General features: G+C 50.6%; 54 protein-coding genes and 3 pseudogenes (2 of these 57 cut by a window edge). 52 read left to right on the top strand and 5 right to left on the bottom strand.

From position 1 onward, the window contains the following. The 39 genes and pseudogenes from GKG34_RS02285 to GKG34_RS02090 form a co-directional block, all read left to right on the top strand. A protein-coding gene (locus GKG34_RS02285; protein WP_154244517.1) for a DUF6017 domain-containing protein crosses the window boundary here: on the top strand, positions 1–782 show its 3' portion. The gene continues 97 nt to the left of window position 1, outside the view; only the last 782 of its 879 coding nucleotides appear in the window; its start codon lies off the left edge, out of view; the stop codon is at positions 780–782. Positions 783–816: 34 nt separating this feature from the next. Beyond that, complete coding sequence (locus tag GKG34_RS02280; protein ID WP_009004944.1) at positions 817–1,563, top strand: phage antirepressor KilAC domain-containing protein; 747 nt, start codon at positions 817–819, stop codon at positions 1,561–1,563. Between the two features lie 22 nt (positions 1,564–1,585). Further along, positions 1,586–1,897, top strand: coding sequence for a DUF5720 family protein (locus GKG34_RS02275; RefSeq protein WP_025487374.1), 312 nt, complete (start codon positions 1,586–1,588; stop codon positions 1,895–1,897). Between the two features lie 12 nt (positions 1,898–1,909). Continuing rightward, positions 1,910–2,329 carry a DUF4313 domain-containing protein gene (locus GKG34_RS02270; RefSeq protein ID WP_002576240.1) on the top strand — a complete coding sequence of 140 codons (420 nt, stop codon included), beginning with the start codon at positions 1,910–1,912 and terminating at the stop codon, positions 2,327–2,329. 86 nt (positions 2,330–2,415) lie between these two features. Then, positions 2,416–2,916, top strand: coding sequence for a PcfB family protein (locus GKG34_RS02265; protein WP_055169325.1), 501 nt, complete (start codon positions 2,416–2,418; stop codon positions 2,914–2,916). Next, a pseudogene (locus tag GKG34_RS02260) lies at positions 2,913–3,932 on the top strand (type IV secretory system conjugative DNA transfer family protein); the annotation flags it as partial. The gene GKG34_RS02265 and the pseudogene GKG34_RS02260, both read left to right, overlap by 4 nt. An 86-nt stretch (positions 3,933–4,018) precedes the next feature. After that, positions 4,019–5,890: pseudogene (locus GKG34_RS02255) on the top strand (recombinase family protein). Continuing rightward, positions 5,887–6,234, top strand: coding sequence for a TnpV protein (locus GKG34_RS02250; protein WP_009323516.1), 348 nt, complete (start codon positions 5,887–5,889; stop codon positions 6,232–6,234). The pseudogene GKG34_RS02255 and the gene GKG34_RS02250 overlap by 4 nt, the downstream one beginning before the upstream one ends. 156 nt (positions 6,235–6,390) lie before the next feature. Beyond that, positions 6,391–6,747 carry a PadR family transcriptional regulator gene (locus GKG34_RS02245; protein ID WP_009323515.1) on the top strand — a complete coding sequence of 119 codons (357 nt, stop codon included), beginning with the start codon at positions 6,391–6,393 and terminating at the stop codon, positions 6,745–6,747. Beyond that, positions 6,747–7,205: a DUF1700 domain-containing protein gene (locus GKG34_RS02240; RefSeq protein ID WP_154255507.1), complete on the top strand. Its 459-nt coding sequence runs from the start codon at positions 6,747–6,749 to the stop codon at positions 7,203–7,205. The genes GKG34_RS02245 and GKG34_RS02240 overlap by 1 nt, the downstream gene beginning before the upstream one ends. Before the next feature lie 2 nt (positions 7,206–7,207). Next, positions 7,208–7,648: a DUF6591 domain-containing protein gene (locus GKG34_RS02235; protein WP_009323513.1), complete on the top strand. Its 441-nt coding sequence runs from the start codon at positions 7,208–7,210 to the stop codon at positions 7,646–7,648. A gap of 340 nt (positions 7,649–7,988) precedes the next feature. Beyond that, on the top strand, positions 7,989–8,351 hold the full coding sequence (locus tag GKG34_RS02225) for a DUF3847 domain-containing protein (RefSeq protein WP_154255506.1): 363 nt from the start codon (positions 7,989–7,991) through the stop codon (positions 8,349–8,351). Further along, positions 8,308–9,804, top strand: a complete 1,497-nt coding sequence (gene mobQ / locus GKG34_RS02220; protein WP_154255505.1) for a MobQ family relaxase — start codon at positions 8,308–8,310, stop codon at positions 9,802–9,804. The genes GKG34_RS02225 and mobQ overlap by 44 nt, the downstream gene beginning before the upstream one ends. Then, a complete protein-coding gene (locus GKG34_RS02215) occupies positions 9,801–11,675 on the top strand; it encodes an AAA family ATPase (protein WP_154255504.1) in 1,875 nt (624 codons plus the stop codon). Before mobQ ends, GKG34_RS02215 begins: the two co-directional genes overlap by 4 nt. 142 nt (positions 11,676–11,817) lie before the next feature. Further along, complete coding sequence (locus GKG34_RS02210) at positions 11,818–11,988, top strand: transposon-encoded TnpW family protein (protein ID WP_009323508.1); 171 nt, start codon at positions 11,818–11,820, stop codon at positions 11,986–11,988. A 41-nt stretch (positions 11,989–12,029) separates the two neighbouring features. Further along, a pseudogene (locus GKG34_RS02205) lies at positions 12,030–12,845 on the top strand (TraM recognition domain-containing protein); the annotation flags it as partial. 218 nt (positions 12,846–13,063) lie between these two features. Further along, on the top strand, positions 13,064–13,282 hold the full coding sequence (locus GKG34_RS02200) for a Maff2 family mobile element protein (protein ID WP_003525154.1): 219 nt from the start codon (positions 13,064–13,066) through the stop codon (positions 13,280–13,282). Positions 13,283–13,351: 69 nt separating this feature from the next. Next, on the top strand, positions 13,352–14,221 hold the full coding sequence (locus GKG34_RS02195) for a VirB6/TrbL-like conjugal transfer protein, CD1112 family (protein WP_002576236.1): 870 nt from the start codon (positions 13,352–13,354) through the stop codon (positions 14,219–14,221). A 20-nt stretch (positions 14,222–14,241) separates the two neighbouring features. Further along, positions 14,242–14,697, top strand: coding sequence for a PrgI family protein (locus GKG34_RS02190; protein WP_005335865.1), 456 nt, complete (start codon positions 14,242–14,244; stop codon positions 14,695–14,697). After that, complete coding sequence (locus tag GKG34_RS02185; RefSeq protein WP_161233786.1) at positions 14,654–17,056, top strand: VirB4-like conjugal transfer ATPase, CD1110 family; 2,403 nt, start codon at positions 14,654–14,656, stop codon at positions 17,054–17,056. The genes GKG34_RS02190 and GKG34_RS02185 overlap by 44 nt, the downstream gene beginning before the upstream one ends. Next, a complete protein-coding gene (locus GKG34_RS02180) occupies positions 17,053–17,436 on the top strand; it encodes a DUF3851 domain-containing protein (protein WP_032554564.1) in 384 nt (127 codons plus the stop codon). Before GKG34_RS02185 ends, GKG34_RS02180 begins: the two co-directional genes overlap by 4 nt. Continuing rightward, a complete protein-coding gene (locus tag GKG34_RS02175) occupies positions 17,429–19,165 on the top strand; it encodes a CHAP domain-containing protein (protein WP_154244520.1) in 1,737 nt (578 codons plus the stop codon). The genes GKG34_RS02180 and GKG34_RS02175 overlap by 8 nt, the downstream gene beginning before the upstream one ends. A gap of 28 nt (positions 19,166–19,193) precedes the next feature. Next, positions 19,194–19,451, top strand: coding sequence for a DUF4315 family protein (locus tag GKG34_RS02170; protein WP_009003366.1), 258 nt, complete (start codon positions 19,194–19,196; stop codon positions 19,449–19,451). Further along, positions 19,441–20,205, top strand: a complete 765-nt coding sequence (locus GKG34_RS02165; RefSeq protein WP_154244521.1) for a DUF4366 domain-containing protein — start codon at positions 19,441–19,443, stop codon at positions 20,203–20,205. The genes GKG34_RS02170 and GKG34_RS02165 overlap by 11 nt, the downstream gene beginning before the upstream one ends. After that, positions 20,202–20,405 carry a hypothetical protein gene (locus tag GKG34_RS02160; protein WP_009003368.1) on the top strand — a complete coding sequence of 68 codons (204 nt, stop codon included), beginning with the start codon at positions 20,202–20,204 and terminating at the stop codon, positions 20,403–20,405. Before GKG34_RS02165 ends, GKG34_RS02160 begins: the two co-directional genes overlap by 4 nt. Continuing rightward, positions 20,392–22,500 (top strand): type IA DNA topoisomerase, encoded by a 2,109-nt coding sequence (locus tag GKG34_RS02155; protein WP_154244522.1) that lies wholly within the window; start codon positions 20,392–20,394, stop codon positions 22,498–22,500. The genes GKG34_RS02160 and GKG34_RS02155 overlap by 14 nt, the downstream gene beginning before the upstream one ends. Next, the gene (locus GKG34_RS02150; protein ID WP_154244523.1) at positions 22,497–22,775 is read left to right on the top strand and encodes an immunoglobulin; all 279 of its coding nucleotides are present in this window, start codon (positions 22,497–22,499) and stop codon (positions 22,773–22,775) included. Before GKG34_RS02155 ends, GKG34_RS02150 begins: the two co-directional genes overlap by 4 nt. Positions 22,776–22,781: 6 nt before the next feature. Next, on the top strand, positions 22,782–26,066 hold the full coding sequence (locus GKG34_RS02145) for a YodL domain-containing protein (protein ID WP_154244524.1): 3,285 nt from the start codon (positions 22,782–22,784) through the stop codon (positions 26,064–26,066). Position 26,067: 1 nt separating this feature from the next. Then, the gene (locus GKG34_RS02140; protein WP_014078556.1) at positions 26,068–26,283 is read left to right on the top strand and encodes a transposon-transfer assisting family protein; all 216 of its coding nucleotides are present in this window, start codon (positions 26,068–26,070) and stop codon (positions 26,281–26,283) included. An 850-nt stretch (positions 26,284–27,133) separates the two neighbouring features. After that, a complete protein-coding gene (locus GKG34_RS15815; protein ID WP_081016879.1) occupies positions 27,134–27,490 on the top strand; it encodes a TnpV protein in 357 nt (118 codons plus the stop codon). Between the two features lie 1,496 nt (positions 27,491–28,986). Continuing rightward, complete coding sequence (locus GKG34_RS02135; RefSeq protein ID WP_341474290.1) at positions 28,987–35,151, top strand: SNF2-related protein; 6,165 nt, start codon at positions 28,987–28,989, stop codon at positions 35,149–35,151. Position 35,152: 1 nt separating this feature from the next. Next, complete coding sequence (locus GKG34_RS02130) at positions 35,153–35,959, top strand: DUF3849 domain-containing protein (RefSeq protein ID WP_117472504.1); 807 nt, start codon at positions 35,153–35,155, stop codon at positions 35,957–35,959. Between the two features lie 2 nt (positions 35,960–35,961). Beyond that, positions 35,962–36,300, top strand: coding sequence for a plasmid mobilization relaxosome protein MobC (gene mobC / locus GKG34_RS02125; RefSeq protein WP_117472506.1), 339 nt, complete (start codon positions 35,962–35,964; stop codon positions 36,298–36,300). A 155-nt stretch (positions 36,301–36,455) separates the two neighbouring features. After that, on the top strand, positions 36,456–36,767 hold the full coding sequence (locus GKG34_RS02120) for a CD1845 family protein (protein WP_002576210.1): 312 nt from the start codon (positions 36,456–36,458) through the stop codon (positions 36,765–36,767). Between the two features lie 95 nt (positions 36,768–36,862). Next, positions 36,863–37,471 (top strand): type IV toxin-antitoxin system AbiEi family antitoxin domain-containing protein, encoded by a 609-nt coding sequence (locus tag GKG34_RS02115; RefSeq protein ID WP_002576209.1) that lies wholly within the window; start codon positions 36,863–36,865, stop codon positions 37,469–37,471. Continuing rightward, a complete protein-coding gene (locus GKG34_RS02110) occupies positions 37,468–38,322 on the top strand; it encodes a nucleotidyl transferase AbiEii/AbiGii toxin family protein (RefSeq protein ID WP_154244526.1) in 855 nt (284 codons plus the stop codon). The genes GKG34_RS02115 and GKG34_RS02110 overlap by 4 nt, the downstream gene beginning before the upstream one ends. Further along, entirely contained in the window at positions 38,319–38,627 is a 309-nt protein-coding gene (locus tag GKG34_RS02105; RefSeq protein ID WP_015528507.1) for a hypothetical protein, read from the top strand. Before GKG34_RS02110 ends, GKG34_RS02105 begins: the two co-directional genes overlap by 4 nt. Positions 38,628–38,681: 54 nt before the next feature. Next, positions 38,682–40,097 carry a relaxase/mobilization nuclease domain-containing protein gene (locus GKG34_RS02100; protein WP_154244527.1) on the top strand — a complete coding sequence of 472 codons (1,416 nt, stop codon included), beginning with the start codon at positions 38,682–38,684 and terminating at the stop codon, positions 40,095–40,097. 277 nt (positions 40,098–40,374) lie between these two features. Further along, positions 40,375–41,400 carry a radical SAM protein gene (locus tag GKG34_RS02090; protein ID WP_154244529.1) on the top strand — a complete coding sequence of 342 codons (1,026 nt, stop codon included), beginning with the start codon at positions 40,375–40,377 and terminating at the stop codon, positions 41,398–41,400. A 53-nt stretch (positions 41,401–41,453) separates the two neighbouring features. Here the strand turns inward: GKG34_RS02090 and GKG34_RS02085 are convergent, their stop codons facing one another. Continuing rightward, the gene (locus GKG34_RS02085; protein WP_149795267.1) at positions 41,454–41,810 is read right to left on the bottom strand and encodes a helix-turn-helix domain-containing protein; all 357 of its coding nucleotides are present in this window, start codon (positions 41,808–41,810) and stop codon (positions 41,454–41,456) included. 150 nt (positions 41,811–41,960) lie between these two features. Here GKG34_RS02085 and GKG34_RS02080 point away from each other — a divergent pair, with 150 nt between their 5' ends. Further along, positions 41,961–42,479 (top strand): nitroreductase family protein, encoded by a 519-nt coding sequence (locus GKG34_RS02080; protein ID WP_005342292.1) that lies wholly within the window; start codon positions 41,961–41,963, stop codon positions 42,477–42,479. Between the two features lie 46 nt (positions 42,480–42,525). Here GKG34_RS02080 and GKG34_RS02075 read toward each other — a convergent pair whose 3' ends face one another. Continuing rightward, positions 42,526–42,843, bottom strand: coding sequence for a metalloregulator ArsR/SmtB family transcription factor (locus tag GKG34_RS02075; protein ID WP_005342293.1), 318 nt, complete (start codon positions 42,841–42,843; stop codon positions 42,526–42,528). An 83-nt stretch (positions 42,844–42,926) separates the two neighbouring features. Here GKG34_RS02075 and GKG34_RS02070 point away from each other — a divergent pair, with 83 nt between their 5' ends. Further along, positions 42,927–43,292 carry a metalloregulator ArsR/SmtB family transcription factor gene (locus tag GKG34_RS02070; protein ID WP_005342296.1) on the top strand — a complete coding sequence of 122 codons (366 nt, stop codon included), beginning with the start codon at positions 42,927–42,929 and terminating at the stop codon, positions 43,290–43,292. A gap of 47 nt (positions 43,293–43,339) precedes the next feature. Here the strand turns inward: GKG34_RS02070 and GKG34_RS02065 are convergent, their stop codons facing one another. Together GKG34_RS02065 and GKG34_RS02060 are read right to left on the bottom strand one after the other, a co-directional pair. Next, positions 43,340–45,220 carry a heavy metal translocating P-type ATPase gene (locus tag GKG34_RS02065; RefSeq protein WP_025580743.1) on the bottom strand — a complete coding sequence of 627 codons (1,881 nt, stop codon included), beginning with the start codon at positions 45,218–45,220 and terminating at the stop codon, positions 43,340–43,342. Between the two features lie 101 nt (positions 45,221–45,321). Further along, complete coding sequence (locus tag GKG34_RS02060) at positions 45,322–45,540, bottom strand: cation transporter (protein WP_005342301.1); 219 nt, start codon at positions 45,538–45,540, stop codon at positions 45,322–45,324. Positions 45,541–45,930: 390 nt separating this feature from the next. On the opposite strand from GKG34_RS02060, the gene GKG34_RS02055 reads away from it, so the two are divergent. From GKG34_RS02055 to GKG34_RS02025, 7 genes are all read left to right on the top strand, one after another. After that, entirely contained in the window at positions 45,931–48,510 is a 2,580-nt protein-coding gene (locus GKG34_RS02055; protein ID WP_341474289.1) for a heavy metal translocating P-type ATPase, read from the top strand. A gap of 10 nt (positions 48,511–48,520) precedes the next feature. Then, complete coding sequence (locus GKG34_RS02050; protein ID WP_002578546.1) at positions 48,521–48,784, top strand: metal-sensing transcriptional repressor; 264 nt, start codon at positions 48,521–48,523, stop codon at positions 48,782–48,784. A 207-nt stretch (positions 48,785–48,991) separates the two neighbouring features. Continuing rightward, the gene (locus GKG34_RS02045; protein ID WP_154244531.1) at positions 48,992–50,365 is read left to right on the top strand and encodes an MATE family efflux transporter; all 1,374 of its coding nucleotides are present in this window, start codon (positions 48,992–48,994) and stop codon (positions 50,363–50,365) included. A 13-nt stretch (positions 50,366–50,378) separates the two neighbouring features. Beyond that, positions 50,379–50,594 carry a FeoA domain-containing protein gene (locus GKG34_RS02040; protein WP_002576189.1) on the top strand — a complete coding sequence of 72 codons (216 nt, stop codon included), beginning with the start codon at positions 50,379–50,381 and terminating at the stop codon, positions 50,592–50,594. 6 nt (positions 50,595–50,600) lie between these two features. After that, entirely contained in the window at positions 50,601–52,640 is a 2,040-nt protein-coding gene (feoB, locus tag GKG34_RS02035; protein ID WP_005342311.1) for a ferrous iron transport protein B, read from the top strand. 140 nt (positions 52,641–52,780) lie between these two features. Next, positions 52,781–52,924, top strand: coding sequence for a FeoB-associated Cys-rich membrane protein (locus tag GKG34_RS02030; protein ID WP_080637114.1), 144 nt, complete (start codon positions 52,781–52,783; stop codon positions 52,922–52,924). Between the two features lie 137 nt (positions 52,925–53,061). Then, positions 53,062–54,099: an AraC family transcriptional regulator gene (locus GKG34_RS02025; RefSeq protein ID WP_002576187.1), complete on the top strand. Its 1,038-nt coding sequence runs from the start codon at positions 53,062–53,064 to the stop codon at positions 54,097–54,099. Positions 54,100–54,178: 79 nt separating this feature from the next. On the opposite strand, the gene GKG34_RS02020 is transcribed toward GKG34_RS02025, so the two are convergent. After that, positions 54,179–54,547, bottom strand: a complete 369-nt coding sequence (locus tag GKG34_RS02020; protein WP_002576186.1) for a helix-turn-helix transcriptional regulator — start codon at positions 54,545–54,547, stop codon at positions 54,179–54,181. Between the two features lie 490 nt (positions 54,548–55,037). Here GKG34_RS02020 and GKG34_RS02015 point away from each other — a divergent pair, with 490 nt between their 5' ends. The 4 genes from GKG34_RS02015 to GKG34_RS02000 form a co-directional block, all read left to right on the top strand. Further along, the gene (locus tag GKG34_RS02015; RefSeq protein ID WP_025491709.1) at positions 55,038–55,463 is read left to right on the top strand and encodes a sigma factor-like helix-turn-helix DNA-binding protein; all 426 of its coding nucleotides are present in this window, start codon (positions 55,038–55,040) and stop codon (positions 55,461–55,463) included. Positions 55,464–55,948: 485 nt separating this feature from the next. Continuing rightward, positions 55,949–56,299, top strand: coding sequence for a type II toxin-antitoxin system PemK/MazF family toxin (locus tag GKG34_RS02005; RefSeq protein ID WP_154244657.1), 351 nt, complete (start codon positions 55,949–55,951; stop codon positions 56,297–56,299). A 79-nt stretch (positions 56,300–56,378) separates the two neighbouring features. Continuing rightward, positions 56,379–56,540, top strand: a complete 162-nt coding sequence (locus GKG34_RS15625) for a hypothetical protein (RefSeq protein WP_002576183.1) — start codon at positions 56,379–56,381, stop codon at positions 56,538–56,540. A gap of 55 nt (positions 56,541–56,595) precedes the next feature. Then, a protein-coding gene (locus GKG34_RS02000; RefSeq protein WP_154255503.1) for a recombinase family protein crosses the window boundary here: on the top strand, positions 56,596–57,671 show its 5' portion. The gene runs 868 nt beyond the window's last position; the window shows 1,076 of its 1,944 coding nt (coding positions 1–1,076); it begins with the start codon at positions 56,596–56,598; its stop codon lies beyond the right edge, outside the window.

Below are 57,671 nucleotides of genomic sequence, written 5' to 3'. Positions count from 1 at the left end.
TCTCCATGATCCTGTCGCTCCCAGAGGAGTGGAATTACACTACAAGAGGGCTTGCTTCCATCTGTAAGGAGGGTGTGGACGCCATTGGCTCTGCGCTCAAAGAGTTGGAAACAGCTGGCTATATTGTCCGCAGGCAGCTTCGCGGTGCGAATGGCCGTATTACTGATACCGAGTACATCATTTATGAGCAGCCACAGCCAAAGAAGCTGGATATGCTGCCGTCAGATGTGGTTTCACCAGATACGGAAAACCCGGATACGGTAAAACCGGATACGGAAAAGCCCGCAGAATTAAATATAGAGAAATCAAATACAGAAAAATCAATTACTTATGGATCAAGTACCGATTCCATTCCCTTCCGGGAAACAGCGGCGGCAAGACCGCCGGAACGGAAAGGAAGAGATGCGATGTCTGTCACAGAGATAGAAAATTATCGGGAATTGATTTTGGAGAATATCGAGTATGACTGTCTGAAGCAGCGTTATCCTCTCTACCTGGATGACCTGAATGAGATCGTAGAGCTGTTGGTAGAAACGGTCTGTGCCAGACGAAAGACCACCCGGATCTCTGGGGCAGACTTTCCTCACGAGATCGTGCGTTCCCGTTTTTTGAAACTGGACAGCTCCCACATCGAGTTTGTCATGGACTGTCTGCAAAAGAACACCACCCAGGTACGCAACATGAAGCAGTACCTGCTTGCGGTGCTGTTCAATGCGCCTACCACCATGAATAATCACTTCACTTCATTGGTCAACCACGATATGCACGCAGGCGGCTGGTAAAGGCCGCCTTTTATCATGCCAAAGGAGGCACGACATGAACCAGATGGAAATTTTCAAAAACCCGGAGTTTGGCAGTATCCGGGTCATCGAAGAAAACGGCAAATACCTGTTCTGCGGAACGGATGTGGCCGCTGCGCTGGGGTACAGCAATTCCCGCGATGCAATTATCCGCCATTGTAGGTATGTCGTGAAACGCGACGCACCTCACCCACAAAGCCCCGACCGCAAAATCAGTATGACTTTTATCCCCGAAGGAGATTTGTACCGCCTGATTGTTCACAGCAAATTGCCATCGGCAGAACAGTTTGAACAGTGGGTATTCGATGAGGTTCTGCCTACCATTCGCAAGCACGGGGCCTATCTCACAAGAGAGAAGCTTTGGGAGGTAGCTACTTCCCCGGAGGCTCTGATGAAGCTCTGCTCAGACTTGTTGGCTGAGCGTGAAGCAAATATTTCTCTGCGTAAGGAAAATGCACAGCTGGAGGGCAAAGCCGCTTTCTATGACCTGTTCATCGACTTAAAGCACAGCACCAATCTCAGGACAACCGCCAAAGAGTTGGATGTCCCGGAGCGCCGGTTTGTTCGGTTTCTGATAGAACGACGGTTTGTGTACCGCACAGCATCCGGCAATGTGCTGCCCTATGCCAATGTGAAAAATACGGGGCTGTTCTGTGTGAAAGACTACTGCAATCACGGGCATACCGGCTCCTACACGCTGGTTACGCCAAAGGGAAAGCTCTACTTTGCTCAGCTGCGGGAGATGATCTTGCTGGTCTCATAAGAACGGAAAGGAAGTGGGTTTTATGCAGGAAGGCAAAACAATCGGGCAGCTGATGGAGGAAATGCGCCAGAAAGCCGGGGCGCAGAACTATCACGGTCATGACTACATGGATCTCCAGCGATTTGCGGAGAACACCCGGCACATGATTATTTTTGATGTACTGACGCATGACTCCCCGGTTGGCTGGAAAGGAGAACGCACCCGCCTGTTTTTGTCAGATATAGGCTATGAAAAAGCTCTGGACAGTCAGGCAAATGGGCAGATCAAGATTCTCAGCCATGCAAAGGTCAGAAATGGAGATTTGTTTTATGACCACAAAGAACAGATACGATAGGAGGAATCCGATATGAATGAGGAAAAGAAAGTACCCTTTAAGTGGGAATATGGGGAAGAAACCATATCGCTGCAACTTGGAATGTATGCGAATAATCAGCGGCTTTATATCGGCATGATTACCCATACAGAAGATGGAGCAGAGGCGTTTGCAGATATGACGGTGAACCTACCAGGATATTCCCTGGACCCCGGAGAGGCGTTTATTTCCGGTGACATCAGCAAGGACCTGCTGCGATTCATCAAAGAGAACAAGTTGGGGAAGGTGCTTCCCTATCAGGTGCAGTCCGGTTATGGAAAATATTCTGCCGTTGCCTTTGATCTGGAGAAGCTGAAGGCATTTGACCCCAAAGGTGTGGCAGAGTTTCGGGAAGAGTGGAATCTGCCGGATAAGAAGCCGGTAAAGAAAAAGAACCGCGGGATGGAGCGATGAAGAAATATTTTCTCCGGCGGCTGGTGGTCCCGCCTTAGAAAGAAGTGCACCACCCCTGCACATTTTGTGGAAAGGAGGCGATGAAAATGCAGGAAGAAGTGGAAAACAGGACTTTAACACTGGTTGTCAGTGGAACAAAGTTCACCGGCAGGCTGCTCAAAGCCGCCATCAGCAAGTACATGGCCCACTGCAAGGAAAAGAAGCTGCAAAAGCAGAGAAGCCGTGACGCTCCTGTGACACCCCACGGCAAACAGACCGTCAAGCAGATCATTGGTCAGAATCAGGGGATCTCCAATATTGAGATCACAGACCCATCTATCAAGGAGTTTGAGAAGATCGCCCGGAAATATGGTGTGGACTATGCGGTGAAGAAAGACCGCAGTAGCTCCCCACCCAAGTACCTGATCTTTTTCAAAGGCCGTGACGCCGATGCGCTGACCGCTGCATTTACCGAGTACACCAGCAAAAAGGTCAAGAAGGCCGAGAAAACGGAACGCCCGTCTGTGCTGGCAAAACTCAGTCAGTTCAAAGAGATGGTCAAAAATGCCGTGGTGGACCGCACCAAGCGAAAGGAGCTGGAACGATGAAAAAGCAGTTTGACATCAAAAAGCTCGTTTTGCTGAACCTGCCCTATCTCCTGATGGGGCTGTTTGCTACCAACTTCGGGGAGGCATGGCGACTGGCTCAGGGGGCAAATGCTTCGGAGAAATTCCTTTCCCTGTTTGCTGTCCTGCCTGGGGCGTTGCAAAGTTTCTGGCCCAGCCTGCACCCGTTGGATCTGCTGGTGGGGCTGTGCTGCGGTGCTGGCCTGCGCCTGGCGGTGTATCTCAAAAGTAAAAACGCCAAGAAGTACCGTCACGGCATGGAGTATGGTTCGGCCCGCTGGGGAACCCGTGAGGATATTGCACCTTACGTTGATCCTGTATTTCAGAACAATGTGATTCTGACGAAAACGGAGAGCCTGACCATGAACAGCCGCCCCAAGGACCCCAAGACTGCCAGAAACAAAAATGTACTGGTGATTGGCGGCTCCGGTTCCGGTAAGACCCGATTCTGGCTGAAACCCAATCTGATGCAGATGCACAGCTCCTATGTTGTGACGGACCCGAAGGGAACCATTTTGGTGGAGTGCGGAAAAATGCTCCAAAGGGGCGCACCCAAGCTGGGGAAGGACGGAAAGCCCATGAAGGATAAGCACGGCAAGGTCATTTATGAGCCGTACCGAATCAAGGTCCTAAATACCATCAACTTCAAGAAGTCCATGCACTATAATCCTTTCGCCTATATCCATAGCGAAAAGGACATCTTGAAGCTGGTAACAACGCTGATTGCCAATACCAAAGGCGAAGGCAAGGCCGGAGACGATTTCTGGGTCAAGGCGGAAACATTGCTGTATTGCGCGTTGATTGGATATATCCACTATGAAGCTCCGGTGGAGGAGCAGAACTTCTCCACCCTCATTGAGTTCATCAATGCGATGGAAGTCCGTGAGGATGACGAGGAGTTCAAAAACCCCGTAGACCTGATGTTTGATGCACTGGAATCGGAAAAGCCAAACCACTTCGCAGTGCGGCAGTATAAGAAATATAAGCTGGCAGCCGGTGTTGTATGCTTTAAGAGACTTCTTAATCAGTCGGTTAGGAAGTCTCTTAAAACATATAACCTACAACAACGAAAGGAGCGCAAGCTATGAGAAGAAGCGAGAAAATCACAGCATTGTACGAGCGTTTGAGCCGTGACGATGATTTACAAGGCGAGAGCAATTCCATATCCAATCAGAAAAAATTGTTGGAGGACTTCGCCGCACAACAGGGCTTTACCAATACCGTCCACTTTACGGACGATGGAATTTCCGGCACCTGTTTTGACCGCCCCGGATTTTTGGCAATGATGAAAGAGGTTGAAGCCGGGAATGTGGACTACCTCTGCATAAAGGACATGAGCCGTCTGGGTCGTGACTATCTGAAAGTCGGTCAGATAATGGAAATCCTGCGCCAGCGTGGAGTACGCCTTATCGCCATCAATGACGGTGTGGACAGCGCACGAGGGGACGATGATTTTACCCCGTTCCGCAACATCATGAACGAGTATTACGCACGAGACACCAGCCGTAAAATCCGTTCCACTTTCCAATCCAAAGGCAAGACAGGCAAGCACCTCACAGGCTTGGTCATTTACGGCTACCTCTGGAATGAGAAGCGTGACCAATGGCTGGTTGACCCCGAAGCCGCCGAGGTTGTGAAGCGTATCTTTGCAATGACAGTCGAGGGCATGGGTCCCTATCAGATTGCAAACAAGCTGAAAGAGGAAAAGATACTCATACCGTCCGCTTACCTTGCACAGCATGGCGAGGGCGTGAACAAGAATAAGACTTTCAAAGATGTGTACGGCTGGGGTTCTTCTACCATCTGCAACATTCTTGAAAAGCGTGAGTATCTGGGACACACCATCAATTTCAAGACCCGAAAGCATTTCAAGGACAAAAAAAGCCATTATGTCCCAGAGGACGAGTGGACGATTTTTGAGAACACCCACGAGCCGATCATCGACCAAGAGACCTTTGACCTTGTGCAGAAAATCCGCAGCAAGGTCAAACGCTACCCGGACGGCTGGGGCGAAGTCGCACCGCTGACAGGCTTGCTCTATTGTGCCGATTGCGGCGGCAAGATGTATGTCCACCGCACCAACAACGGCAAGCGCATTTCACAGTACACCTGCTCACAGTACAGCAAAGTCCCGGTCGGAAAGCTCTGCACCACACAGCACCGTATCAATGAAGATGTGGTACTGTCCCTTGTCTCCGAACTGCTCAAAGCCATTGCCGAGTATGCGAAGCATGACCGAGCCGAGTTTGTCCGAGTGGTACAAGAAGCGCAGTCCAGCCAGCAGACGGCAGAGGTCAAGAAACAGCGCACACGCCTTGCCGCCGCAAAGCAGAGAGTGTCCGAATTGGAAGTCCTGCTCTGTAAAATCTATGAGGACAACATTCTGGGGAAACTTTCAGACAGCCGCTATCACTCTTTGGACGCTCAATATGCAAAAGAGCAAGCGGAGCTGACCGCTGAAATCTCTGCTCTGGAAAAGGCAGTCAGCAGTTACGAGAAGCAGGAAAAGAACGCAGACCGATTTATCGCTCTGATTGACAAGTACGAGAACTTTGACACGCTGACGATTGCCATGCTCAATGAGTTTATCGAGAAAATCCTGGTGCATGAGCGTGACCGCAAGGGCAGCATTCAGACCACGCAGGAGGTCGAGATTTACTTCAATTTCGTTGGGCGTTTCGTTCCCCCGGCGTTTGGAGAAGTGGAGCTTACCCCCGAACAGCTTGAGGAAATCCGCAAGCGTGAGGAACGCAAGGACAGGCTTCATCAGAACTACCTCAAGCGCAAAGCCAGCGGAGCGCAGAAGCGATACGAGGACAAAATCAGAGAGAAGAAATAGGCAGAAATCGACGCAAAGAAAGCCGCCATTCGAGCCGAGGACATTGCAAAGGGCGTGTTTATCCCTGTCAGCAGTTTACCGCAGAGAGAGCCGCAGAAAGGAGCGCAGACCGCATGAAACTGACCTACACACAGCAAGGAGATTATCTCATTCCCGACATTACCATTCGCCAGCCGAGAAAGGCACTTGGACACTACGGCAGACTTCGCAAAGCCTATTTGCAGGAGTTCCGCCCTATCCTGTTCAATGAGCTGGTGCTATCCGAAAAGCTCTTTGAGCATTGCCTTGAGATTGAAGAAGCCGCCCGACACCGTATTGACACGATCCTGCCGGAGCTTGTGAAGCGGTACGGCATTACCGAGGAATTGAAAGCGGAAAATCAAATGCTCTGGGTCGGCAAGATGAATATGTGCAAGGCACAGGCAGAGGAAATCGTGAAGCTGGAACTGATTTATGATTGAGCATGGGAACGCCCGGACATTGTTCTGGGCGTTCTGCATTTCATGAACTGTTTGTAACTTTTTCTCTAAACCCATTGACTATATCTGCCGATGCGTGTATAATAAGTTTTGCTATTTAGTGTTCCTAAATAGCAAAACTAAAGCGAGGTGGAGAGTATGGACAACCGATATGTACAGCAATTCAAAAAAGGCTCTCTGGAAATGATCCTCCTATGCTTGATTGGACGAAAAGAAACATACGGCTATGAAATCATTACAGAGCTGAACAACAGCGCATCCGTTCTGGGCTATGCAAAAGAAGGAACGATTTATCCTATTTTGTATCGTTTACAGGAAGCCGAGTTAATCCAATGTCGATTGGCTCCGGCTGCCGCAAACGGCGGCTCAAAAAAATACTATTCTCTTACCCACAAGGGCAAAGAAGTATTAGAGGAACTTATTGAGTTTTGGGCGAACTACGAAAGTTGTGTAAATGGTTTTATCGCTACTTATCAGCAAGCGGAGGTGTCATAATGAAAGAGCAATACATTAAGCAAGTGGAAAAAGAGCTTTGTTTACCACGCAAAGAGAAAAAAGAAGTTGTGCGTGATTTGAACGAGGTTTTTGCTTCTGCTTTAGAGCATGGCGAAACAGAACAACAAGTAATTGAGCGTTTAGGCACTCCAAAGGAGTTTGCAGAAAATACCGCAGAACAATTAGGGATTGATAGCACTGCACCGCAGAAACGGAAAGGGATTATTTCGAGTATTGTTGCCCTTGTTACTGCTATTACAGCGTTTGTGATTTGCGCTACTGCTAAAGTTGGGAAAGTACCGGATGGAGCAATCGGACAAGCAGACGCACAGACGAATATTCAAGTTGAGGGTGCATTGAGCTTTGATTTAACGCAGATAGTTTTCCTTATCGGAATTGTTGCGGCTGTAATCGCAGTAATTCAGATCGTCAAGACTATTCGCAAAAACAGGAGGTAACAATGAAAAAATTTATTTCAGTAATTGCTATTATGCTAATGCTGGCTTTGACGGCTTGTTCCAATAAAGAGACACCGCCAACAACGGACAATTCGGGCAACACACAATCGGATAGTGTTACAATGCTTGAAGAAGGTGTATGGCCCGAAAATGAATACACAGAGGGTCTACCAGTCCCTCCCGGTACAGTTAGTTGGGTAATACTTGATACCGAACGCGAACATTGTGCTGTCAATATTCTTGATATTAGTGATACTGAGTATAATGAATATATGGAACTTTTGAAACAAGCGGGCTTCTCTGTTATTGAAGAAGTATCAGAAGAAATCAAGGGACAGGATTATGTTTCTATCGGTACGATTTTAACTAACGAAGAAAAAGGCTTGAGTATCAGCTATATACCGGATAATTTCAGCATTTACATTTCTTTTGAGAAAGAGTAAGGGAGAACGCAAAAATCCCTTTAGGAACTAAAGGGCGCACTTCTATACTCTCCTGTCGGGAGTATCGTGCGTCCTGCGGAGCTTCATTCTCGTCAGCAGAAGAAAACTGCATGACCGAGAATGTTGCGTCACTTCGTTCCGTCAAGGTGGCTACACCCCCTTGCGCCGCTAAAGCGGCTATCCCCTGTGGACTTGCCGTCCGCAAACGGTTTTGACAAACCGTTCGCCGCCAGCAAGTTTGAAAAACTGAATACCGAAAATCAGACCGTTGACTGGTCGCAATGTGCGAAAAGTTGACGGTCTTTTTTTATACCCATTTTCAAAAAGGAGGTCACACGAAATGTCAAAAAATCTTGAAAAGCTGAATGAGGAAATCCGTCAAGCCGAGACGCAGCTTGCACAGGAGAAGCACAAGGTACAGCGTCTTGAGAACAGGATTAAGCATCTGGAAAAGGGCGAGCGCAAGAAGCGCACCCACCGCCTTTGCAATCTGGGCGGCACGATTGAGAGCGTAGCCCCGGAGGTCAAGGAGCTTACCCGGACAGAGATTATCGAGCTGATGGAACACATCTTTTCTCTGCCCGAAGTCCAGAGAGCCGTCCACCACATGGCGATTACCCATATCAGCAAAATCAACCGGGAAAAGGAGATGAAAGCCGATGGCACTATTCCACTTTACAGTAGACCAAACGAAACGCAGTGAGGGGCAGTCAGCGATTGCTTCTGCCGCCTACCGTTCCGGCGAAAAGCTGTACAGCGAGTATTACGGCGAGTACAGCGACTACACCCGAAAGGGCGGCGTGATCTGCTCTGAAATTCTCCTGCCGCCCCATGCGCCGCCGGAATACGCAGACCGCCAGACCCTATGGAACGCCGTGGAGAAAGCCGAGCGTGGCAAGAACGCCCAGCTTGCATACAGCTTTGAGATTTCCTTGCAGAATGAGTTTTCCCTTGAGGAAAATATCGCTCTGGCAAGGAAATTTTTGTTGGAGCATTTTGTGAGCCGTGGCATGACCGTTGATGTGTCCTTTCACGAAAAGGAGCATGGGGACGGCGGCACGCCCAACCCCCATTTCCATTTCCTCTGTCCTATCCGACCCATCGAGCAGGACGGCAAATGGGGACTAAAGCAACGCCGAGTGTACGAGCTGGACGAGGACGGCAACCGCATAAGGGACGCAGACGGAAACTTTGTTTTCAACGCAGTCCCCACCACCGACTGGGGCAGACCCGAAACGCTGGAATACTGGCGTCAGACATGGGCTGAAATGTGCAACGCCAAGTTTGCCGAGAAAGGGCTTGATGTCCGTATCGACCACCGAAGCTATGAGCGTCAGGGCGTGGATTTACTTCCCACCATTCACGAGGGCGCAACCGTCCGGGCTATGGAGAAGAAAGGCATACGCACCGAAAAGGGCGAGTTCAACCGCTGGATTAGAGCCACCAACGCCCTTATCCGTGAGGTCAGAAACAAAATCAATGCCCTTGTCGGCTGGATAGCGGAGATGAAAGCCGAGCTTGCCAAGCCGCAGGCTCCCGACCTTGTTTCTCTGCTGAACGCCTACTACACCCAGCGCAAAGCCGGGGCTTATTCGCAGAAAGGAAAAATCAGCAACCTCAAGGAGATGAACGAGACTTTCAATTATCTCCGTGAGAACGGCATTTACACCCTTGCGGATCTGGAAAGTCGTGTGGAGAGCCACAGCACAACCGTCAACAGCCTAAAAGAAACGCTGGACACCCAGACCGCACGAATGAAAGCCATACGCCAGCTCCAAGACTACCGGGATACCTTCCACCGCTTGAAGCCGGTCTTTGACGGCTTGCAGAAAATCAAATTTGAGAAGCCCAGAGCGAAATACAAGGCAGAGCATGAAGCCGAGCTGAAACAGTTTTACACCGCAAGGCGCAAGCTGACCGAGGAGTTCCCGGACGGCAAGGTGGATATGGGAAAGCTATCCAAAGAGTATGACACGCTGGAACAGGAGCATGAGACCACCTATGCCGAGTTTAAGACCGTCAGAGAGGATTTACAGCGGCTTTGGAAAGTAAAGTCAAACATTGATACTGCCGTCCGATTTAATCAGCGTACAGCGGAACAAAAGCTCCAAAATCAACCCCAAATACGACACAAAAAGGAGGATATGACACGATGAATTACACGCAGGCACAGATTGACCGGGCAAATGCCGTCAGTCTGGAAGATTTTCTCCGTTCACAGGGAGAGACACTTATCAAAAGCGGACGAGAATACCGCTGGAAAGAACACGACAGCTTGACCGTCAGAGGAAACAAGTGGTTTCGCCACAGCCAGAGCAAGGGCGGCTATCCCATTGATTTTGTCATGGAGTTTTACGGCAAGTCCTTTCCCGAAGCTGTTCAGATGTTGACAGGCGAATGCGGCGAAGGACAGCCCGAAGCCGTCCCCGCCGCACCGCCTTTGGAGTTCCACTTGCCCTTGCACAGCAGGACAGCCGACAGAGCAATTCAATATCTTTGTGAAAGCCGAGGGCTCAACAAAACGCTTGTTGAGGCTTTTCTTCTTTCCGGGGATATTTACGAGGACGAGAAAAGGCACAATGTTGTGTTTGTCGGCAGAGACAGAAGCGGCACACCGAGATACGCCCATGTGCGAGGAACGGCAGATACTTTCAGACAGGACATTGCCGGGTCTGACAAGTCCTATCCGTTCCGCTATGAGGGCAACGGCAGTCAGCTCTTTGTCTTTGAAGCACCCATAGACCTTTTGTCCTTTATCTGCCTTTATCCGCAGGACTGGCAGACAAGAAGCTACCTTGCCCTGGGCGGCGTTTCTGGCAAAGCCCTTGAGCGTTTCCTTTCTGAACGACAGGACACCAAGAAAGTGTTCCTCTGCCTTGACAGCGACACCGCAGGAGCAGAAGCCGCTACAAGGCTTGTGCAGACCATTCCAGAGCCGATAACGGTCATTCGCCTTGTCCCGGCAAGGAAGGACTGGAACGATGTTCTCTTGCAGAAAAAGGACATTCCAGACCGCAGATTTATAGCCGAGACAATCACGCTGCGAGAGCTGCCAACAGCCCAGCCCGTCCCTATGCTCCGTATGGCTGATGTGGAGCTGACGAGCGTGGATTGGCTATGGTTTCCGTATATCCCATTCGGAAAGCTGACTATCATTCAAGGCAACCCCGGTGAGGGCAAGACCTACTTTGCCATGCGCCTTGCGGCGGCTTGCACCAACCGAAAGCCCCTGCCCAATATGCAGACCCTTGAGCCGTTCAATATTATTTACCAGACCGCCGAGGACGGTCTGGGCGATACGGTCAAGCCCCGACTGATGGAAGCCGAAGCCGACCTTGAGCGAGTGCTTGTCATTGATGACAGGGACACGCCGCTGACCCTTGCCGATGAACGCATAGCAAGGGCAATCCGTGAGAACAACGCAAGGCTGGTTATCATTGACCCGGTGCAGGCGTTTCTGGGCGCAGATGTGGATATGAACAGGGCAAACGAGGTACGCCCGATATTCCGCAGTCTGGGGGACATTGCACAGGCTACCGGGTGCGCTATTGTGCTGATAGGACACCTCAACAAAGCCGCAGGAACGCAAAGCACCTACCGAGGATTAGGGTCTATCGACATTACGGCGGCAGTCCGCAGTCTGCTCTTTATCGGCAAGCTGAAGGACAGCCCCACAACGAGGGTGCTTATCCATGAGAAAAGCTCCCTTGCGCCGCCCGGACAGTCCCTTGCCTTTTCTCTGGGAGACGAGAAAGGCTTTGAATGGATAGGCGCATACGACATTACCGCCGATGAGCTTCTTGCCGGGACGGACACCACCAAGACCGAGAGTAAGACGGCACAGGCTGAAATGCTGATACTTGAGCTTCTTGCAGACGGAAAGCGTATGCCGAGCGCAGAGCTTGAGAAAGCGGTCAATGACCGTGGCATTTCCTCACGCACCATGAGGACGGCAAAGAGCCGTATCGGGGACAGGCTTATGACCGAGAAAGACGGCGCAACATGGGTCTGCTATCTCCGCAACTGACAACAGGAAGAAGGCAAACATGGCAAAGGCGGCAAAGGTTTTATAGATACCTTAAAGTTGCCGCCTTGCCTTCTTCCCTCATACCGACACCGCCCGATGATGAAAAGTCACCGGGCTATTTTCATTTACAGGAGGATTTTGAATGAATAATACCGCAACCAACCGCACCGCCAACAACAGCCCTTGCCCGACTGTCAGAAAGCAGATCGGTAAGACCACCTATATTGTCCGTGTCCATTTCAGCGAGACCGCCAAAGAGACGATGGAGGACAAAATCAAGCGTCTGCTCCGTGATGAAGTCCGCAAAATGTGACTTCTTTGTAAACTTGATTAAAAAGTCCTTGACAATTTGTTTCTGGCAAAACCGCTAAGTCGATTTTGATTTCCTGCGGTGCGCGTCTTGCCGTATTTGATATTGCGGAGCTGCGCGAGGTTACATCCTACGATGAGTTGGAACTGGATACGCTGGGAGACAGAAAAACGGCTCTGTTCCTCATTATGAGTGATACGGATGACAGTTTTAACTTTCTCATTTCCATGTGCTACACCCAGTTATTCAACCTGCTTTGTGAAAAGGCCGACGATGTGTATGGCGGCAGGCTTCCGGTTCATGTGCGCTGTCTGATTGATGAGTGTGCCAACATCGGGCAGATTCCGAAGCTGGAAAAGCTGGTGGCCACCATCCGAAGCCGTGAAATCTCTGCCTGTCTGGTGTTGCAGGCACAGAGCCAGCTCAAGGCAATTTACAAAGATAATGCCGATACCATCATCGGCAATATGGATACTTCCATCTTCCTGGGTGGCAAAGAGCCAACAACGCTGAAAGAGCTGGCGGCTGTTCTGGGAAAGGAGACCATAGACACTTACAACACCGGAGAGAGCCGGGGACGGGAGACCTCCCACTCGCTTAACTATCAGAAATTGGGAAAAGAGCTGATGAGCCAGGACGAGCTGGCAGTTATGGATGGCGGCAAGTGCATCTTGCAGTTGCGCGGTGTGCGTCCGTTTCTTTCAGACAAGTATGACATTACCAGACACCCTAATTTCAAATACACAGCTGATGCAGACAAGCGAAATACCTTTGATATTGAAGCATTTTTGTCTGCCAGACTAAAACTCAAGCCTGATGAGGTCTGCGATGTATATGAAGTAGACACGGAGGGCGTGTAATACGGTTCCGCTGAGAAAGGAGTGATCGTATCTATTTGCCGCAACTGCCTCTGTTGAGGCCATTGGCGTACAAAGCGGACAATCGCAAGAAAAATAATGAAAAAGGAGGACAGCCGGAATCATGCCCCCGGAAACCGGGTGGCAGATTGTTCCGGCTTTTGTATGCCTATGAAACATGACAAACCTATTTTTTAATCAGATTCCGGCTAACAAACTATATGGCATTTTTTGAACAGGCAATTACCGTTCTTCAGACTCTCGTTATCGCTCTGGGCGCTGGTCTTGGTATCTGGGGTGTCATCAACCTGTTGGAAGGTTACGGCAACGACAACCCTGGCGCCAAATCTCAGGGCATGAAGCAGCTTATGGCCGGTGCTGGTGTAGCCGTTGTTGGCATGGTCCTTGTACCTCTGCTCTCCGGGCTGTTCTCTGTCTAAGCGTTTCTGCATGAAATCCTTGCCGCTCCCGCAGCTTTGCGGGGGCGGCGGAAAGGAGGTTGACACCGTATGGATTTCTTACTTGAAGCCCTGACAAATTGGCTGAAAGAAATGCTGGTGGGCGGTATTATGAGCAACCTTTCGGGGATGTTTGACAGTGTAAATCAGCAGGTCGCGGATATATCCGTACAGGTAGGACAGACCCCACAGGGATGGAATGGCAGTATTTTCAATATGATTGAGAATCTGTCAAACTCCATCATGGTGCCGATTGCAGGTGTGATCCTGGCTATCGTGATGACCGTAGACCTGATCCAGATGATTGCAGACAAGAACAACCTGCATGATGTGGATACCTGGATGATTTTCAAGTGGGTGTTCAAATCAGCTGCCGCCATTCTCATTGTCACAAACACATGGAATATCGTGATGGGCGTCTTTGATATGGCGCAGAGCGTGGTGGCGCAGGCGGCAGGGATTATCAATTCGGATGCGTCCATTGACATTTCCTCAGTTATGACCGATCTGGAACCGAGGCTGATGGAAATGGATTTGGGACCGCTGTTCGGACTGTGGTTCCAATCCCTCTTTATTGGCATTACCATGTGGGCGTTGTATATCTGTATCTTTATCGTTATTTATGGCCGTATGATCGAGATCTACCTTGTAACTTCGGTGGCTCCCGTTCCAATGGCTGCAATGATGGGCAAAGAATGGGGCGGTATGGGACAGAATTACCTCCGATCCCTGCTGGCACTGGGCTTTCAGGCATTTCTCATTATCGTCTGCGTGGCAATTTATGCTGTGCTGGTGCAGAACATCGCTCTGGAAGATGACATCATCATGGCAATCTGGAGCTGCGTGGGCTACACCGTACTGCTATGTTTTACGCTGTTCAAAACCGGCAGTCTCGCCAAATCAGTCTTTCAGGCGCACTAAAACGGAAGGAGGTTTCCACATTGGCTTATGTACCCGTACCCAAGGACTTAACAAAAGTCAAAACAAAGGTCATGTTCAATCTGACCAAGCGGCAGCTTATCTGCTTCACGGGCGGAGCGCTTATTGGCGTACCGCTTTTCTTTTTGCTCAGAAAACCTACCGGAAACAGTGTAGCGGCTATGTGTATGATGCTGGTTATGCTGCCCTTCTTTATGCTGGCTATGTACGAAAAGCATGGACAGCCCCTGGAAAAGATCGTGGGCAACATTCTCAAAGTAGCTGTGATCCGTCCAAAACAGCGACCTTACCAGACCAACAACTTTTATGCCGTATTAAAGCGGCAGGAAATGCTCGATAAGGAGGTGTATGACATTGTTCACCGCAATAAAAAAATGGCTGCATCGGATGTTCGGAAAAACCGAGGAAAAAACTGTGCAGCCGGTAAAGACAAAGAAAAAACTGTCCCGCGCCGATAAGAAGCAGATCGAAGCGGCCATTGCCCGCGCTAACCGCACGGACAAAAAAGGAAAATCTGCGCAGGACAGTATCCCTTATGAACGGATATGGCCGGACGGAATCTGCCGCGTATCGGACAGCCACTACACAAAGACCATCCAGTTTCAGGACATCAACTATCAGCTCTCCCAAAACGAAGATAAGACGGCAATCTTTGAGGGGTGGTGTGATTTCCTCAATTATTTTGACAGTTCGATTCATTTTCAGCTGTCTTTTTTGAACCTTGCGGCATCGGAGGAGACCTTTGCTAACTCCATTTCCATCCCGCCCCAGAGGGACGCCTTTGACAGTATCCGCGAGGAATACACCACAATGCTGCAAAATCAGCTGGCCAGAGGTAACAACGGTCTCATCAAGACCAAATACCTGACCTTTGGTATCGACGCGGACAGCATCAAAGCCGCCAAGCCCCGTCTGGAGCGTATTGAGACCGATATACTTAATAACTTCAAGCGTCTTGGTGTAGCTGCCAGAACGCTGGACGGTAAAGAAAGGCTTTTTCAGCTTCATGCGGTATTCCACATGGATGAACAACTCCCGTTTCAGTTTGAATGGGACTGGCTGGCTCCTTCCGGTCTGTCCACAAAGGATTTTATTGCACCAAGCTCCTTTGAGTTCCGCACCGGCAAGCAGTTCCGTATGGGCAAGAAATACGGGACTGTTTCTTTTTTGCAGATTCTCGCACCGGAGCTGAATGACCGTCTGTTGGCTGATTTTCTGGATATGGAAAGCTCGCTCATTGTGAGTATGCACATTCAGTCGGTGGATCAGGTGAAAGCCATCAAAACGGTAAAGCGGAAGATTACCGACCTGGACCGCAGCAAGATCGAGGAACAGAAAAAAGCAGTCCGTGCCGGATACGACATGGACATCATTCCATCTGACCTTGCTACCTACGGCAGTGAAGCGAAAAAACTCTTGCAGGATTTGCAGAGCCGCAACGAGAGAATGTTCCTTTTGACCTTTCTGGTGCTGAACACAGCGGACAATCCCCGTCAGCTTGGCAACAACATCTTTCAGGCAGGCTCTATTGCTCAGAAGTATAACTGTCAGCTGACCAGGCTGGACTTCCAGCAGGAAGAAGGGCTGATGAGCTGTCTGCCTCTGGGTCTCAATCAGATTGAGATCCAGCGAGGACTGACCACCAGTTCCACAGCTATCTTTGTGCCCTTTACTACGCAGGAACTGTTCCAGAACGGGAAAGAAGCTCTGTACTACGGCATCAATGCTCTGTCCAACAACCTCATCATGGTGGACAGAAAGCTGCTGAAAAACCCCAACGGCCTGATTCTGGGTACGCCGGGTTCCGGTAAGTCCTTCAGCGCAAAACGAGAAATTGCCAACTGCTTTTTGCTTACCAGTGATGATGTCATTATCTGTGACCCGGAAGCGGAGTACGCACCTCTTGTTGAGCGTCTGCATGGGCAGGTCATCAAGATCTCACCTACTTCAACCAACTATATCAATCCGATGGATCTGAATCTGGACTATTCGGATGATGAAAGCCCGCTGTCACTCAAGTCTGACTTTATCCTCAGCTTGTGTGAGCTGATCGTGGGCGGTAAGGAGGGCTTGCAGCCGGTGCAGAAAACCATTATTGACCGTTGTGTACGGTTGGTTTACAACAAATATCTCAATGACCCAAAGCCGGAGAATATGCCGATTTTGGAGGACCTTTATAACTTGCTGCGGGAGCAGGAAGAAAAAGAAGCTCAGTACATTGCAACGGCATTGGAAATCTATGTAACGGGTTCGTTGAATGTGTTCAATCATCAGAGCAATGTGGACATTGATAACCGGATTGTCTGCTATGACATCAAGGAACTGGGCAAGCAGCTTAAAAAAATCGGAATGCTGGTAGTTCAGGATCAGGTGTGGAACCGTGTCACCATCAACCGTGCCGCTCACAAGTCTACCCGCTACTACATCGACGAGATGCACCTGCTTTTGAAGGAGGAGCAGACCGCCGCCTATACGGTGGAAATCTGGAAGCGATTCAGAAAATGGGGCGGTATTCCGACAGGTATCACCCAGAATGTCAAAGACCTTTTGAGCAGCCGTGAGGTGGAGAACATCTTTGAAAACTCGGACTTCGTGTATATGCTCAACCAGGCAGGCGGAGACCGTCAGATCCTCGCCAAGCAGCTGGGTATTTCCACACACCAATTATCTTATGTGACCCACTCCGGTGAGGGCGAGGGCCTGCTGTTCTATGGCTCTACAATCCTGCCTTTCGTGGATCACTTCCCGAAGAATACCGAGCTTTACCGCATTATGACCACCAAACCCCAGGAACTGAAAAAGAAGGAGGATGAATGATGATGAACCCCAACATTTTGAATAAAAATCCGCTGATGTTTTTTGACAGGGCGGTAAATGCCCAGCGCAGCCAGCTGCTTACAGTCATGGCCGATGCGGTAAGTGAGTGCCGCACGGCGGCAGATCAGGCAGCCGAACTGAATGAGACCGGTCAGGTGGGGCTGCTCCGTCTGGCAGAGGTCTGGAGCGCCATCCGTGCCAAGGAAGGTATGGGTGGTCTGGTTCTGGAAGGAACCGAAGCGAAGATCCTGTCCGATGTGGTGGCACAGTTTTATGCCTACCTGTCCGGCTGTATGTTCAACGATCCGGTGGGAATGGCCATTTATGCAGAGCTGCACTACATGATGTCCTCCCTCATGCTGGGGGAATGGTTTGAATAAGGAACCGCGTCTGCGCTTTACTGATGAGGAACGGTCTGACCCTGCACTGGAAAAGCCGATCCGTAAAGCGGAGAAAGCTGCGGCCAGAGCAGATAAGGCGCAGGCCAATATCCCAAAGAAAAAGGTCAGGCAGACGGTCATTGACCCGGATACCGGAAAAAAGACCTCGAAGCTGACCTTTGAGGACAAGAAAAAGCCACCCTCCAAAGTTTCTCAAGGAGTCAGGGAAGCTCCCGTCCATCTGGTTGCGGGCAAGCTCCACAAAGAGATCCGGGAAACAGAGCAGGACAATGTGGGCGTGGAAAGCGCCCACAAGTCCGAGGAGGCGGTGGAGACCGGCGCTTATCTGGTGCGGGAGGGCTATCGCAGCCACAAGCTGAAGCCGTACCGCAAAGCAGCACAGGCAGAGCGCCAACTGGAAAAGGCAAATGTAAATGTTCTGTACCAGAAATCTTTGCAGGAAAATCCCCAGTTTGCCAGCAATCCGTTTTCCCGCTGGCAGCAAAAGCAGGCCATTAAAAAGCAGTATGCCGCCGCCAAACACGCCGGTCAGACTGCCGGAAATACCGCCCAGGCTGCATCCAAAACCGGAAAAGCCGCAAGGACGGTAAAAGAAAAGGCACAGCAGGCAGGGGCGTTCGTCATGCGCCACAAGAAGGGTTTCCTGATGGCAGGGGTTTTGTTCCTCATTACCTGTATGCTGATGAATACCATGTCCTCCTGCTCCATGATGGCGCAGAGCATCGGTTCCGTTCTCTCCGGCACTACTTATCCGTCGGATGACCCGGAAATGCTGGCAGTGGAGGCAGATTATGCAGCCAGAGAAGTCCAGTTGCAGGAGGAAATCGACAACATTGAAAGCAGCCACCCAGGGTATGACGAGTATCGCTATGACCTTGGTATGATCGGCCATGACCCTCATGAGCTGGCAGCATTTCTGTCTGCCGTCTTGCAAGGTTACACCCAGCAGAGTGCTCAGGCAGAGCTGGCGCGTGTGTTTGCAGCACAGTATCAGCTGACGCTTACTGAGGAAGTGGAGATCCGCTACCGCACGGAGACCTCCACCGACCCGGAGACCGGCGAGACCACCTCAGAAGAAGTCCCCTATGAGTATTACATTTTGAATGTGAAACTCACCAGCAAGCCCATTTCCGCTGTGGCGTCGGAGTTACTGACCCCGGAGCAGATGGAAATGTATCAGGTTTACCGGCAGACCATGGGCAATAAGCCGCTGTTGTTTGGCGGTGGTTCCCCTGACATGAGCAATTCCGAGGACTTGACCGGTGTACAGTTTGTAAATGGAACCCGTCCCGGAAATCCGCAGTTGGTGGAGCTGGCCAAGCGTCAGGTCGGCAATGTGGGCGGCTATCCTTATTGGAGCTGGTATGGCTTTGACAGCCGCGTGGAGTGGTGCGCCTGCTTTGTATCCTGGTGTTATAACCAGGCTGGAAAAAGTGAGCCGCGCTTTGCAGGCTGTGAGTGGCAGGGCGTTCCGTGGTTCCAGTCTCATGGACAATGGGGTGCAAGAGGCTATAACAATCTGGCTCCCGGAGATGCAATTTTCTTTGATTGGGATTTAGATGGGACAGCAGACCATGTGGGTATCGTGATCGGTACGGATGGCAGCCGTGTTTATACGGTGGAGGGAAATTCCGGCGATGCCTGCAAGATCAAAAGTTATGACCTGAATTATCAAAGTATTAAGGGCTACGGCCTGATGAACTGGTAACAGACTTTGTGGAAAGGAGTGAACGGTTATGGCAAAAAATAAAATTGAACGTATCGACCAGGAAATTGAGAAAACCCGTGAGAAGATTGCGGAATATCAGGAAAAGCTCAAGACCCTGGAAGCACAGAAAACGGAGGCAGAGAATCTGGAAATCGTTCAGATGGTTCGTGCGTTACGCATGACTCCAGCACAGCTGAACGCTATGCTTTCCGGTGGAATGAACCACGGCAGAGATACAGCACTGTCGGAATCAAATAATCAGGAGGTTACCGCTTATGAAGAATAAAAGAATTTGCAAAACACTTTCCGCCCTTTGCCTGACAATGGTTGTGGCATTTGGCTTTACGATCCCTGCTTTCGCACAGGGGTCAGAACAGGCTCCGGCGGCACCGGCAGAGGATTCTACCAATGACAGCAATGTGATTGTGGAAGAAACAGAACCGGCACCGGCACTTACACCAGATGGCAATGCCGCTCTGGTGGATGATTTTGGTGGCAATAAGCAGCTCATTACCGTTACCACCAAGGCTGGCAACTATTTTTACATTTTGATCGACAGGGCTAATGAGGATAAAAAGACTGCTGTTCACTTTCTGAACCAGGTGGATGAAGCGGATTTGATGGCACTGATGGAAGATGAAAATGTCAAAGAGGAGTCGGCTGCTGTGTGTAGCTGTTCAACAAAATGTGAAGCAGGGGCAGTCAATACGGCCTGCCCGGTCTGCGCAACTGATAAGAGTAAATGTACGGGCAAAGCACCGGAACCTCCGGCAGAAACATCGGAGCCGGAAAAAGAGAAGCCTGCCGGATTGAACCCGGCTGCGATAGTCCTTTTGCTGGCTCTGCTGGGAGGCGGTGGCGTATTTGCCTACTTGAAGCTCGTTAAGAATAAGCCTAAGACCAAGGGCAATGACAGTCTGGACGATTATGATTATGGCGAGGAAGATTCCGAGGAATGGGAAACCGAGGATGAGGAGTCGGACGAGCCGGACGCTGACGGGGGCAGCACAGAAGAAGATGACGAGGACAGCGTGAAATGACCCGATTCACAGACAGTCCCTATGAACGCATGATGACACGCAGACCGGAGGGCGGGAAGGAAACTTCCCGTCCTCCTTCTTTACCCCACAGCCACCCCTGCTATGGCTGCGGGAATTATGGAAGACCCTGCGTAGGTATCTGTCACCGGGAAATGTCCCGATGGCTCAAAGAGAGGAGGAACCATCATGGCTCAACATAAATTGGTAATTGCCGAAAAACCATCAGTTGCCCAGAATTTGGCGGCGGTGATCGGCGCAACCGTCCGTAAGGACGGGTATCTGGAGGGCAACGGCTGGCGTGTCAGCTGGTGCGTGGGCCACCTGGCCGGTCTTGCGGATGCAGACAGCTATGACCCAAAGTATGCCAAGTGGCGATATGATGATCTGCCTATCCTGCCGGAACATTGGCAGATGGTGGTAGGAAAAGATAAGAAAAAGCAGTTTGATATTCTCAAAAAGCTGATGAATGCCCCGGATGTGACGGAAGTGGTAAATGCCTGTGATGCCGGACGCGAGGGCGAGATGATCTTCCGTAGCGTCTATGAGCTGGCAGGTTGCAAGAAGCCGATGAAAAGGCTCTGGATTTCTTCGATGGAAGACTCCGCCATAAGGGAAGGCTTTGCAAACCTGCGCCCCAGTGCGGACTATGACGGACTTCGAGATGCTGCCCTCTGCCGTGCCAAGGCCGACTGGCTGGTGGGGATCAATGCGACAAGGCTTTTTTCCGTGCTGTATCACCGTACCCTCAACATCGGGCGCGTGATGTCCCCAACACTGGCGCTCATTGTCCGGCGAGAAGCTGAGATCGACACCTTTCAGCCGATTCCCTTTTATACCGTGGCGCTGGAGCTGCTCGGTCTTACCGTATCCGGGGAGCGCATGGCGAATAAAGCCGCTGCCGAGCAGCTGAAAGAAGCCTGTCAGGGTGCAAATGTCACAATCAAAAAGGTGGAGTGCAAGGAAAAGTCCGAAAAGCCGCCTGCCCTCTATGACCTGACTACCCTGCAAAGAGATGCCAACCGCCTGCTTGGATTTACAGCCCAGCAGACCCTGGACTATCTACAAAGCCTGTATGAAAAGAAGCTCTGCACCTATCCCCGTACTGACAGCCGCTATCTGACTGGTGATATGGCAGACAGCCTGCCGTTGCTGGTGAATCTGGTTGCCAGTGCTATGCCGTTTCGCAAAGGGATCGCCATTACCTGTGATCCGCATACGGTCATCAACGATAAGAAAGTAACCGACCATCACGCAGTAATCCCTACCAGAAATCTCAAGGATGCAGACCTTTCTGCCCTTCCTGCGGGAGAAAAAGCGGTGCTGGAGCTGGTGGCCCTGCGTCTGATGTGCGCCGTAGCCCAGCCCCATATCTATTCGGAAACTGTTGTGATTGCAGCGTGTGCCGGTGGGGAGTTTACCACAAAAGGAAAAACGGTGAAGCATCCCGGATGGAAAGCACTGGAGGACGCTTACCGTGCCAAAATGAAGGATGCAGAGCCGAAAAAAGAGGGCGCAGAGAAAGCCCTGCCGGAGCTGACCGAAGGACAGACCCTTTCGGTTGCTGCGGCAATCGTCAAAGAAGGCAAAAGCAGTCCGCCTCAGCACTTTACGGAGGATACCTTGTTGTCCGCAATGGAGACTGCCGGAAAAGAGAATATGCCGGAGGACGCCGAGCGAAAAGGTCTGGGGACACCGGCCACCCGTGCCGGTATTTTGGAAAAGCTGGTATCTGCCGGTTTTCTGGAGCGAAAAAAGAACAGAAAAACGGTGCAGCTTCTTCCTTCCCACGATGCAGTTTCCCTTATCACAGTCTTGCCGGAACAGCTGCAATCGCCGCTTCTGACTGCCGAGTGGGAGTACCGCCTGGGAGAGATCGAGCGCGGGCAGCTTGCCCCTGAGAAGTTTTTGGACGGGATCAGCACCATGCTGAAAGACCTGGTGGGAACTTATCAGGTCATCAAGGGAACCGAGTACCTGTTCACTCCGCTCCGTGAGGTGGTGGGTAAATGCCCTCGCTGCGGCGTTGAAGTTGCAGAACTGCAAAAAGGCTTCTTCTGTCAGAATGATTCTTGCAAATTTGCAATCTGGAAAAATAACAAATGGTGGGCTGCCAAGAAAAAACAGCCGACCAAGGCTGTGGTGTCTGCGCTGCTGAACGATGGCTGTGTCCGTGTGACGGGGCTATATTCGGAGAAAACCGGCAAGACCTACGATGCCACTGTGGTTTTGGAGGACGATGGACAGTATGCAAATTTCAAGCTGGAATTTGACCAGCGGAAAGGAGGCAGCCGATGAAGCTCTCTTTAGTGGAACGGGAAACCATTCTCCTCTATAACCAGGCAGAATCAATGGCTGAGGTCTATACCCACGATCCCCGTCTGATGGAGAAGCTGGAACTGCTGGCAAAAAAGCACCCCGACCAGATCACCCGAAAGGACGCCCATAACTTTACCGTCCCCAAGCGGTGTGTATCAGTCCGGGAGCCATACAGCGCCGAGCGTCGCAAAGCTGCCAGTGAGCGTGCGAAAGCCGCCGGATACCAGCCCCCTGTGAAAAAGTCCGGCAGTTAAAGGCACATGGCAGAGAATGTATTTGAAGCGGTCAAGCAGTCGGTCAGCACCAGAGAAGCGGCAGAGTTTTACGGGATAAAAGTCAGTCGAACTGGTATGGCCTGCTGTCCCTTTCACGATGATAAGAACCCCAGCATGAAGGTAGACCAGCGGTTCCACTGCTTTGGTTGCGGTGCAGATGGGGATGTGATCGACTTTACCGCAAAGCTCTTTAACCTCTCCCCAAAAGAAGCGGCGGAGAAACTGGCACAGGACTTTGGCCTGATCTATGACAGTCAGGCCCCGCCCCGCAGGAGATATGTCCGGCAAAAAACCGAGGCACAGAAGTTTCGGGAGGATCGACAGCGCTGTTATCGCGTACTGTCCGATTACTACTATCTGTTGAAAAAATGGGAAGCCGACTGTTCTCCCAGGACACCGGAGGAAGAACCGCACCCCCGTTTTGTGGAAGCAATCCAGAAGAAAGCCTATGTAGAATACCTGCTGGACCTTTTCCTTTATGAAAGTGAAGAAGAACAAAAGGCATGGATTGCAGAACACACAGCAGAAATCACACACTTGGAAAGGAGATTGAAAATCATGGCTGAGAACAAACCCACCAACCGAGAACGGCTAAGGGAAATCACAGATGGCATCGAGCAGGGCATCAAAGAACTGTTTGAGAGTGAAAAGTATATGCGCTATCTGTCCGTCATGTCCCGCTTCCACCGCTATTCGGTAAACAACACCATGCTCATCTATATGCAGAAGCCGGACGCCACATTGGTAGCCGGATACAATAAGTGGAAAGACCAGTTTGAGCGTCATGTAAAAAAGGGCGAGCATGGCATTACCATCATCGCTCCCACACCGTATAAGAAGAAAATCGAGGAGCAGAAGCTGGACCCAGATACCAAGGCTCCGATTCTGGATAAAGACGGAAAGATCGTCACAGAGGAAAAAGAAATCGAGATTCCCATGTTTCGCCCTGTCAAGGTCTTTGATGTGAGTCAGACCGACGGGAAACCTTTGCCGGAGCTTGCTTCCTCCCTTTCCGGCAATGTGCCAAACTATGAGGCATTCATGGAGGCCCTGCGCCGCAGCGCACCGGTGCCGATTACTTTTGAAGCAATGGCCGCTGATACGGACGGCTATTTTTCTGCTGATCATCAGAAAATTGCCATTCGTCAGGGCATGAGTGAGGTTCAGACGGTTTCAGCCACAGTACACGAGATTGCCCACAGCAAGCTCCATGACCCTAAAAAATATGAAATGCTACCGTCATGGAAGGTTGTGCAGGAGAGTGAAGGTGGAACCAAGCATGATTTCAAGTTGGATTTTGCCACAGAAAAAGAAGCCGAACAGTTTGCTTCTGATATGGATTGGCGTTATGTGGACGAAAATCAGTTTGAATGGCGTCTTGCAGTTGAGGAAGATGCAACCGCAGAAAAACAGGCAATCAAAAACCGTCACACGGAAGAAGTGGAGGCTGAAAGCATCTCCTATGCAGTCTGCAAATATTTTGGCATTGAGACAGGAGAAAACAGCTTTGGCTATATTGCCAGTTGGAGTCAAGGCAAGGAGCTGAAAGAGTTGAGAGCCAGTTTGGAGACCATCAACAAAACCTCCGGCACTTTGATCTCCGACATTGAGCGCCACTATAAGGAAATCTGCAAAGAGCGCGGAATCGACCCTCATGCAAAGGTAGAGCCGGAACCCGCCCCGATAGAGCAGCCAGAAGATGCCGCTAAGGTATCTGATAGACAGCAGACCGGCGATCTGACCTACTATGTAGCAGAGTGCATGGAATTTCCAAACCTCGGAGAATACCACGATAACCTGTCTTTGGAGGAAGCAATCCGCATTTATCAGGAGATTCCGGCAGAACGAATGAACGGAATCAAGGGCATTGGTTTTGAGCTGAAAGACGGAAGCGACTATGAAGGACCTTTTCCGATTTTGACCGGCCAGACCATTGACCTGGACACCATCCAGGCAATCGACTATTACCGTGATAATCCTCTGGTGCAAAAAGCGGTAAAGGAACTGGCTGTGGCAATGCCGGAAATGGAAGTGCTGGGGGCGGACGCCAACCAGCAGGAGGCTTTGTTTCTGATTGACGATGCCACCTATCTTCATATCCAGTCCTGTGACAGCGGCTGGGACTATACCCTTTACGATGCCGCGTCCATGAAAGAGCTGGATGGTGGTCAGCTGGATATGCCGGAGATTTCCCGCATGAAGGCAGTTCTCCAGATTTGTGATGACAACGATTTGGGCAGAGACTCGGTAAAATACGCACCGTTGTCCATGATTGAGACCTTGCAGGAAGCTGCCTACCAGCAGATGCAGACAGAGGCCAGTCAGATGGCTGCTTCTTCCCAGCTGCCGGAAGCACAAGAGCAGGCGCTGGATGAATACCCTATGCCTGATGAGCAGGTATCCACACCGGATATGCAGGAATACGGCTACTCCTATGATGGGATGCTCCCTGTCACCAGAGAACTGGCGCTGGAACTGGATGCCGCTGGTTTGACTGTCTATGTGCTGCATGAGGACAATACGGAGAGTATGGTATTTGACCCGCAGGAAATCATGGATCATGGCGGCATTTTCGGTGTGGACCGTGAGGAATGGGAGAAAAGCCCTCAGTTCCATGAAAAGGTCATGGAGCGCCAGGAACATCAGCAGGAACGGGAACAGGCATTTCTTGCTCAGAACAGAGATTGCTTTGCCATCTATCAGGTGAGCCGTGACGATCCGCAGAATGTGCGCTTTATGAATCTGGACTGGTTACAGACCCATGATATTTCCATAGACCGCAGCAATTATGACCTCATTTACACAGCTCCTCTGAGGGAGTCTGGCACTGTGCCGGAGCAGCTGGAAAAACTATATGAGCAGTTTAATCTGCAAAAACCGGTGGATTTTCACAGTCCTTCTATGAGTGTCAGTGACATCGTTGCGATCAAGCAGGATGGTAAGGTATCCTGTCATTACTGTGACAGTGTTGGTTTTACCCAGATTCCCGGATTCCTGCCGGAAAATCCGCTGAAAAATGCGGAGATGGCCGTGGAGGACGATTACGGCATGATCGACGGTATCATCAACAATGGCGCAAAAGAGCCTGCGGTGGCAGAGCTGGAACAGCAGGCCCGCAGCGGTCAGCCCATTTCCCTGATGGATTTGGCTGCCGCTGCCCATCGGGAGGAACGGGAAAAGAAAAAGTCCGTCATGGAGCAGCTGAAAAGCCAGCCCAAGGCAGAACACAAAAAGACAGCGCCCAAAAAGAGTGCAGAAAGGGAGATTTGATATGGGAAACTTTACTTTTGAGGAAATGAACCTGATGTGCATTTACAATACCGGCAGCCGCACCGGATTGATCGACAGTCTGCGTGAGATGCGCGGCGAGCTTTCGCCAGAGGAAACGGAACTGAGGGAGCTGACCGACAGCGCCCTTTGCAAGCTCCAAACCATGACGGATGATGAATTTGCGGAATTGGAATTGTACCCGGATTTTGACCAGTAAACACCATAATCGCAGGGATGGGGTGGCAATATGCCACCCCACCTCTTTACCCAAAAACCGAAAGGAGGACAGAATACTATGCCAACCAAAGCTGAACTATATGCACAGATGGCGGAGAAGGTGACAACGCAGCTCACGGGGAGCTGGCAGGAATGGGCAGGGTTTCTCACTACTGCTTCCCGCCTTTACAAGTACCCGTTCCATGAGCAGCTGATGATCTATGCCCAGCGCCCGGACGCTACCGCCTGTGCAGAGTACGATTTGTGGAATGAAAAGATGGGCCGGTATGTAAGGCGCGGCTCCAAGGGAATCGCTCTGGTGGACGATTCCGGGGACAGACCTCGCCTGCGTTATGTCTTTGACATTTCCGACACCGGAACCCGTGAACATTCCCGCACTCCCTGGCTGTGGCAGCTGGAGGAGCGCCATCTGGATTCCGTACAGGTCATGCTGGAGCGCACCTATGATGTTTCCGGTGATGACCTTGCCGGACAGCTCACTAAGGTAGCCGGAAAACTGGCTGAGGAATACTGGACGGAGCATCAGCAGGACTTCTTCTATATCGTTGACGGTTCCTTTTTGGAGGAATATGATGAGTTTAACATCGGAGTACAGTTCAAGGCAGCAGCCACCGTCAGCATCACTTACGCTTTGATGTCCCGCTGCGGACTGGAGCCGGAACGCTACTTCGACCACGAAGATTTCATGGCAATCTTTGATTTCAATACCCCGTCAACCATCGGGGCGCTGGGAACAGCGGTCAGCCAGATCAACCAGCAGGTGCTGCGGCAGATCGGCGTTACCGTCCGAAATGCAGAGCGCGAAGCCAACCAAGAAAGGAGCAAACAAGATGAACAATCCCATGACCTATATCCAGAACGGAGACTATCTGATTCCCGACCTGAAGTTGAGCCAGCAGCCGGAGAAACCCCTGGGCAAGTACGGCAGGATGAGGAAAACCTACCTGAAGGAACATCGTCCCATCCTCTACAACCAGATGTTGCTGAGCGAGAAGTTGTACCCGCACCTTCTGGAGATCGACGAGACCGCCCAGAGCAGACTGGAGCAGATGATGCCCCAGCTGGCGAAGGAAGCGGGAGCCACCGAGGAACTGAAAGCCAGCGATCCCATGAAGTGGGTGGGGCTGATGAACACCTGCAAAGCTCAGGCCGAGGAAATCCTGATGGCGGAGCTTATCAACAGCTGACTCTAAACCTGTTCCTCTCCGAAGCAGAACAGATCCAATCCATAGATGAAGCAGAGAATGTAGCGCATACATCCTCTGCTTTTTCTTTTGCCCAAAATGACATCGACCATGTGCTGCGTTTGGGCGGCAATACAGATCGTCAGAGGGAGCGTGTGGTTGCAGCCTTTGAAAAGCAGAAAACCACCGCTGAGATTGCCGAGATACTGAAAACGCTGTACCACGGCGGCAATGGCCTTGGCAGTGTGAGCGCATGGTATGCCGAGGATGGTATCCATCTTTCACATGGGAAGTCTGTCCGTTATGACAGGTCTGCCCAGGTCATTTCCTGGGAGAGCGCCGCAGAGCGTATCGGGGAGCTTTTGGAGAGCGGCCAGTTTGCCTCCAATGTGGAGCTTGCAGAAGTGGCAGGCTATGAACGCTCCCTCCTCTCGGAAAAGCTCTGGCATCTGTATCACGATCTCAGTGAGGGTGCCAGAGAAGCCGGATATTTGTCCTGCCTGTCAGAGATCAAAGGCAATGGTTTCCCGGAGGAGACTCGCCGCCTGGCGGAGCAGATGAGTGACCTGGCTTTCCGCCAGACCCTCAAGGAAGAATACGCCGCCTTCTGGACTGCCTATCAGCAGGACCGTGACCTGTTGCGTTTTCACTATCACAGACCAAGGGAGATCTGGGAGAACCTGAAGGACCTTGACCTGCCCCGCAGGACCTTTTCTTCAGACCTTTCCCAAGTGCCAACCGTTCAGCACTTCATTACCGAGGATGAGATCGACGCCGCTATGACCGGCGGCAGCAGTTTCGCCGGAGGAAAAGGCCGTATCTATGCGTTCTTCATGGCAAACCATACGGATAAGGAGAAAGTAAGATTCCTCAAAGACGAGTATGGCATTGGCGGACGCTCTCATGCCTTGTCCGGTGCAACACACAGCGGCGAAGATCACGATGGGAAAGGACTGCACTATAAAAAGCAGGACTGCCCGGATGTTCACTTGAACTGGGAAAAGGTTGCCAAGCGCATTACCTCACTTGTCCAGAAAGAACGCTATCTTACCGAACAGGAACAGGCACAGTATGACAAGATCCAGTCTGAACAGGAACTGGCCGAAGAAGATGCCATTCAAGCCCAGCAGCCGGAGATGGATGAAGAAACACCAAAGCCTACCCTTGGGGAGCAGTTTGAGCAGTATAAGCCTGTGGTGACTGCCGCCATTTCCGAGGATACCGCATATCGCAATGCCTGCGGTCATTCTGACCGTGAAAATGCTGTCATCGAGGGTAATGCCGCTGTGCGCCGTGCGATCCTTGGTTCTAAGGATATGGAGCTGATCCGACTCTATTCGGATGTGCCGGAGTTCCGCCAGCGTCTGCACCGGGAAGTGATCGACGAAACCTATCCAAAGCTCCATGAACTTCTGCGCCCTCTTTCTCAGGAAGATATTGATACTGCCCTTTGTGCATGGAACGGCAATATCGAGAGTAAACACGCTGTTGTCCGCTATATGAAAGACCATGCAAGAGAAAAAGATACCGCCGCATGGCTGGCTCAGGAATACAGCGGCAACGACAGCAAGAGCCTATTTGTGATCCGCGCCGGAAGCCCAGAAGGGATTGAGCTGCCCTGGCCCAAGGTACAGCGCCGGATTGCCCAGCTTATCAAGGAGGACCGGTTCTATACCGAAGAAGAACAGGACCGTTTTGACGACATCGACTCAATCGCCATCCGGGAAGCTCTGGAGGAAAGAGGGATCGTCAACGGCCAGGTGGCAGACCCGGAAAAACTGGACAATGATCCGTTTATCCAACAGGTGATGTCGGATGTAGAGCAGATCGCAACTGCTGAGACAGAGCAGACTTCCGAAGTTGCTATTTCCGATGAGGAATATGATGCAGTTCGCCGCCCAACTCCGCAAAGAACATCCTATGACCCTGCTGCCCCGGTTTATGCCGTGGGCGATACCGTGTATATCGAGGATGACGCCTATCAGATCACCGAGCTGCGGGAGGACACCGTACAGCTTCTGCCCACCGGGATGGTATATCCCATCTACCGGGCAGAGCGCAAAGAACAGTTCGAGCAGCTGCTTCGGGCAGACCGCCGCAATGCTTACTATACCGAGTTTCTTCCTACTGACCCGGACAAGGCAGATCAGGACTTGCGGGATGTATTGGCTCATGGACTGATGGATGAAGCGGATAAAAAGCAGATTTCCACGCTGCTGGAATCCGGCAGGAGCAACAGCGAGATCGCCTATTGGCTGAGCAGAGCCTATTCCGGTGAGATTGAGACACTGAATCTGGAGACCGGCGATATTGCCGATTACCGTACCACGGCACAGGGCATAGAACTGGAAGTCATGGATGCAGAGGAAAAGCGTCTGGCTATGCTGTATTTCCGCTGGGATGAGGTTGCACCGTTGCTGCGCGGGATGTATGCCCGTCAGCTGGATGGCTTTGAACAGGAACGCCCCGAACCGGCTGCCGAAGCCCCGACCTTCCATTCCGAGACCGTGGCCGTCTATCCGGGCGATAAGAACAATCTGCCTTATGATGTGGTGGTGGAACGACTGCATATCGAGGAGCCGGAGCCACCAGTACCTGTGACAGAGCCGGAGAAAACTTTTGAGGAAGTGCTGGACGAACACCCGGTTTCCATTCAGGTCAATGGCCAGTGGGAGACCTTCTCCAATGCCAAAGCTGCCGAGGAAGCCTCCTATGAGGAATACAAGGCTAACCTGCGCCGCAATGCAAAAAACTTCCGCATTACCGATGAGCATTTGGGCGAAGGCGGTCCGAAAGCCAAGTTCCAGGCAAATATCAATGCGATTCGTTTGCTGAAAGAGCTGGAAGCTGCCGGACAGCAGGCAAGCCCCGAACAGCAGGAGGTTCTTTCTCGATATGTGGGCTGGGGCGGTCTCTCTGATGCGTTTGACCCGGAGAAACCGGCATGGGCTTTAGAGTATGCTCAGCTAAAAGAGCTGCTGACCCCGGAGGAATATGCCGCCGCCAGAAGCTCTACCCTCAACGCCCATTACACCAGCCCTACGGTCATTCAGGCCATCTATGAAGCGGTGGACCGTATGGGATTTGAGACCGGAAATATTCTGGAGCCGTCTATGGGTGTGGGCAATTTCTTTGGTATGCTGCCGGAGAAAATGCGAAACAGCCGTCTGTACGGCGTGGAGCTGGACCCTGTTTCCGGGCGCATCGCAAAGCAGCTCTATCCCAAGGCGGACATCACAGTAGGCGGCTTTGAGACCACCGATAGGCGTGACTTCTTTGACCTTGCCATCGGCAATGTACCTTTCGGTCAGTATCAGGTCAATGACAAAGCCTACAACAAGCTGAATTTTAGTATTCACAACTACTTTTTCGCCAAAGCACTTGACCAGGTGCGTCCCGGCGGCGTGGTGGCTTTTGTAACCTCCCGCTATACGATGGACGCCAAGGATTCCACCGTGCGCCGCTATCTTGCCCAGCGTGCCGAGCTGTTGGGAGCTATCCGTCTGCCTAATGACGCGTTCAAAAAGAATGCCGGTGCCGAGGTGGTATCGGACATCATCTTCCTCCAAAAGCGGGACCGCCCGCTGGACATTGTGCCGGAATGGACTCAAACCGGACAGACGGAGGACGGATTTGCCATCAACCGGTATTTTATCGACCACCCGGAAATGGTGCTGGGCAGACAGGAGCCGGTAAGCACTGCTCATGGTATGGACTACACCGTGAACCCTATCGAGGGACTGGAGCTTTCCGACCAGCTGCATGATGCGGTGAAGTATATTCATGGCACTTATCAGGAGGCAGAGCTGCCGGAGCTGGGCGAAGGCGAAGCTATTGACACCTCCATTCCTGCCGACCCCAATGTGAAGAACTATTCCTATGCCATTGTAGACGGGCAGGTGTACTACCGGGAAAACAGTCGTATGGTGCGCCCGGATCTCAACACCACCGCAGAAGCCCGTGTAAAAGGTCTTGTGGGACTGCGTGATTGTGTGCAGGAACTGATCGACCTTCAGATGGATGCAGCGGTTCCGGACAGCACCATTCGGGAGAAGCAGGCGGAACTGAACAGCCTCTATGACAGCTTTTCTGCCAAATACGGTCTCATCAATGACCGTGCAAACCGTCTGGCCTATGCAGATGATTCTTCCTATTACCTGCTCTGTGCGCTGGAAGTCATCGACGAGGACGGAAAGCTGGAGCGCAAGGCGGATATGTTCACCAAGCGGACCATCAAGCCCCATCAGGCGGTGGCTGTGGTGGATACGACAAGTGAAGCACTGGCGGTGTCCATCTCGGAAAAAGCCTGCGTGGATATGGACTATATGAGCCAGCTTACCGGAAAAACAAAAGAAGAACTGGCCGGAGAGCTGCAAGGCGTAATCTTCCGTGTACCGGGACAGCTGGAGAAAGACGGCACACCCCATTATGTGACTGCTGATGAATACCTCTCCGGCAATGTACGCCGCAAACTGCGTCAGGCGCAACGGGCCGCACAGCAGGACCCGGTTTATGCAGTCAATGTGGAAGCTCTTACCGCCGCCCAGCCCAAAGACCTGGATGCGTCGGAGATTGAGGTGCGTCTGGGCGCTACCTGGATCGACAAAGAGTACATCCAGCAGTTTATGTACGAAACCTTCAACACCCCGTTTTATCTCCAGCGCAGCATCGAGGTCAACTATTCGTCCTTTACCGCTGAATGGCAGATCAAGGGGAAATCTTCCGTATCCTACAACGATGTGGCAGCTTATACCACCTATGGGACCAGTCGTGCCAATGCCTATAAGATTTTAGAGGACAGCCTGAACCTGCGAGATGTCCGTATCTATGACACCATAGAGGACGCAGACGGAAAAGAGCGCCGCGTGCTGAACGCCAAGGAGACCACCCTGGCTGCCCAAAAACAGCAAGCTATCAGGGAAGCCTTTAGGGACTGGATCTGGAGAGACCCGGAACGCCGCCAGACTTTGGTGCGCCAGTACAACGAGGAAATGAACTCTACCCGTCCCCGTGAATATGATGGCAGCCACATCACTTTTGGAGGGATGAACCCGGCCATTACCCTGCGGGAACACCAGAAAAGCGCCATTGCCCATGTGCTGTATGGAGGAAATACCCTGTTGGCACATGAAGTAGGCGCAGGCAAAACTTTTGAAATGGTAGCTGCTTCGATGGAAGCCAAACGCCTGGGCCTGTGTCAAAAATCTCTCTTTGTGGTGCCCAACCACCTGACAGAGCAGTGGGCGTCGGAGTTTCTGCGTCTCTATCCTTCCGCCAATATCTTAGTCACCACAAAAAAGGACTTTGAGACCCATAACCGCAAAAAGTTCTGCGCTCGTATTGCGACGGGTGATTATGATGCCATTATCATGGGACACAGCCAGTTTGAGCGTATCCCCATCAGCCGGGAGCGTCAGGAACGGCTTCTCTATGAACAGATCGACGAGATCACTGAGGGGATTGCAGAGGTACAGGCCAGTGGCGGCGAGCGTTTTACCGTCAAGCAGCTGGAGCGTACCAGAAAGTCTCTGGAAGCCAGACTGGAAAAGCTGCAAGCCGAAGGGCGAAAAGACGATGTGGTAACCTTCGAGCAGCTGGGTGTGGACCGTTTGTTTGTGGACGAGGCCCACAACTATAAAAACCTGTTTCTATACACAAAAATGAGGAATGTGGCAGGCTTATCCACATCGGACGCGCAGAAATCCTCCGATATGTTTGCCAAGTGCCGCTATATGGACGAGATTACCGGAAACCGTGGCGTTATCTTTGCAACCGGAACCCCGGTCAGCAACTCCATGACCGAGCTTTACACCATGCAGCGGTATCTCCAGTATGACCGCCTGCAGGAACTGAACATGACCCATTTCGACTGCTGGGCCAGCCGTTTCGGAGAAACCGTCACGGCGCTGGAACTGGCCCCGGAGGGAACCGGCTATCGGGCGCGCACTCGATTCTCCAAGTTTTTCAACCTGCCGGAGCTGATGAACCTGTTCAAAGAAGTGGCGGACATCAAGACCGCCGACCAACTGAACCTGCCCACCCCGGAGGTGGAATACCACAACATCGTGGCGCAGCCTACCGAACATCAGCAGGAAATGGTCAAGACCCTTTCGGAGCGCGCATCGCTGGTACACAGCGGAACCGTTGACCCGTCCCAGGACAATATGCTCAAGATTACCTCGGATGGCCGTAAGCTGGGCCTGGACCAGAGAATCGTCAACCAGATGCTGCCGGATGAACCTAGCACAAAGGTCAATCAGTGCGTGGACAACATCATGCAGATCTGGCGGGATGGCAAAGCTGACAAGCTGACCCAACTGGTGTTCTGCGACATTTCTACACCGCAGGCAAAAGCTCCTGCAAGCAAGGCGGCGAAAACGCTGGATAATCCACTGCTTCACGCATTGGAAGGCTCTGTGCCTCTGCCGGAGCAGGAACCGGTCTTTACGGTATATGACGATATTCGTCAGAAACTCATTGCTCAGGGAATGCCTGCCGACCAGATCGCTTTTATCCATGAAGCCAATACCGAAGTGCGGAAAAAGGAGCTGTTCTCTAAGGTCCGTACCGGTCAGGTTCGTGTCCTTTTGGGCAGCACCGCCAAGATGGGCGCAGGCACCAATGTGCAGGACCGTCTGGTGGCACTTCATGACTTGGACTGTCCGTGGAGACCGGGAGACCTTGCCCAGCGCAAGGGCCGTATCGAGCGCCAGGGTAACCAGAATCCTCTTGTCCATGTGTACCGCTATGTGACCGAAGGAACCTTTGACGCATACCTCTGGCAGACGGTGGAGAATAAGCAAAAATTCATCAGTCAGATCATGACTTCTAAATCGCCGGTGCGTTCCTGCGATGATGTGGACGAAACGGCGCTTTCCTTTGCCGAGATCAAAGCCCTGTGCGCCGGAGATCCCCGCATCAAGGAGCGTATGGATTTGGATGTGGAGGTATCCCGCCTGAAGCTGATGAAAGCCGACCACCAGAGCAAGCAATATCGTCTGGAGGACCAGTTGCTCAAATACTTCCCGGAGGAAATTGAAAAGCACAAAGGTTTTATCATGGGCTTTGAATCTGACCTGGAGGTTTTGGCAGCGCACCCGCACCCGGAGGACGGTTTTGCTGGTATGGAAATCCGTGGCGATCTGCTGACCGATAAGGAGAACGCCGGTGCAGCCCTTTTGGATGCCTGCAAGGAGGTCAAAACCTCCGATCCGGTGCAGATCGGCAGCTACCGGGGCTATGCCATATCCGTGGAATTTTCCGCTTGGAAACAGGAGTATACGCTCCTGCTGAAAGGACGGATGACCCACCGGGCAACCCTTGGTACAGACCCTCGCGGAAATCTTACCCGTATCGACAATGCCCTCGCCCAGATGCCCCAGCGTCTGGAGGCGGCAAAGGCTCAGCTGGATAACCTCTATCAGCAGCAGGCTGCCGCAAAGGAGGAAGTCGGAAAGCCATTCCTTTATGAAGAAGAACTGCGAAGCAAAAATGCCCGTCTGGTGGAGCTGGATACTTTGCTGAACATCGACGGAAAGGGACAGGCACACGCCGAGGCTGTTGTTGCCAAAAGCACACGGACTTCGGTGCTGGACAGCCTGAAGCGCCCGGTGACGCCCCGCAGTACAGACAAGAAACCAAAACAGCATGAGGAGGTGCGATAACATGAGTACAAACGATTTGAATACGGCTCTTTATGAAAAGATGGCTACCGAACAGGACAAGTTCCGGGACTGGCTGAAAAGCCAGCCCCCGGAAGAAGTCTTAAACCATGCCTATGAGTACACCATCCGCGAGGACATCGTGATGGCAATGGAGGAATTGGAGTTGACCGATGCCCAGGCCCAGGCGCTTTTGGATTCCCCCTCGCCGCTGGCTGATGTGTACCGTTATTTTGAAAAGCTGGAGACCGGCTACATGGATGTGATCCGGGACAGCATTGAAAACCGTGCCGATGATGTGTGCAAGGCGCAGGAAGAATTACGAACTGCCCCGCTCTACCCCCATTCTGCCGCCTATGCGTCCGAGCATGGAGAGATGGCACAATATAACCGTTCGTATCAGGCGAACAGCGCCTGCAAAGAAGCCATTGAGCAGACCATCAGCGCCCACTATGCAGAGAACCGGCTGGATACGGAGGTGGCGGTCAAAGATGTGCTGGAAAAGTTCGGGGCGGAACGGGTACAATTCATTCTTGCCAACACCATCCAGCACAAGAACCATGACGGGCGTATCTCTCAGGACAATAAAGCCTGGGCAAAAACCATTCCCATGCCGGAGGACAGCGATGCTTCCCGCCACTGTGCCTATCTGGTTGTGGATGGGGTCAATCCCGGTTTGACCGACCTGTTCACCAGACAGTTCCGAAAAGTCGCTCAAGAACAGCAGAAAAGTTCTGTCCTGCAAAAGCTCAAGCAGGAACCGCCTGCCCGCAAGCCTGCCGCCCCGAAAAAACGGGAGCCGGAGCGATAACCATGGCAAAGCGCAAGCGGGATGTTCCGGTTTTGTTTTGGGTGTCCGCAGAAGAACTGGAACTGATCCATCAAAAGATGCAGCAATACGGGACAGAGAATTTGAGCGCTTATCTGCGGAAAATGGCGCTGGATGGTTATGTGATCAAGCTGGAACTGCCGGAGCTGAAGGAGTTGGTCTCCCTGATGCGCCGAAGCAGCAGCAACTTGAATCAGCTGACCCGCAAAGTGCATGAGACCGGGCGGGTTTATGATGCTGACTTGGAGGATATATCCCAGCGGCAGGAACAGTTATGGGACGGAGTTAAAGAGATACTGACACAACTCTCCAAACTTTCGTAACCGGGACAAATACCCCATCTGCGGAGGGAGGAACGGCGTTTCTTCGCCGTGCCTTCCTCCGCTTTTTCTTTTTACCCGTATCCTTGCCTTTTGGCTGTAAGACAGGGATAATGGAATCAGGAACAGGAACTGTGATTTTGAGAGGAGGCATAACAATGAGGGCATTGGTATTTTTGTTGAAACTGCTGTTGAAGATCGTGATGGTTCCGGTGATTCTGGCGCTGACCCTGTTCGTTTGGATTTGTGTGGGGATCGTCTATGTCTCCGGTCTGGTGCTGGGGCTTATCAGCATGGTGATCGCCCTGCTGGGTGTGGCGGTTCTGCTGACCTGTTCCCTGCAAAACGGCATTATCCTGCTGGTGATGGCATTCCTTATTAGTCCCTATGGTCTGCCAATGGCTGCCATCTGGCTGCTGGGCAAGGTGCAGGACTTGAAGTTTGCCATTCAAGATTTGGTTTATGGATAAAATGCGCGGTCACAAAAATGCCAGACAGTGTCTGTTAAATTGCTATATTTACTTCTGTGCTACATCCGTGTATAATAGTAGCACGAAAGGAAGTGATGGATGTGACCAAATCAGAACGGTTTGAGCAATTAGACAGACTTCTGACCGAGCATGATGGGATGCTGCAAACCGCACAGGTAATCGCCAGCGGAATTGTAAAACCCATTTTTTATGAATATGTCAAAGAGAAAAATCTTCAGCAGGTTGCTCACGGAATTTATGTCTCCGAGGACACCTGGATTGATGCGATGTTTCTGTTACATCTGCGATGTGGTCAGGCAGTATTTTCCCATGAATCAGCGCTATTTTTCCATGACTTGACAGACCGGGAACCATCTCCATACGCTATCACGGTGCGCAGAGGGTACAGCACCACTCGCTTAAAGGCAGAGGGCCTTTCTGTTTACACCATCAAACCAGAACTATATGAGGTAGGGCTGACAACTGGCCAAACACCTTTTGGGCATACGGTTCCTGTCTATGATATGGAGCGCACCATCTGCGATCTGCTCCGCAGCCGAAGCAGCATGGAAATACAGACTTTTCAAGGTGCGCTGAAGATGTATGCCAGAAGAAAGGACAAGGATCTGCGGACTTTGATGCGGTATGCCGGTATGTTCCGGGTTGAAAAAATTTTACGGCAGTATTTGGAGGTGCTTTTATGATAAAGACAGCAAGGCAGCTAAAAGATTTGATTCGCAATCTTTCCAGAGAAAAATCTGCGGATGCACAGCTTTTAATGCGAAACTATATGATGGAGCGTTTTCTGGAGCGTATTTCCCTTTCTGAATATCGTGATAAATTTATTCTGAAAGGCGGGATGCTGGTAGCGGCAATGGTTGGACTGGATGCCCGTTCCACGATGGACTTGGACGCTACTGTAAAAGGAGCCAATGTTAATGTAGAGGACATCGAGAACCTGATTTCTGCTATTGTGAGTGTGCCGATTGATGATGGCGTCAAATTTCAGCTGAAAAGCATTTCAGAGATTATGGATGAAGCGGAGTATCCTGGGATTCGGGTCAGCATGACTACAACCTTTGACGGTGTGGTGACACCTTTGAAGATTGACATTTCCACAGGGGATGCCATTACCCCCAGGGAGGTACGCTACTCTTTCAAGCTGATGCTGGAAGATCGCTCCATTGACATTTGGGCATACAATCTGGAAACCGTTCTGGCTGAAAAGCTGGAAACAATCATCACCAGAACCACCACCAACACCCGCATGAGAGATTTCTATGACATTTATATTCTGGATCAGCTCCACGGGAACACATTGAACCGGCAGACGCTCTATGATGCACTGTTGGCAACTGCCAAAAAACGCGGAACCGAACGGCATCTTGCAGAAGCTGTGGATGTTTTGAATGAAGTGGAAAGCAGTCCTGTGATGCAGAAACTTTGGGAATCTTACCGTAGGAAGTTTTCCTATGCGGCAGATCTGGAGTGGAACATCATCATGAGGGCGGTTCGCAGTTTATATGCGCTCAGTGAAAAGGAATCAAGCCAATGAAGAAGCATGGACATTATTGTAAAGTCTGCGGAGAATATAAGGCTAACGAAAAATTTTCCGGCAAAGGTCATGCGGCGCACATCTGTAAATCCTGTGCTTCTTTATCGCCGGAGAAACAAGCGGAGCAAATGACAGTAAACCGCTTACTGAATCTCCCTTGGCGGTTATCAAAGGAGCAGATTTCCTGGCTGAAAAACCGAATGAAAGATAAGCGCCCGGAAGTTCGTGCACTGGCAAAAGAACAATACGAGATGAGGTTTCCTCCGAAGCGGTTAGAGGACATCGAGGACGATTTTATAGAATAGCAAAAGCGGTCTGCACCATGCAGGCCGTTTCTTTTTTAGAAAGGAGGCCCTTCTATGGCAACCACACGCATCATGCCCCTGCATATCGGAAAGGGGCGCACTGAGAGCCGAGCAATCAGCGATATTATTGATTATGTGGCAAATCCGCAAAAGACTGACAACGGAAAACTAATTACCGGCTATGGCTGTGACAGCCGGACCGCCGATGCAGAGTTTCTGCTGGCGAAGCGGCAGTATATCGCCGCCACCGGGCGGGTGCGCGGGGCGGACGATGTGATCGCTTACCATGTGCGCCAGTCATTCAAACCCGGTGAAATCACGCCGGAAGAAGCCAACCGCCTGGGCGTGGAATTTGCCAAGCGGTTCACCAAGGGCAATCACGCCTTTGTGGTCTGCACCCACATAGACAAATCGCACGTTCATAATCACATCATCTGGTCGGCGGTCAATGCAGATTGTGACCGAAAGTTCCGCAACTTTTGGGGCAGCACCAAGGCGGTTCGCCGGTTAAGTGATACCATCTGCATTGAAAACGGACTGTCCATTGTAGAGAATCCGAAACTTCACGGAAAAAGCTATAACAAGTGGCTGGGAGATCAGGCAAAGCCCTCCCATCGGGAGCAGCTGCGGGTGATGATTGACCGTGCGTTGGAGCAAAAGCCCGCTGACTTTGACGCATTGTTGAAACTGCTTACAGAAATGGGCTGTGAAGTATCCCGGCGCGGGAAAGCAATCCGGCTCAAAGCACCCGGCTGGAAGAATGTAGCCCGCATGGATGACAAGCTGGGGGCCGGGTACAGTGAAGCAGAAATCCGTGCGGTGCTGGCCGGTGAAAAACAGCATACACCCCGTAAAAATTCCGTCGTGCAGCCGGAGCCGACCAAGGTCAATCTGCTGGTGGACATTCAGGCAAAATTGCAGGCTGGAAAAGGTGCTGGCTATGCTCGATGGGCTAAAGTTTTTAATCTGAAACAAATGGCGCAGACCATGAATTACCTGTCAGAGAACAATCTGCTGGAGTATGCGGTTCTGGAAGAAAAGGCTGCGGCTGCCACGGCACATCACAATGATCTTTCGGCGCAGATCAAAGCGGCTGAAAAGCGCATGGCAGAGATCGCTGTTCTGCGTACTCACATCGTAAATTATGCCAAGACCCGTGAGGTCTATGTGGCATACCGCAAAGCGGGTTACTCTAAGAAATTCCGGGAAGAACATGAGGAAGAAATTCTGCTCCACCAGGCTGCTAAGAATGCCTTTGATGAGATGGGCGTCAAGAAACTGCCCAAGGTCAAAGAGTTGCAGACGGAGTACGCGAAATTGCTGGAAGAAAAGAAAAAGACCTATGCCGAGTACCGGCGTTCCCGTGAGGAAATGCGGGAGCTTTTAACGGCAAAGGCAAATGTAGATCGAGTGCTGAAAATGGAGGTAGAACAGGATGTTGAAAAAGAAAAAGACCACGGCCAGCGGTAAGCTGGTCCTGGTCAAAAGCGTTCGCAGAACGCGCAGCCACAGAATGAAATTCTGTGTTCAAAGGGGCTTGGGGGCGCTGCCCTCAACAAGCAAGCGGAGAGGAAAATCACGGAGGGATTTTCTTCTCTGCGGGCCTGTGTGTATTAACACAGGCATTGCTTGCCAGTTTTGTTTGAGGTGCTACCCATACGGGAAGTGTCTACCCTAAAAGTGCGTTCTTGTTAAGCCCGCCGTGAAATGCTACCCTTAACATGAATACACTGAAAGGATAACCACCATGAAAGATATAGAAATCGGGCCTATTCGTCCACCTTCTGAAAGTAACAGCCTGCTAATCCGGGTCACAAGGGGATGCCATTGGAACAAGTGCTATTTCTGCGGGCTTTATAAATCCATGCGCTTCTCCATGCGCCCCATCGATGAAACCATCGAAGATATTAGGCGGCAGGCCCAGCTTAACCGGGGGAAAAAGATTACTTCCTGCTTCTTGCAGGACGGGGATGCCCTGGTGCTGAAAACAGATTATCTGCTCCGTATCTTGGAAGCGATCAATCAGAGCTTTCCTGATATGCAGTACATCACTTCTTATGCCCGCGCTGATAGTATCACCCGGAAAAGTCCGGCAGAGCTAAAGGCGCTCCGGCAAGCGGGCCTAAACCATCTTTACAGCGGAATGGAAACCGGCTCGGATCAGATACTGAAACTTATCAACAAAGGTTTTGACGCGGATATTGTTGTCCGAAGCGGCTGCATGGCAAAAGAAGCGGACATGATCTTGTCGGAGTTCATATTGCTGGGGATCGGCGGCAAGGAGCTGTCTGAAGAAAATGCTGCTCAAACAGCAAAGGCGCTGAATATCATCCAGCCAGATTTTATCCGTGTCCATGCCACGGGTATTAAGCCGGAGTCCAAGCTGGGCGAGTTTGTCAGGAATGGCTCTTTTGCTCTGCAATCGGAGGAAGAAATCGTTGTAGAGCAAAAGCTATTCTTACAACAGCTACATGAGATGGACAGTTACTATGTGAATGAACACATCGTCAATCTGCTTCTGGAGATCAGAGGAAATCTGCGGACGGAGAAACAGGAAATGTTTTCTACGATTGACCGCTTTCTGACCCTGCCACCGGATGAAAGGCTTTTGTTTGCTGTCGGCAGGCGGCTCAATATCTTCTTCCGCTTGGACGATCTGAAAAAGCCGAAGCTGCATCAAAAGGCCGGGGAAAGCCTGCAACAGATTTTAAGTAAGAATCCCCATGTGGACTTTGCCGCGCTGTGCAATTACGTCCGGCAGTCACAAATTTAGAGCAGAAAATATACGCTGGGCATAGCCGCTTTTCGTCAGCTATGCCCAGCATTTTATTTGCGGCTTTGACAGCATGGCGGCTGCACATCCAGGCCGTCCAGATAGCTGTTTCCCCATTGGCACATCGCGTCCAGAATGGGGACGATGCTCTGTCCAAATGGGGTAAGAGAATATACCGTCTTAGGCGGCTTTTCTGGAATTACTTCACGATGAATCATGCCGTTGTTTTCCAGATCGTGAAGCTGCTGCGAAAGCATCTTCGGCGTGGCGTTTGGAATCAGCCGCTGTAACTCCATATAGTGTAATGGATGGTCAATCAGATGCCAGAGGATCAACGGCTTATACTTGCCGCCGATCAAAGAAAGGGTTGCCTCCACGGGGCAGTTAAACTGATTGGTTTGACATTTCATAGAATGGTTCTCCTTTCCCGCAAGGTGCTATCTTTTTGGGAAGTATCTTCCGAAAAAGTGCATTCTTGCGGTTTTGTGTTCAAGTGCTACAATTAGGTCAATGGTTGATTTGATATGCTCAAAATAAAAATACTGAAAGGACTATATATTATGGATTTTATCACGATTGCAAAGCAGCGTATGTCGGTACGCGATTACAAGGAAACGAAGGTAGAGCCTGAGAAGCTGGAGCAGATTCTGGAGGCTGCTCATGTGGCCCCGACCGCTGCCAACCTTCAGCCGATTCGCCTGATTGCCGTTCAGAGCGAGGAAGGTCTTGCGAAGATCAGTAAAGCGGCCAATATCTACGGTGCGCCCCTGGCTATTATTGTTTGCGCCGATCACGATAAGGCGTGGGTACGGCCTTTCGATCAGAAGCAGACCGGTGACATTGACGCCTCCATCCTGACCGACCACATGATGCTCCAGGCCACAGAGCTGGGCCTTGGAACGGTGTGGGTATGCTACTTCAAGCCCGATGTTCTGCACAAGGAATTTGACCTCCCGGCCAACCTGGAGCCGGTCAACATTCTGGTTGTCGGCTATTCCGATGAAGGAACCGGCGACCCCAATCGCTTCAATAAGCAGCGCATCCCGATGAGCCAGTTGGTTTCCTACGAAACGCTGTAATGGAATACCCGCGCAGCCCCTGCAAAACAGCACAGGGGCTGCGTTTTTATCTTTCTGAAATATGAGCGTAGGTTTCTTCAAGAATCCACCGGATATGTTCGTCCTGCAAGGAATAAATCACGTTTTTCCCGGCCTTGCGTGATTGCACTAACCGGACAATCCGAAGCGCACGAAGCTGGTGGGATATGGCCGATTCTGTGACCTCCATCTTTTGTGCCAGTTCGCTGACGCAGGAATCTTTCTGCATCAGATACCAAAGTATCCGCATCCGTGTGTAATCGCCCATCGCTTTGTGAAGCTCGGTTAATTGTTCCAATTCGCCGGGGCTTGGAACGGAAAAAGTTGTTTTCTCTGTTTCGTTCATGTATTTTTCTCCAATCTATAATGAAGCTGTTTGACAGACAAGAATTATGTCAGTATCATAGTCACAGGAAGGAGCTGATTTTTATGCCGCATTACAATCTGCCCCACAACCACGGACAGAATATTGAAAAAGTCTTAAATAAGATGCCCTCTGCGGAAGGGTTTAAGGATATATCATTTTTATTTCAGCAGCTTGGCGATCCGACCCGGCTGCGGATTCTATGGCTGCTGTGCCATTGTGAAGAATGTGTATGTAATCTCGCGGCGGCTGTGGATATGAGCGCCCCTGCTGTGTCACATCATCTGCGGATATTAAAAAAGAGCGGAATCATTTCAAGCCGCAGGGACGGAAAAGAAGTTTATTATTCGCTGTCGGACACGCCGCAGGCAAAGCTCCTGCATCATGCCATAGATGCGTTGTTTGAAATATCATGCCCGACTGAACAATAAGGAAATGCGCCGCAGCGTGTGAAAGTTGCGGCGCATTTCTATTGCGCTTAACCCTGATTTGTGCTGCCCGCAGGCATATCCGGCAGCTTGACCCGCATGGCGCGGATGGCATTGAGAATCGCAATAATGGAAACGCCTACATCCGCGAACACCGCCGCCCACATATTCGCATAGCCCAGCGCACCTAAAATCAGAACCAGGAATTTAACGCCCAGAGCAAACACAATGTTCTGATTTGCGATGCGAATCGTCTTACGGGCGATCTTCATAACAGCGGCAATTTTGGACGGTTCATCCGTCATAAGAACAACGTCAGCAGCTTCAATGGCAGCATCGGAACCCAATCCGCCCATAGCAATACCGACATCGGCCCGCGCCAGTACGGGAGCGTCATTGATACCGTCCCCAACAAAGGCCAGCATACCTTTTTCGCTTTTCTGCTTCAGCAGGCTTTCCACACGATCAACCTTATCAGCCGGGAGTAGTTCGGTATAAACCTGATCCAGATGAAGCTGTCCAGCGACTTTCTTTCCAACGGCGTCTGCGTCGCCGGTCAGCATGACCGTTTTGCGGATACCGGCAGATTTCAGCAGCTTGATTGCGGCTGGAGCATCGGCCTTGATCTCGTCCTCAATGACGATACATCCAGCGTATTTCCCGTCACAGGCCAGATAGACCACGGTGCCGACAGCGGAGGACGGCGTGTACTTAATATGCTCCTTCTCCATCAGCTTGGTGTTTCCTGCCAGAATCGTTTTCCCATCAATCACGGCCTGTACGCCGTGACCGGCAATTTCCTGAACATCGGAAACCCGGCTGTTGTCGATTTTCTCTCCATAGGCGTTCTTAATCGAAAGAGAAATCGGGTGGTTGGAGTAGTCCTCAGCGTATGCGGCCAGCTCCAAAAGCTGCGCTTCCTCCATGCCGACAGGGTGGATCTCGCTGACCGCAAAGGAGCCTTTTGTCAGTGTGCCGGTCTTATCAAAGACCACGACCTCGGTATTTGCCAGGGCCTCCAGATAGTTGCTGCCCTTTACCAGAACACCGATCTTGGATGCGCCGCCGATGCCTCCGAAGAAACTAAGCGGAATGGAAATGACCAGCGCACAGGGGCAGGAAATCACCAGGAAGGTCAAGGCCCGGTAAATCCAAGTGCTGAATGGCTGCTGGGTAATCAGCGGCGGCAGGATCGCCAGCGCCAGAGCAGCGAATACCACTACCGGGGTATAATACCTGGCAAAGCGCGTGATGAAATTCTCAATACGGCCCTTCTTATCGCTTGCGTTTTCTACAAGGTCAAGGATTTTGGCTACGGTGGATTCCCCAAATTCCTTTGTGGTCTGGATGTTCAGGATACCGGTCTGGTTGATACAACCGCTGATGACCTCCATTCCCGGCTCCACCTCGCGGGGCATGGATTCTCCGGTCAGGGCCGAAGTGTCCAAGGTGGAAAAGCCTTTGAGAATCGTACCGTCCAGCGGGATGCGCTCTCCCGGTTTCACAACAATGGTTTCTCCGATCTGAACCTCATCCGGGTCAACCTGAACCAGCTTTCCGTCCCTTTCGATGTTGGCATAGTCCGGGCGAATGTCCATCAGGCTTGCGATAGATTTTCTGGACTTGGACACCGCATAGGACTGGAACCATTCGCCCACCTGATAAAACAGCATAACGGCAACGCCCTCGGAATGTTCGCCCAAAATGAGTGCGCCGATGGTGGCAATCGTCATCAGGAAATTTTCGTCAAACACCTGTCCATGCAGAATGTTCGTGATTGCCTTCCAGACAATATCCCAACCGACAACCACATAGCAGACGAGAAAGACCGCCATCTCCGCCAATTCAGGGAGGTGGAGCAAGCTGCCTGCAAGAAACAGCACCGCCGCCACGATAATGCGTGTGAGCAAGTGCCTTTGTTTTCGTGTCATAGTGTATTCTCCTTTCGTTGCAGCATAAAGCGTGTCACGCTTTTTCTGTCTATTGATGAAAAACACCGGCTACCGTGTGGCAGCCGGTGTCCAGCTTTTCATTACGCCTTAACAGTCACATCCGGCTCGATCTGCTTAATCAGCGCCTTTGCTTCGGCCAGAACAGCGTCAAACTGATCGTCCGGCGCTTCCAGAACCATCTTCTGACCCAGGAAGTTGACGGATACGCTGGTCACACCGTCGATCTTCTTCACGGCGTTCTGGATTTTGTCAGCACAATGGCCGCAGTCCAGGTCAAGCAGTTTAATGGTCTTTTTCATGGAGAAAGCCCCCTTTCATTTTGGTATTTGGTTGGTTTGATATGGATGAACAATTAAAAGGTTGTTTAATCGTTCATGCTGCCAGTATATTCACGAAGCCCCTCAAAGTCAATGGATTTGGGAGCGATTCTGCCCTTTGGATTGGAAAACATGCTGATTGGATTTCCAGCAAAAACCTCATTTCTCTTTGGATAAAAAAAGCTCCACTTTGGAGCGGACAAAGGAGAAGCAGGATAAGTATAATGAAAAACGGTCAAAGACCTTGTGCGTAAACTTTATGTTCGGGGCTTTAGCATCTTTCCCCCAAGGTGCCAAACGCCCCTTTTCATAACGGTATTTAGTTCCCTACGGGGGAGGGGTACTCGCACAAATCTTCATAAGAAAGAAGGGATAATTTTGCAAAAGGAGCAATTTGACATTACGGGTATGACTTGCTCGGCCTGCTCTACCAGAGTGGAAAAGAGCGTGGCAAAGCTACCTGGCATCAAAGAAGTATCCGTCAACCTGTTAAAAAACAGCATGGTTGCTTCTTATGATGAATCCGTTTTGGATACGGCGGGAATCGTCCAGGCCGTTGAAAAGGCCGGTTATGGCGCGATTCCCAAAGCCTCCGCACAAAACAAGAGCCGAACGACCACACCGGTAGCAAAACCGGAGGTCAGTACGGCACAGGCAGAATACAAGCAGATGAAACAGCGGCTGCTGCTTTCTGCACTTTTTACGATCCCGCTGTTTTATATTTCTATGGGTCACATGATGGGGTGGCCGCTCCCCAGCTCCTTGCTGGGGATGGAAAATGCAATCAGCTTTGCATTTACCCAATTCCTGCTGCTGATCCCGGTGGTGTTTATCAACTTCAAATATTACCGGATGGGATTCAAGACCCTGTTCCACGGCTCGCCTAACATGGATTCGCTGATTGCGATAGGCTCCAGCGCCGCAATCGTTTATGGCATTTACGCCGTTTACAAAATCGGCATCGGATTCGGTCATGGGGATATGGCTACGGTTCACAGCTTTATGATGGATTTGTATTTTGAATCCGCAGGCATGATCCTGACCCTTATCACCTTGGGCAAAACCCTGGAGGCCCGCGCAAAGGGTAAGACTTCGGACGCAATCACAAAGCTGATGAATCTGGCTCCCAAAACGGCTACCGTGGAGCGGGACGGAAAAGAGCTTCAGGTGCCGGTGGAAGAAGTGCAGTTGGGCGAAACCCTGATTGTCAAGGCCGGTGAATCTGTGCCGGTAGATGGTATTGTCATAGAGGGCTTTTCCTCCGTTGATGAATCTGCCCTAACCGGCGAGAGCATCCCCGTGGAGAAGCATATCGGGGACAAAGTGATCGGTGCGACCACAAGTAAGTCCGGCTATTTCAAGATGCAGGCCACCAAGGTGGGCAATGATACCACGCTGGCACAGATTGTCCGGCTGGTGGATGAAGCGACCAGCTCCAAGGCCCCTATTGCGAAACTGGCTGATAAGGTCAGCGGCGTGTTTGTGCCGGTAGTTATCAGCATCGCGCTGATCTCGGTTGTTGTCTGGCTGCTGTTGGGATATGGCTTTGAATTTGCCCTGTCTATCGGCATTTCCGTTCTGGTCATTTCCTGCCCCTGTGCGCTGGGCCTTGCAACGCCTACGGCCATTATGGTCGGAACCGGAAAGGGCGCAAGCAACGGTATCCTGATTAAATCGGCGGAGGCCCTGGAAACGGCCCATAGCATTGATACGGTTGTGCTGGATAAGACCGGCACAATTACTCAGGGTACGCCCGTAGTGACAAATATGCTCTGCAAAGAGGGCGTTCCACAAAAGGAGCTGCTGCAAATCGCCGCTTCGCTGGAAAAAATGTCCGAGCATCCGCTGGCGGACGCGATTGTGGCGGAGGCCGAAAAAGCAGACCTTTCCTTCCTTCCGGTGGACGGTTTCAAGCAGATTCCCGGTCAGGGCCTTGTGGGGCAGATTGGAAACGAAACGTGCCTTGCCGGAAACCGCCGACTGATGGCAGCAAATGGCATCAATGGCGGCGCACTCCTTCAGTTGGGTGAGGAAATGGCCGTTGACGGGAAAACACCTCTGTTCTTTGCCCGTGGTGGTCAGCTTATTGGTGTTATTGCCGTGGCGGATGTAGTCAAGCCCACCAGCAAGCAGGCCATAGCGGAATTGACCGGCATGGGCATTGAGGTGGTCATGCTGACCGGCGACAATGCAAAGACCGCAGAAGCGATTCGGCGTCAGGTCGGCGTGGATCGTGTTGTGGCAGAGGTATTCCCCCAGGACAAGGAGAAGGAAATCCGTCGTTTGCAGAGCGTCGGTAAGAAGGTGGCGATGGTCGGTGACGGTATCAACGATGCTCCGGCCCTTGCCAGAGCGGATGTTGGTATCGCTATCGGGGCCGGAACGGATGTGGCGATTGAGTCAGCGGACATTGTTTTGATGAAAAGCGATCTGCTGGATGTGTCCACGGCAATCCAGCTTAGTAAGGCGGTTATCCGCAACATCAAGCAAAATCTGTTCTGGGCGTTTATCTACAACATCATCGGTATTCCGGTGGCGGCAGGCGTATTCTATCTTCCCTTTGCATGGAAGCTGAACCCCATGATCGGCGCTTTTGCTATGAGTTTCAGTTCGGTATTCGTGGTGTCCAATGCCCTGCGTCTGCGGTGGTTCAAGGCGAAGCATCAGGCCAATACAGAACGGGATTCAGCCCCTATGTATGAACAAACAACGATTAAACAAGAGCGAAAAGGAGCAATTCACATGGAAAAAGTATTGAACATCGAAGGAATGGTTTGCGGAATGTGTGTAAAACACGTTGATAAGGCGCTGCGGGACATCCAGGGCATCAAGGATGTGGATGTTTCCCTGGAGAGTAAGTCGGCCCAGGTGCAGCTTGACCAGGATGTGCCGGATGCTGTGCTGAAAGCTGCTATCGAGGACGCTGGCTATCAGCTCGTCAGTATCCAGTAACGGGCCGTTTATGAAGGCCAAGAAAGGCGATATTGTTCACAAGCTAAAAATCGCCAGAGGACAGTTAGACGGTATCCTGCAAATGGTTGAGGAAAATCGCTATTGCGTGGATATTTCCAATCAGCTTCTTGCTACGCAGGCGTTATTAAAAAGCGCCAATCAGCAGATTTTGCAAGCCCATATACGAAGCTGCGTCCGGGAGGCCCTGCAAACGGACGCTGTAAATCCAAAACTGGAAGAAGCCCTGAAATTACTGGAAAAAATGATACAGTAACAACGGGAGCGGGAAGGGCCTTATGTCCTTTCCGCTCCTAAATTCGTTTCAGATTGGATTGTAAATCCTGCGGTTGGGAGCGTACAAAGAAGCCCGGTTTTTATATACTTTAAGTGGTTAGTTAGATATGGTTAATCCAGTGAGGCGCGTCACTGGCGCGTTTTGCTGGATACCTTGTAATTAAAATAGACCAGGAGGAATAGAGTGATGAAACAGGCACTTGACACAAGAACAAAGCTCTTAACAAAAAATCCCTGGCCGCTGATGATTGAACTTAGCATCCCTGCGGTTCTTGGCATGGTGGTCGTTGGGCTTTATAACATGATGGATTCCATCTTTGTCGGCCAGATGGTTGGTGACGTGCAGATGGGAGCCATATCGGTATCCTATCCTTTAACCCTTATCAATGCCGGTTCAGCGGCAATGCTGGGCGTGGGTTCTGCATCGGTACTGTCCCGCGCTATCGGTAAGAAGGACGAGAACACAATTAAGAAGATCATGGGCAACTTGGTTGCGATGGTTCTTCTGTTGTCCGTCATCTACACTGTTGTGGGTATGGTTTTCACCCGCCAGCTTCTGTCCCTGACCGGAGCCAGCGATAACATTCTGAATTACGCTGAGAAATATCTGCGGATCGTATTCGCCGGTTCTCTGTTCGTAAACTTCTTCCAGAGCGCCAACATGGTCATCCGTGGAGAAGGCCAGCTCAAAAGGGCAATGACCATTATTGCCAGCGGCGCTATTTTGAACATTATCCTTGACCCCATTTTTATCAGCATCCTCAACCCCTACGGCATGGGCATTGAAGCGGCTGCTTATGCAACGATTTTCTCCCAGTTTGTCCAGGCTGCGATTACCCTGTGGTATTTCAAGAAGAAAAGCCCCCATGTGAAGATCGGGCATATCCGCATTGATGGTGAGCTGCTTCCCCAGGTTCTTTCTGTCGGCATCTCTGCTCTGTTAATGCAGATTCTGACCCTGGTGCAGCAGACAGTGATTTATCGTGTGGCATCGAACTATGGCGGTGAAACCTCCCAGCTCCTTTTAGCGGCGGCGCTCCGGTTCTGGAATTTCTCTTTTGTACCTCTATGGGGTATCAGCCAGGGATTCCAGCCTGCCGCCGGTACAAACTACGGTGCGAAAGACTATGACCGGGTAAAGACGCTGACCAGAGTTTTCATTATCGCCGCAACGCTGCTGTCGCTGGTGTTCTATATCCCCGCCGAGCTGTTCCCAGAAAAGATTTTGTCCATGTTCCTGACAACGCCGGGTATCGCCGCATCAGGTTCGACAAACTTCCGTATCATGTTCAGCACCTATATCCTGCAAGGCAGCTTTATGATCGCCGTGACCCTGTTTCAGTCTTTGGGTAAAGCGAAAAAGGCCACCTGGCTTGTGCTGTTCCGTCAGATTATTCTCTTTATCCCGCTTTGTGTGGTTCTGCCAATGATCGGCGGCATGGGTATTCGCGGCGTGTGGCTGGCGATTGCGCTGACCGATGCGATTCTGGTGGCTATTATCGCGTTCATGGTGGCTTATGAGTTCCGCAAACTGCCTGCGACTTCTTCCGTAAATCGGTGAGGAGGGAGCGTTCATGTATCTTTGCGATGGAAAAATAGGAAATGAATATAAAGTTGAGGATATTGATCTGCCTGTCAATATAGAAAAGCGTTTGGAGGCCCTTGGGATGACCCGTGGAACCTCTATCGCTGTTCTGAACAGCAAAAGTCGGGGTGTCCTGATTGTGAAAGTCAGGGGAACACGCTTTGCACTTGGGCGCAATATCACAAAGAATATTTTAGTGGGGTAAATTCCGATGAGAGAAAATTTGACTATCGGCTTCATCGGAAATCCGAACTGCGGAAAGACAACACTTTTCAATGCTTACACCGGTGCAAATCTGAAAGTGGCAAACTGGCCAGGTGTAACCGTTGAGAAAGTAGAGGGTGCCATTAAAGACCATGATCTGAATATTCGACTGGTCGATCTTCCTGGCACTTACAGCCTGACCTCCTACACAATGGAAGAACAGGTATCCAGACAGTTTATACTAAGCGATGAAGTCGATGTGATTATTGATGTTGCGGACGCTTCCGCTCTGGAGCGAAACCTATACTTAACTTTGCAGCTTTTGGAGCTGGGCAAGCCGGTTGTGCTGGCGCTGAACATGATGGACATTGTGGAAAAGCGCGGCATGGAGATTGACACACACAGACTGCCGGAAATGCTGGGCATCCCGGTCATTCCAGTTTCAGCCAGAAAACGGACAGGACTGGATGTGCTACTTCATGCAGCCGCGCACCATAAAGACTGTAAAGATCCGGAGTGTCTGATTCATCATCATAAATATACTCCAAAACACCGGCACGACCACCATTCAGAATACGCAATGGTTTACAGTGATGCTATTGAGGACAAGATTGATCTTATCATGGCAGAGCTGAAGCGGAAATATCCGAACCTGTCCAATTACCGCTGGCACGCCATTAAGCTGCTGGAGCAGGATAAGGAAATCTCTGCACGTTATCCGGTCAATATGCCGGATGTGATCGACCGGAACTATGAATCCGACATTATCAATGAGAAGTATGATTTTATCGAGGAAATCATCAGGGAGGTTCTGGTCAATAAGGATCGTCAAGACGCTTTGACGGAAAAGGCAGACCGTGTATTGACGCATAAGTTTTGGAGCATCCCGATTTTCCTCGTTGTCATGGCGGCGGTGTTCTTCCTGACCTTTACCATTGGCGATTGGCTGAAAGGATTCCTAGAATTAGGAATTGAAAGCCTGTCGGCATTGATAAGCGATGGACTGATTGCTGTCGGGGTCAATGAAGTGCTGCGCTCCCTGCTGGTAGACGGCATCATCGCCGGTGTGGGCGGTATCCTGACTTTCCTGCCGAACATTTTCATTCTGTTTCTGGCATTGGCTTTTCTGGAGGACAGCGGATATATGGCCCGTGTTGCGTATGTCATGGAAGGGATTATGAGCAAGCTGGGACTTTCCGGACGGGCATTTATCCCCATGATTTTGGGATTTGGCTGCACTGTTCCGGCAATCATGGCTTCACGGTCTTTGGAAAACCGGCGTGACCGTTTTAAGGTCATGTTGATTACGCCCTTTATGAGTTGCAGCGCCCGTCTGCCAATCTACATCTTGTTTGCCGAGATGTTCTTTCAGGAACGCGCCATGCTCGTGGCCTATTCCATGTACCTGATCGGCCTGGTGGTCGCTATCCTGGTAGCGGCGATCATCCATTTGATTGACCGGAGAAAATCGGAAAATTATCTGCTGATTGAGCTGCCGGAATATAAGGCCCCCAGCGCCAGAACTGTGGCAATCTATGTATGGGAAAAGGTAAAGGACTACCTTACCAAAGCAGGTACTACCATCTTTGTAGCATCTATCCTCATGTGGGTGATCCTGAACTTTGGGCCGCATGGCTATACTACGGAAATGGCAGACAGCTTCGGGTCTATCCTGGGCCATTGGCTTGTACCGATCTTTGCACCGATTGGACTGGGATTCTGGCAGATAGCGGTTGCTCTGATTGCTGGCATCTCTGCAAAAGAGGTTGTGGTGTCCAGTTGTGCCGTTCTGTTTGGGATTCCCAATATCAACTCCGGCGCGGGAATGGATACATTGGTCGGCATCCTGGGTGCAGCCGGTTTTGGACAGCTCAATGCGTTTTGCCTGATGATTTTCTGTCTGCTTTACGTTCCCTGTGCAGCGGCCCTAGCTACAATTCGCAAGGAATCCGGCAGTACAAGGTGGATGCTGTTCTCGGCCCTGTTCCAGTTGGTTGTGGCCTGGGCTGTTACTTTTGTGGTTTATCGTGTTGGACTTTTGCTGTGAGGTATGAATATGACGTTTGGAAAAGTGCTTCGTTCAGCGGCCATTTTATCAGTGGTCGCATTTGGACTTTGGATTTTGAAAAGAGGATCGGAGACCCAAAGCTAATAAGTTGTGAGTTTCCAGTCAGAAAGGAGTTTTAGATGCTTGTTACTGGTATAATCCTTATCGGGATTGTTTTCTATGCAATATGGGCTGTGCGAAAAATCCATAAGAACCGCAAAAATGGTTCTTGTTGTAGCGGCAGTTGTTCCGGTTGTGTAGGAAAGGAATATTGCAGCAAATAAAATCCCGCATATAGCCGATGTTTTCCGTTTTGGAGGGCATCGGCTTTTTCGTATATTTGCACATTCGGCAGGGCTGCACTATAATAGAATTTGCTTTCTGATTGGATTGCACATCCTGCCGATTGGAGCGGTATAAAATGAGAAAAAACTATATAATAAAAGACGCCAGGAGAATCCTGGCAGAACAAATACGAGATAACGGAATGAATACTATGAACAAAAACCCTATCACCAATGCTACGGGGTTATCTGCGATTATTCCAAAAGATAATGACGGATATTGCACCGTCTATAAAATGGACTGTGAGGATGGCCTGGGGCTTATGACAGTCTATCAGGTTTATCCCGGTATCCAGCTTATTTACAATGATTTTGAAGCAACGAGTTGTTATTGGGACGGAACCATTGATAAGAATGTGCTGGAGATCAATCATTGCCGGGAAGGGCGTGAAGGGAGCGTATTGCAAAGCGGTTCCTGCCTGTACCTCGGAGAAGGGGATCTTTCCATTCATACAATGGATAACTGTGCTTCTGAAATGGCCTTTCCTTTGAGACATTATCGCGGAATCTCAGTAGTGCTTGATCTGGAGCTGGTTTCTCAAAATCCGCCTGGAATCCTCGCCGAGAGCGGTATTGGTATTGCAGATTTCAAAAACAAATTTTGTGCCGATGGCGCATGCTTTGTCATGCGGGCCAAGGATGAGATTGAGCATATCTTTTCTGAACTGTATTCCGTACCGGATCGCCTGCAAAAGCCATACTTCATGCTGAAGGTGCAGGAGCTTCTCTTATTCTTGTGTATGGTGGATGTAAATAAAGAAAAGCAGCGAGAGTTATATACTTCTCCCCAGGTGGAGATTGTACGGGACATTCACAAGCGGCTTATCTCCAACTTGCAGGAACGGCCAACGATTGAGGAACTTTCCAAAGAGTATCTTATCAATACGGCAACCTTAAAGGATACGTTCAAGGGAGTTTATGGACAGCCCATTGGAACCTATATGAAAGTGTACCGCATGAAACAGGCCGCTGCTCTGCTTCGCCAGACACAGGCAACCATAGCAGAAATTGCCAGCCAGGTTGGATATGAGAATCAGAGTAAATTTGCAACAGCATTTCGAGATGTCATGAAGATTGCACCGGCTGAATACCGGAAACAAAATAGTGGCGATTGATTGGGCTAGGAAAATTTACGTCTACTGCCGGAGGCAAAATAAAACCAGCAGAAACAAATTGCATTTTGCCCTGCTGGTTTTATTCATAATTTTGCGGATCGGAGGATTTGTAACGTCGGCTGATAAACTGCTCCGCCATACAATCCAGTGTTTTCAAGATAATCTGCCGCTCATCCTCGGTACAGGCCAGAAACTTTCCCATGAAATGCTGTACTTGCTTTTCCTGTTCCGAAGCGTCAGGATAAAACAGCTCATTAGCAGAAATGCCTAATCGCTTGATAAAGGATGCCAGTACATCGTAAGACGGATTTTTCCTGCCCTTTTCAATGTCCTGGAGATGACGAAGCCCTCTGCCGGTTTGATCCGCAAGCTCCTGTTGGGTCAGTCCACATTCTTCTCTTGCATCTCTGAGGCACTGTCCCAAATACACAAATACATCTTCCGGCATGATTGTTCACCTCTATTACATTCTATCGTGCGTAAGGGGAAGTTACCATAACCCAATCACGCGTATTGATATGTGTTTATCATGCACCTTTGAAAGATAAAATATACATAAAAGCCCTGACGGGAGGCCAATAAAAAAAACGGCCTTTCACGGCAGGGCATATTTCCATTACCGCCCGTGACTGCCGTTTGAGGAGTCTACGATGGGCGGTTATTTATTTCAGCAGAATTATGGTTTTCAGGTAGGTGATTACCTAAAAAAATCAATGACCTACCAAAGAGAAATTATACACACGGACACGCGCAATCAAGCGTAAATAATCCGCACAATCGTACAACATATTATACAAAATGCGTCAGACAGCTATTAAGGCCGTCTGACGTTTTTCTTTGTCGATTTTACGGGAATTTTCCCGAACATCCCCGGTGTCGCTCTCCGCCATAGCCATTTCGGTTGCCCTTTGTCCCTAACAACTGAAATGGAGGAAATTATGACCAAGATCAATCTGCGGGAGCAGTATCCCGATTTTTATAAGACCGATTACATTATTGAGGTTCCTGATGAAGTAGCCGCTGTTATGAAAGAGCATGACCGCCTGGAGGCCGCATACCGCCGCCGTACATATTACCACAAGGCGCATTATTCTCTGGATCGCGGAGACGGAATTGAGTATGATGCCCTTTTCGTTTCCATGACCCCTTGTGAGCTGTATGAGCGCAAAGTGACGATGGAGCAGCTTCACGCTGCGATTGCCGCTCTGCCGGACAAGCAGGCCAAGCGCATCTATGCTTACTACTTCCTGGGACTGACAGAATCAGCGATTGCCAAGAGCGAAGGAGTCAGCGTTGCATCGGTCAGCGAATCTATACAGCGCGGCCTTCGGAACATGGAGACTTTCCTTAAAAATCGTCTGTAACGCCCCTGAAAGAAAGGCTCAAAGCCTCACGGTTATTAGAAGGACACGCTATCCTCGTGACCTCAAGATCTTTGAAAACTGAATAGACAGCACAACAGGTACATAACTCATGTACGAGCGAATGTGAAACGCCGCGAAGATGGAGCAGTCAGGGAGGTGATGAAAGAACTGCTTCGGAGCGATCTACGATTTCATAAAACGGATTGTGGCAGATCCGGCGCGATGACTGCATGGGGGCTTAAAGATACTTCCTCACGGCCCGCCAAAGACTTGGGGGGAACCCTGTGGCACACGATACGAACGATGCTGCGGAGTTATGACAGCCGCGCCAGCGGAGACCTGTTGTGTTCCCATCGTCAGGGAGCGTGGCAAATATGACGAGTAATCCGAACAGAATAACAGTAGCCGCACCAGGTTTTTATCCGAAGATTTCTTTCAGACTGGTGCGGCTGTTTAAGTATTAAGATATTAAGGAGGCGAGAGTGATGTTTGAAAAATTCCATCGAGGTGACATATATTCGGCTGATTTAAGCCCTGGTATCGGCTCTGAACAAAGTGGCTCTCGTCCTGTACTCATTCTTCAAAATAATGTGGGAAATTGTTTCAGTCCTACGATTATTATTGCAGCAATTACCAGTGTAAGCAAAAAAAGCAGAAAGTTCCCCACGCATTACCACTTAAATGACAGATGCGGTTTGGTGAAACCATCTGTTGTTATGCTGGAACAGATCAGAACAATCGACAAGTCGAGGTTAAAAAACTATATTGGTCATATAAACAAGGATGACATGGAAAACATAAACAAGACGCTCTTGTGCAGTCTGGGGATTACATAAAAGTGCCGAAAGGCCGTATCATTTTCAGGCCGTGCAAGTAGAGTTATAATTTCGTTAGGAATTGCGGAGGTGATTCTGAATGGAGAATATCCAGAATAAAAGCGCATTGATTCCTTCAGATGAAATCCGGTCAGAAGAACGTCTGGCGGAACAAAAATTTGAAGCGTTTATCACTTCGCTGGCACATATAATCGAGAAATATGGTATGAGAGTGCTGGGCGAGGTTGACGGAGCTGCGTGAGAATCGCAGCTTTACATAGGATATTTTCCAAAAGTAAATTTTGGAGGTATGAATTATGAACCGATATGGAAAACGCTGTGTTTTGTATCCGAGGGTCAGCACAGAGATGCAAGTGGACGGATACAGCCTGGAAGGTCAAAAAAATATGCTGACACGATTTGCGGATCGTGAGGAAATGATCATTGTTGATACTTATGAAGATGCCGGTAAATCCGGTAAATCCATTGAGGGACGGCCTGCCTTTCAAAAAATGCTCAGAGATATTGAGGATGGCTTGGACATTGACTATATTTTAGTGTATAAGCTGTCACGGTTTGGTCGTAATGCAGCAGATATACTTAACTCTTTGGAGTTGGTTCAATCTTATGGTGTAAATCTGATTTGCATAGAAGAAGGGATTGATTCCTCTCAGACAAGCGGAAAACTTTTGATTTCTGTACTATCTGCTGTGGCTGAGATTGAGCGTGAGAATATTATCGAGCAGACGATGAACGGGCGGCGCGAAAAGGCACGGCAGGGTGGATGGAATGGTGGCTTTGCTCCCTACGGATATACACTGGAAGATAACAAGCTGATGATTGAAGAAACAGAGGCTGTGGCAATACGGAAGATTTTTGAATTATATACTTCATCGGAAATCGGTTTGGGTGGTATTGCGAATCAGTTGAACTTACAAGGTATACGGAAAATTCCGAGGCAGAATGGCACATTAGAGGATTGGACAGGACATTTTATTAAACTGATATTGGATAACCCGGTTTATTGCGGTAAAATTGCTTATGGACGGAGAACGAAGGAAAAAGTCAAAGGCACAAAAAACGATTACCAGATGAAAAGAAATGACGATTACATTCTGACAGAGGGACAGCATAAAGGAATCGTTAGTGAGGAGGTATGGGAAAAGGCTCATGCCAAGCGTCTTAGAACCGGAGTAAAGCAACCGTCAAAAATTGGGCGAGATCGAGTTCATTTGTTATCCGGTCTGCTGAAATGCCCGGTTTGTGGAAGTCCCATGTATACGAATAAACACGCATGGACAAATAAAGATGGCACTTACAAAGAAATTTACTATTATGTATGTAGTCGGAATAGGATGGTCCGGGGGAAGCATTGTGAATATAAGGCGATGCT

The sequence above is a fragment of the Faecalibacterium sp. BIOML-A4 genome (assembly GCF_009679665.1).
GTDB lineage: Bacteria > Bacillota > Clostridia > Oscillospirales > Ruminococcaceae > Faecalibacterium > Faecalibacterium taiwanense.
The sequence above is the reverse complement of the archived record's forward strand: the minus strand, read 5'-3'. Positions and strand labels throughout refer to the sequence as shown.

Excerpts from the sequence above, each read along its gene's own strand:
- GKG34_RS02280 (WP_009004944.1), top strand. The coding sequence starts at position 817 with ATGAACCAGATGGAAATTTTCAAAAACCCGGAGTTTGGCAGTATCCGG.
- GKG34_RS02275 (WP_025487374.1), top strand. The coding sequence starts at position 1,586 with ATGCAGGAAGGCAAAACAATCGGGCAGCTGATGGAGGAAATGCGCCAG.
- GKG34_RS02270 (WP_002576240.1), top strand. The coding sequence starts at position 1,910 with ATGAATGAGGAAAAGAAAGTACCCTTTAAGTGGGAATATGGGGAAGAA.
- GKG34_RS02265 (WP_055169325.1), top strand. The coding sequence starts at position 2,416 with ATGCAGGAAGAAGTGGAAAACAGGACTTTAACACTGGTTGTCAGTGGA.
- GKG34_RS02250 (WP_009323516.1), top strand. The coding sequence starts at position 5,887 with ATGAAACTGACCTACACACAGCAAGGAGATTATCTCATTCCCGACATT.
- GKG34_RS02245 (WP_009323515.1), top strand. The coding sequence starts at position 6,391 with ATGGACAACCGATATGTACAGCAATTCAAAAAAGGCTCTCTGGAAATG.
- GKG34_RS02240 (WP_154255507.1), top strand. The coding sequence starts at position 6,747 with ATGAAAGAGCAATACATTAAGCAAGTGGAAAAAGAGCTTTGTTTACCA.
- GKG34_RS02235 (WP_009323513.1), top strand. The coding sequence starts at position 7,208 with ATGAAAAAATTTATTTCAGTAATTGCTATTATGCTAATGCTGGCTTTG.
- GKG34_RS02225 (WP_154255506.1), top strand. The coding sequence starts at position 7,989 with ATGTCAAAAAATCTTGAAAAGCTGAATGAGGAAATCCGTCAAGCCGAG.
- mobQ (WP_154255505.1), top strand. The coding sequence starts at position 8,308 with ATGGCACTATTCCACTTTACAGTAGACCAAACGAAACGCAGTGAGGGG.
- GKG34_RS02215 (WP_154255504.1), top strand. The coding sequence starts at position 9,801 with ATGAATTACACGCAGGCACAGATTGACCGGGCAAATGCCGTCAGTCTG.
- GKG34_RS02210 (WP_009323508.1), top strand. The coding sequence starts at position 11,818 with ATGAATAATACCGCAACCAACCGCACCGCCAACAACAGCCCTTGCCCG.
- GKG34_RS02200 (WP_003525154.1), top strand. The coding sequence starts at position 13,064 with ATGGCATTTTTTGAACAGGCAATTACCGTTCTTCAGACTCTCGTTATC.
- GKG34_RS02195 (WP_002576236.1), top strand. The coding sequence starts at position 13,352 with ATGGATTTCTTACTTGAAGCCCTGACAAATTGGCTGAAAGAAATGCTG.
- GKG34_RS02180 (WP_032554564.1), top strand. The coding sequence starts at position 17,053 with ATGATGATGAACCCCAACATTTTGAATAAAAATCCGCTGATGTTTTTT.
- GKG34_RS02170 (WP_009003366.1), top strand. The coding sequence starts at position 19,194 with ATGGCAAAAAATAAAATTGAACGTATCGACCAGGAAATTGAGAAAACC.
- GKG34_RS02165 (WP_154244521.1), top strand. The coding sequence starts at position 19,441 with ATGAAGAATAAAAGAATTTGCAAAACACTTTCCGCCCTTTGCCTGACA.
- GKG34_RS02160 (WP_009003368.1), top strand. The coding sequence starts at position 20,202 with ATGACCCGATTCACAGACAGTCCCTATGAACGCATGATGACACGCAGA.
- GKG34_RS02155 (WP_154244522.1), top strand. The coding sequence starts at position 20,392 with ATGGCTCAACATAAATTGGTAATTGCCGAAAAACCATCAGTTGCCCAG.
- GKG34_RS02150 (WP_154244523.1), top strand. The coding sequence starts at position 22,497 with ATGAAGCTCTCTTTAGTGGAACGGGAAACCATTCTCCTCTATAACCAG.
- GKG34_RS02145 (WP_154244524.1), top strand. The coding sequence starts at position 22,782 with ATGGCAGAGAATGTATTTGAAGCGGTCAAGCAGTCGGTCAGCACCAGA.
- GKG34_RS02140 (WP_014078556.1), top strand. The coding sequence starts at position 26,068 with ATGGGAAACTTTACTTTTGAGGAAATGAACCTGATGTGCATTTACAAT.
- GKG34_RS15815 (WP_081016879.1), top strand. The coding sequence starts at position 27,134 with ATGAACAATCCCATGACCTATATCCAGAACGGAGACTATCTGATTCCC.
- GKG34_RS02135 (WP_341474290.1), top strand. The coding sequence starts at position 28,987 with ATGAAAGACCATGCAAGAGAAAAAGATACCGCCGCATGGCTGGCTCAG.
- GKG34_RS02130 (WP_117472504.1), top strand. The coding sequence starts at position 35,153 with ATGAGTACAAACGATTTGAATACGGCTCTTTATGAAAAGATGGCTACC.
- mobC (WP_117472506.1), top strand. The coding sequence starts at position 35,962 with ATGGCAAAGCGCAAGCGGGATGTTCCGGTTTTGTTTTGGGTGTCCGCA.
- GKG34_RS02120 (WP_002576210.1), top strand. The coding sequence starts at position 36,456 with ATGAGGGCATTGGTATTTTTGTTGAAACTGCTGTTGAAGATCGTGATG.
- GKG34_RS02115 (WP_002576209.1), top strand. The coding sequence starts at position 36,863 with ATGGATGTGACCAAATCAGAACGGTTTGAGCAATTAGACAGACTTCTG.
- GKG34_RS02110 (WP_154244526.1), top strand. The coding sequence starts at position 37,468 with ATGATAAAGACAGCAAGGCAGCTAAAAGATTTGATTCGCAATCTTTCC.
- GKG34_RS02105 (WP_015528507.1), top strand. The coding sequence starts at position 38,319 with ATGAAGAAGCATGGACATTATTGTAAAGTCTGCGGAGAATATAAGGCT.
- GKG34_RS02100 (WP_154244527.1), top strand. The coding sequence starts at position 38,682 with ATGGCAACCACACGCATCATGCCCCTGCATATCGGAAAGGGGCGCACT.
- GKG34_RS02090 (WP_154244529.1), top strand. The coding sequence starts at position 40,375 with ATGAAAGATATAGAAATCGGGCCTATTCGTCCACCTTCTGAAAGTAAC.
- GKG34_RS02085 (WP_149795267.1), bottom strand. The coding sequence starts at position 41,810 with ATGAAATGTCAAACCAATCAGTTTAACTGCCCCGTGGAGGCAACCCTT.
- GKG34_RS02080 (WP_005342292.1), top strand. The coding sequence starts at position 41,961 with ATGGATTTTATCACGATTGCAAAGCAGCGTATGTCGGTACGCGATTAC.
- GKG34_RS02075 (WP_005342293.1), bottom strand. The coding sequence starts at position 42,843 with ATGAACGAAACAGAGAAAACAACTTTTTCCGTTCCAAGCCCCGGCGAA.
- GKG34_RS02070 (WP_005342296.1), top strand. The coding sequence starts at position 42,927 with ATGCCGCATTACAATCTGCCCCACAACCACGGACAGAATATTGAAAAA.
- GKG34_RS02065 (WP_025580743.1), bottom strand. The coding sequence starts at position 45,220 with ATGACACGAAAACAAAGGCACTTGCTCACACGCATTATCGTGGCGGCG.
- GKG34_RS02060 (WP_005342301.1), bottom strand. The coding sequence starts at position 45,540 with ATGAAAAAGACCATTAAACTGCTTGACCTGGACTGCGGCCATTGTGCT.
- GKG34_RS02050 (WP_002578546.1), top strand. The coding sequence starts at position 48,521 with ATGAAGGCCAAGAAAGGCGATATTGTTCACAAGCTAAAAATCGCCAGA.
- GKG34_RS02045 (WP_154244531.1), top strand. The coding sequence starts at position 48,992 with ATGAAACAGGCACTTGACACAAGAACAAAGCTCTTAACAAAAAATCCC.
- GKG34_RS02040 (WP_002576189.1), top strand. The coding sequence starts at position 50,379 with ATGTATCTTTGCGATGGAAAAATAGGAAATGAATATAAAGTTGAGGAT.
- feoB (WP_005342311.1), top strand. The coding sequence starts at position 50,601 with ATGAGAGAAAATTTGACTATCGGCTTCATCGGAAATCCGAACTGCGGA.
- GKG34_RS02030 (WP_080637114.1), top strand. The coding sequence starts at position 52,781 with ATGCTTGTTACTGGTATAATCCTTATCGGGATTGTTTTCTATGCAATA.
- GKG34_RS02025 (WP_002576187.1), top strand. The coding sequence starts at position 53,062 with ATGAGAAAAAACTATATAATAAAAGACGCCAGGAGAATCCTGGCAGAA.
- GKG34_RS02020 (WP_002576186.1), bottom strand. The coding sequence starts at position 54,547 with ATGCCGGAAGATGTATTTGTGTATTTGGGACAGTGCCTCAGAGATGCA.
- GKG34_RS02015 (WP_025491709.1), top strand. The coding sequence starts at position 55,038 with ATGACCAAGATCAATCTGCGGGAGCAGTATCCCGATTTTTATAAGACC.
- GKG34_RS02005 (WP_154244657.1), top strand. The coding sequence starts at position 55,949 with ATGTTTGAAAAATTCCATCGAGGTGACATATATTCGGCTGATTTAAGC.
- GKG34_RS15625 (WP_002576183.1), top strand. The coding sequence starts at position 56,379 with ATGGAGAATATCCAGAATAAAAGCGCATTGATTCCTTCAGATGAAATC.